Raw genomic sequence first — 57671 nt, 5'->3', positions numbered from 1 at the left:
TAAGGAAAGTTGTAAAAAGGAATATCATCAATAAAGAAATGCAATTTACTTGCCCAAAAATGTGGATGGTAAGTTGCCAAACTATCTTGATAACTTTCTTTTTGTGCTGCTAACATCAATTCAGTTATTTCATCTTCACTTAATAAGCCTTCTTGACGAGCGCTATAAAAGTTTGTTTCAAAAATAAAGCGAGCGTGAATATTCATAAACATCGCAATCGCATTTTGCATTTTAGTATCAAGTAAATTGATTTTTTCCTCAGGAGTAGTGGCTTCTTTTAGTGTTGCATCTGCAACGATTAATTCTGCCAGTGTACTAGCTGTTTCTGCTACATTCATTGCATAGTCTCGATTCAAAGTAGGTAAATCCCACATAACGCTACTGTGAAAAGCATGTCCTAGTTCGTGAGCTAAAGTTGCCACTTCATTCACTGAATTTCCAAAAGTCATAAAAATGCGTGATTCCTTTGTTTCAGGTAATTCGGTACAGTATCCACCAGGTCGTTTGTCCGGTCTATCTTCAGCTTCAATCCAGCTCTTTTCAAAAGCTTTTTCAGCAAAACGAGCCATTTTCGGACTGAACTTTTCAAAATTTTTAATGATAAAGTCTGCAGCTTCGTCAAAACTATATGTTTTTTCTTCCAAATCACCTAAAATAATCGGAGCATCTTGATCTTGCCACGCCATTTTTTCGTCTCCAAATAATTGTGCTTTTCTAGTTAAGAAATCAACAAAGGGTTGTTTATTTTTTTGAATCGTTTCCCACATAACATTCAGTGTTTCTTTTTTCATACGATTATATGTCAGTGGTTTTTCTAAAAAGTCATTAACACCATGCAATTGATAATCGCTTAGACGGAATCCATCTAAATGATTCAACGTATCAGCCAGCAAGCTTGCGTGCTCACCCCAAACCTTTTCCCAGGCAGTAAATAATTTTGCGCGGGTCGCTTTATCAGGGTCACTCATCATACGATTGAAGGCTTGACCAATAGAAAGGTCAGTGATAGAGTGATCTTTTTCTTCAAAGGGAATTGAAAGTGTGGCAACAATCGTATCATAATGACTACTCCAAGCGTTTAGCCCATCCAAAGAAAGAGTGTTGATAATATTTTCTTCTTTTTCAGACAATAATTGTTGTCCTTCTTTGCGAATTTCATTTAAGCGAAAAGCGATAGGTTTGAAAGTATTGTTTTGAACTAATTCTTCCCATTTGTTGTTGGAAATTTCAGTAATTTTTTTTGTAAAAACGGTCTCTGCTAATTGGCTTGCAGGCAATAAAGAAAGTAATTTTCCAGATAAAAGTTTTGCCTTAGTATCTTTTGTATTTGCAGATAAAAGTGCATTGATAAAGCTACTGCATTGGGAAAAACCGTTTGTAATGGTACTTTGTAAAGATAGAATATGTTGAAGTTGTTCATAACGTGTATCTGTTTCGGGCAACCAATTTTCAATTGCTTCATAATATTTCTTGATTTGTTGTTCCAATTCGGTCATCCGATGCTTTAATTCAACAGACTGGCTTCCGCCAGGGAAAATCGTTTCTAGATTCCAAATAGTAGAATAGGTCACAAAAAATTCCTTCTTTCATTTATGTTTATTATAGTATAGCATAAGAAACGATAAATAATGGATTGTTTAATTCTGGATAAAACGTATAATATAAAGAAGAAACGAGGGAATAGAATGAAGAAAAAATTACAGAATAGAAATTTATATATTGTAGCAGCATTTGTCGTGATGGCTATTTTATTTTACAGCTCTTCTCAAACCTATGAACAACAATCTCAAGTCGGTTTTTTAGCGAAATGGTTGAAGAATGAACCGTTTAAAGCACAACTTAGTAAAATTTCATTTATGTATGCAGGAGATGAAATCAGTGTTCATGCGAAAGGATACATTAAATTTGTTGAATTCTTAATTCGTAAAGGCGCTCATTTTGGAACGTATTTCCTGTTGGGAGGCAGCTGGTTTTTAGGGTTACAACCGCGGATCAAAGGATTATTTTTGACAGGGACTGTTTCATGGTTGGCGGCTACTGGTTATGCTGGATTAGATGAGTTCCATCAAATGATAACTGGTGATCGGACACCGCTATTTCAAGATGTAATGCTAGATTCTATGGGGGCATTAACGGCTATAGGCATTTGTTTATTGTTTATTGGCGTTAAACGATTGCGAAAAAAATAAAGAATAAAAAATCAGGCTAAAGCTGGATGTAATGATTAGTTATTTAGATTATAGTAGCATTAACTAAGTCATTTTTTAGGAAGGCTGAAACAAAGATGAAAAAATGGGGTAAAAGAATGGGAATGACGCTTATTTTTATTGTGGGTCTCTTTGTTGGACTGAAATTTTATACAGTCAATAATACTTCTGAAAGTGCAGCAATCATTGATCTGATAAATCCAATTGTTAGTGAAGAAACGTTTTATACAAAGACAAAGGCTGAAATTGCTTATGAATATCCAGATGCGGTCAGTAAAGTAGAAAACTATGCGTACATTCAAGAGTGCTACAATCAAGAGGGGCAAAAAAGAGTCCTGAAATTTGTATCGTTTGGTAAAAAGTTAAAAACAAATCGTTTTTTGAAATTATCTAGTAAAGGACAATATATTCGCTCTTGGGAAGAAGTTCAGGAGAGCAACTTACCTGTAAATATGGTCAAACGGTTTTAAATGATTCAGTCATTTGTCAATCTTCGAAAATTAATTAAAATTCATGGAGCTGTTTGTCGATTTTTTCGAAGAACGGCTTTTTTGGTTTATTTATTGAGTTCTCTTTTTGAAAAGCGGTTGCATCTAAACGAAAGAATAGTAAAATGAAAGAGAATACTACATCGGTAAAAGAGGAGGAAGTCTCATGGCAGGACACAGTAAATGGAAAAATATTCAAGGACGAAAAAATGCGCAAGATGCAAAACGAGGAAAGATATTTCAGAAAATCTCTCGTGAAATTTATATGGCAGCAAAAGCAGGTGGACCTGATCCAGCGATGAATCCTGCTTTACGATTGGTTGTAGATAAAGCGAAGGCTGCGAATATGCCAAATGATAATATTGATCGGGCTATCAAAAAAGCCAGTGCTTCTGGTGAAGGAGAGCATTATGATGAAATCATTTATGAAGGTTATGGACCAGCTGGTGTGGCAATTTTAGTTTATGCATTGACTGATAATCGAAATCGAACAGCAACGAATGTCCGAGTGGCTTTTACTCGTAATGGTGGTTCTTTAGGTGAAACAGGTTCAGTAAATTATATGTTTGATCGTAAAGGCTACTTAGTGATTGAACGTGAAGGATTAGCGGTAGATGAAGAAGCAATGTTTGAACAAGTGATTGAAGCTGGTGGTGAAGATTTAGAAACTACCGATGAAGTTTTTGAAATTTATACAGCGCCTGAAGATTTTGTAGAAGTCCGAGATGCGTTAGAACAAGCAGGGTATACATTAGCTCAAGCAGAATTGACGATGATTCCTCAAACGATGGTAGCTTTGACGGAGGAACAAAGTGAAAAGTTAGCAATTTTAGTAGATAAATTAGAAGAAGATGATGATGTGTCAGAAGTATTTACTTCTGCTGAGTAGGAAGGTAAATCGTTAAAAATAGTCCGTTTTATCGGGCTATTTTTTTATGTATACATTTGTATACAGTAGAAAAGAGGTCGATGTACACGCTAACAGACAGATAAAAAAGTAAATAACTGGTATTCTGAATTTATTAGGAGGCAGAAAATGAATTTTAGTAAACAATTGAAAAAATATCGGGAACTTAAAAACTTTTCTCAAGAAGAGTTAGCGGAAAAAATTTATGTGACACGACAAACGATTTCAAAATGGGAGAATGAAAAATCCTATCCTGATATTCATAACTTAATTGCGCTCAGTCTTTTGTTTGATATTTCTTTAGATGAATTGATTAAAGGAGATGTAGAAAAAATGGAACAAGAAAGGAATCTAAAAACAATTACCACTTATTCTTGGTGTATGTTGATTTTTATAGTTATCGGTGCAATTTCAATAGGACCAGCGATAAAATATTATGGTGTTAATGGCGTATGGATTCCACTAGTTTTTTTAGGAATTGCGATGTATTCAGCCTTAAAATTAGAACGAATAAAAAAAGTGCATCAGATAAAAACGTATTCAGAAATTTTAGCATTTTTAGAGAATAGAGAAATTGATGTAGAAAGTAGTAAACGAGATCAGAAAAAAGATTTTTGGTCAAAAGTCTGGTTAGTTGTAGCTTTTTTCTATTGGAGCAGGTCTTTTTTCAGGAATCAGTCTGTTGATCTTCTCCTGAAAAGAAGCCAAGTATTGATTTAACTATGATTCAATAGTTGTAATCAAAACTTGGTTATTTTCTTTCAATAAAAGTATAGGGAATTAAAAGTGAAGCTTGCTTACCCGACAATAATAATTGAAAAGCTTTTTTCCCACATACGTCTAAATGGTGGTCAATCGTTGAAAAATTTAGTAATCGGCTAGATAATAAATTTTCTTCTCCGATGATTTGAATACGTTTATTTTCTAAAGACTGTGAAATGCCTGCACCAATATCATCTCCGTTGGCTAAAATGGCAGTAATTCCTTTCACTTTATTGAAATAATATCCTGCTTGTATTCCGTCTTCAAATGTATGGCACTCTCTAAAGAGCATTTCTTTATCAAGCGAACCAAAAACGGTACGAAAACTTTTGAGTAACAGACGAGTACTGGCACTGATATATTCTTCTCGTCCAACAGTTAAACCGATTTTCTTATGTCCAGCTGCTTTTAGTTTAGCGAAAATAGCAAGATAAGAAGCTTCTCGATCGATTGAGACCGATGAAATTGGAAAATTTTCAGTACTTTCACAACAAACGATCGGAGCATATTTGGTATATTCTGAAATACGTTCAAAAGAAATTTTCTTTGATGTGATAATCAAACCATCAAACGTTTTTGCTTTTAATTCTTCAAGATACTGTAGCTCAATATCTAATTCATAGTTTGTTGGTAAAAGGGTCACTTTATATCCTTGTTGAAAGGCTTCTTGATAGATTCCTGCTGTTAATTTTTCGTGATACGGATGATTGGCATAGGGTAGCATAACACCAATATGTTTCGCATTTCCATTACTTAAAGCACGAGCTTTCGCATTAGGCGTATAGTCTAAGTCATGGATGATTTGCTGAATTTTTTTTCTTTTTTCTGCTGTAACATAAGGATGATCATTCAAAACTCTCGAAACTGTCGCCACAGAACAACCTGAAAGTCTAGCAATATCTTTGATAGTGGTCATGAATATATCCTTTCATTAGTAATTACTACTTATAACAGGCAAGAGCATTTTTTCGAAAAAAGGCACTACATGATTTCCATAATCTATAAAAGTATAGTGATTATTTTCGTAGTCAAATTGAACGGCTAATGCTTGTTTTACTTTTTTGATCTCTGCGTTCTGTACTTCAGTTAATTTTACTTTTTTTTCAAACGGTTTACAATCATGGGGTAAAGTTTTCAGTAGTAATAGATTATTATCCACCATTGATAGCGAGACGAAATAATAATGAAGGTCTGTTTTATCTAGTAATTCCATCACACCTAATAACATAGAAATACCTCCTCTTTAGTAAAAGATACAGTATGAAACGCGTACCAAGTCAAGTAGTGATTATAAGAAAATTGAATAAAAATTTGTAAAAGAAGACGGATTATGCTTTTGAAGCATAGTTCTTTTTTTATTTAAGCATTAGACGATTAGAATGAATCAAGTTATGATAGAGCTATCAAAAAAAGTAGTAGGAGAGTTGGGATAAGATGTTAGCTATTGTCTATTTTTCTCACTCAGGCGAAACCCTGATTGAAGGGGAAAAAGCAAATTTATCACAAGGAAATACCGAAATTGTTGCAAAAAAAATAGCCAACCAACTGGAACTTTCACTCTTTCGACTGATTCCTCAAAAAGCGTATCCTAAAAATTATGATCAAGTTGTAATACAAGCAAAAAATGAGTTAATCAAACAGGAATATCCAGCATTTGAATCCATTTCTTTGGATTTAAAAAAAACTGAACAAATTTTACTAGGATATCCTAATTGGTGGGGAACATTTCCAAGAATCATCGGTAGTTTTTTAATGCATAATGATATGACTGGAAAAATTATCTGTCCTTTTTGCACACATGAGGGAAGCGGGCTGGGGAATAGTTTAAGTGACCTTGAAAGGATTTGCCCTCAAGCAATCGTTGAAAGAGGGGTATCCATTCGTGGTTCAAGAGTTGAGCGAGCGGATTTAGTAATTCAAAATTGGTTACAGGAAATTATTCATTAATTTAGGAGGTTTTATTATGACAAGGTTTGAAGAAGTAAAAGATGGTGTGATTTTTCCTATAGGAGCAAAAAATGAAGCTTATGCACAATACTTTATTGGTCAAAGCTATTTACAAGCATTGGTGACAGATCCTACAATCAATGTCGGGGTTTCGAATGTCACGTTTGAACCAGGTTGTCGAAATAATTGGCATATTCATCATGAGGGCTATCAATTATTGCTCGTAACTGGTGGCGAAGGTTGGTACCAAGAAGCAGGAAAAGAAGCGCAATATTTGAAAGCTGGAGATGTCATTGTCACTCATGATGGTGTCAAACATTGGCATGGAGCAGCTAAAGATAGTTGGTTTGAACATATTGCGATTACTGCGGGAACTCCAGAGTGGTTAGAGCCGGTGAATGATGAATGGTATAACAACTTAACAAAATAAGAATGGAGAGAGTCATTATGAAAAAACAAACAGCTGGAAGAGATCGATTAGGAACTTTTGCGCCAAAATTTGCGGAATTAAATGATGATGTTCTATTTGGAGAAGTTTGGTCAAGAGAGCAAGAACTTTCTCCACGTGACCGAAGTTTAATTACTTGTGCGAGCTTATTGACACAAGGAGTCCCTCAATTGGAAGCTCATTTAAAAATGGCTAAACATAATGGTGTCACAAAAGATGAGATAGTGGAATTGATTACCCATTTAGCTTTTTATACTGGTTGGCCCAAAGCTTGGTCTGCTTTTACATTAGCTAAAGAGATTTTTGGTGAAGAGTAAGACAAGTCAGATAGAACTGAGAAAAAGAGCTATGAAATAGGTAGTATACTCTCTTCTATTCGGTTTAAAATGCTGATGATCGAGAAAGCAATGGAGGAAATTGATGAATCAGTTAAAAAAAATAGCGTTATTGTCTGTTTCATTGTTAGTCGTTTCATCAGGTGCAATCGCAGCGAATATTCCAGAAATTCAAAAAACGTATCCAAGCATTCATCCAACACTCGTTGAATTGATTACTACTTTACCATCGTTGTTTATTATTTTAACGATTTTGCTCAGTCAAAAGATTGCAAAAAAAATTGGTTACCGCTTAACTGTACAAATTGGTATTTCATTAGTATTTTTTTCGGGAATTCTTCCAGCATTTACAACGTCATTTTGGGTATTGTTTATGAGTCGAATGTTGTTTGGGATAGGTGTTGGACTTTTTAATCCTTTGCTTTTCTCGTTTGCAGCAAATTTATATCAAGGAAAAGAATTATCTTCGGTCATTGGATTGCAAAGTAGTTTTGAAGGCATTGGCGGGATGTTCGTTACTTTTTTAGTAGGACAACTGTTACTGATTCATTGGAAAACATCTTTTCTGGCCTATTTTTTAGCATTACCGATTTTTATTCTATTTAGTCTTTTTGTACCTGAAATCAAACCTGATTCTAAGCGAAAAAAAATGGGCCAATCAGCAAATTCAACCGTTCAGAAAGAAATGTATGGCTATCTGCTTTTATTGGTGATTGTAGTGACCGTTTATATGTCGTTGACGGTGAAAATTACTTCTTTATTATTAGAAAAAAACTACGGCAATGCGACAAATGGGAGTAACATGCTTGCTCTAGTTGGTTTTGGTGCAATGATGGCTGGGATTTTTTTCGGTAAATTAGTTACAGTCAGCAAACAATGGACTTTGCCATTCGCCTTTTTAGGGATGAGTTTAGCTATGTTTGGAATTAGCTTTTCAAAAGGTTTACTATTGACGTCGTTAATGGTTACTCTTTGTGGTTTTTCATTTCGAACATTTATTCCCTATTTATTTAATGAAATCAATCAAAATCATCAAGAAAATGCTGAAAAAAATACCTCATTATTGTTGATTGCATTTAATCTAGGTGCAGCATTTGCGCCAATTTCTATTTCGCTATTCGTATCGATTTTTTCTATTAAAGATAATGCGAGTATTTTTATAGTTGAAGGAATCTTAATGCTGTTTTTAGCTGGAGTGGTGGCAGCGATAAACTATATTAAAAAAAATAGTTATGAAAAAAATCAAGAAGTCTGATGATTTTTTTCATAACTTTTTTGGCTATTTTTTCTTAGTGACGGGAATCCAAACTTCGAACACAGAATCTGCTGGATCAGGCGTCAGATAGACTTCGATATCTGGTCCATTTGCGTACTCGTAGCCTGAAGTTGGTAACCATTCAGTAACGATTCGTTTTTCTAATTCTTGAATTGCGGTTGGCATAGCGCCACTTCCAGAAAAGACTGCCCATGTGAAGGCAGGGATTGTATATTCTTCAAGCCCTTCAGGACAAGGAGTATCACTTGTCACAGCTAAATAATAGCGCCATTTTTCTTCGGTAAAACAGGCAGAAACGCCTAATACACCTGGTAATTCATTGTTCATCAAAGGGATTAATTGAGCAAGAATTCCTTGACTAGCAAACTCATTCCAAATTTTTGGCACGACTTCAAAGTTTTCTTCAATATTTTTAGATAATGCTTCTGAAATACCAACAATGCGTAGTTCATTTTTTTCTTCGATTCGATAATTCATTTTTTCCACTCCTTTAAATGATAAGGTAAATTCCAAAGGGGGAAATGAGCTCAATACAACGACGTTATTCCGTGTTTCTGATGGCGAAATTTGATGAATCGTTTTAAAAGCACGGTTAAAAGCAGTGGGCGAATTATACCCATACTTTAATGCAATATCGATTACTTTCATATCGGTAGTTTGTAAATCGACTGCAGCTAAAGACATTCTTCTACGCCGAATATACTCTGATAACGGAACTCCCGCCATATAGGAAAACATTCGTTGAAAATGATAGGTAGAACAATGGGCTAATTTGGCTAATTCATCATAAGAAATCTCATCTGTTAAATGCTTTTCAATATAGGTCATTACGTCGTTTAAATCATCAATCCATTCCATAAGCTCACTCCTTACATCAATTGTAGGTCAGTTAAACCAAAGTATCCTCTCTTTTGTTGCCTTTTTTAGAGAGCAATCCTTTTCTTTAGCGGAAATTTTTTACAGTATATTAAATAGATACTAGCACTACTATCATATCAAAAATGAAAGATAAAATCAGCGTTAGCTTTGTTTATGAGAAAAGTATCACTCGATTTGCTTTTTAGTATTCACTTCAAGTAGAGGTAAGTACAACAGAATGATATAATAAAAGTAAAGTTCATCGTTTTCCATAAGATGTACGAGGAGTATGGGAAATAACAATTTGTTTTACGAAATTTGTAAAATAGTTGGGAGGAAATATGCAAAAAAGTCTTTATATTATTGAGGGTGCTCTGAAAAATTTATTTCGTATGAATGGGATTATTTTAAATAGTTTGCTTCTATTGGTACTTACTTTTTTCACTTTTCTCTCATTTAATGGATTCTTATTTTTTTCTTATTGGATTCAATGGGTAAAAAGTGATGCGATGAAACAGGATGGGAATGTTCAAGTAGCCTCACCTATCGTTACACAATTGACTATTTTTGAAGGAATGACTTTGGTTCTATTTGGACTATTAGTAATTGTTTCAATCAGCTATTTGTACCGAATGAACATTCAATATTTTAAAATGCAACAAAGGGATTATTTAGTTATGACTTTTATTGGTGAATCAAATGCGGTATTAAGTATCGAGTATGCATTGCAAGGAAGTTTTATGGCCTTAGTATTATTTAGTTTGGGGGATTTGTTGGCTACCTTTGTTTTTTTGAATCGGTTATCTGCAACTGCTAAACTAGGCCCATTTTCAAATGTGATTGAAGGTTTTTCTCCTAAAATTATGAACCATATATTCTTAATTATCGGGATAATTCTGTATATTTTTCTTCGTTTGTTTTTCTATGTGAAAAAGCAATTGAAGCTATTTTTTACTGATAGCCAAAGAACGTTTTAGTTAAATGGATTTGATTTTTTGTAATAGAGCGGGAATGATTTTTCCTTAGTTGATCAAAAATCATTAACAAGAAAGGAATGAAAAAAATGTTAGGATTTTTATTCAGCATCATCGCAATAGGTCTTGGATTTTATGAATTTAAACGATTAAAAAAATTAATAGCTGTTTCTAAAGAAAATTCACAGAGTAATCCTTATGCAGGATTTGGATTGTGGCAAGGGTATGTTTTTGGTGGGACACTAGTTTTTTTGGGCGTATTAGGAATCGTTAATTTTATTGCAGGAATGATTTAAAGAAAAAAAGATGATATAGAACGTGGTATGATTTTTATGGAAGATTAATTCAATAGAAATGTATTGAATCTGTTTATTTTACATTTTCAACACCTTTTAGAGTTAATAAATGAATAATATCAGAATTTTTTTGCTTAGACCAGTCGGGAATCACAAAGAATGCCCACTAATCGCTTGACTGGTGGGCACTTTTTTATAATCTAGATTATATTGAATTGTGAGTTAAACAACTAATTTTGTTTATAGTCTATCTACGCCCCACCATTTTGGTAATAATTCTTCTAAAGTTATAGTCTCACGTTTTTCATAATCTACCATAAACTCTGTCTTTGAATTCTTGCTATTAAGTTGCAGTAAAAATTCTCGGCACGCTCCACAAGGCATGCCTCCTAAACCGTAAGGTGCTTCATTTCGAAAGGCGATAATTCGTTTGATTTTTGTTTGTTTACTTAGTTGATACATATTAAATGCTGCGGCACGCTCTGCACAGAGATGGAAAACTCCAGCAGTTGCTTCAAAACAGTACCCTGTAAATATTTGTCCATCCTCAGCTTCTAAAGCACAAACTACATGTTGCGCATAAATAAATGGTGATACTTCATGAGGGTTGTATAGGCATTTTGCTTCATCATATAATTTTTCCCAAATATCCATAAAAAACTCCTTTATTTTTTAGTATATCATGAGTTTAATTACTTAGAATAATATGATTTATTTTGCTTAAAAATCTGCTTAAGTTCAATTGTTATAGTAAAACTGTGGTATTTGAAAGTAAAAATCAAAAAGTTATCGAAAATAGGATAACGTACATATTGTGATGCATAGATAACGGTGATTGGAAGAATAAAATTAATCAATTTACTGAAAAGGAGTGGTTAATTTTTTTATATTTATATTCAGTAAGGAAAAGATTGTCGAACTTTCATAAGATTGGTAGATAATACTAGAAGAGCGTACATTCATGAATACTTGGCAATAAACTAAAGTGTGATAAACTTTAAGAGTAAAAAGAAAGGAGTTGTTGGCAATCGCTAGAAAATATAATAACAACGTGTTGAAAAACACGCGTATGTTAAAAGATTATGCGAGTTCGATTTATTGTGAAGGTTGCCAAGAAACAATTGGCTACCTATGTTACGTTTCTTATTATAAAATCAACTTTACTTATTTATGCCACTGTGGAAATGAAGGCGAGTTGATGATAGAGTTTAACGAATTAGAAGAGGAAAAATCTAGTCAAAAATCGTTAGTTCTGATTAAAAATCGCCTAAGTTGTCCTATAGATCAAACTCCATTAATCACGCTATTAGATAAAAAATTACAAACTTATGAGGTTGGGACAAAAGTGGTTAGCTCTGAGAAATAAGAAGGAATTTCCGGAAATTGTTCTTCAAATTTTTGGTAACCGAGTAGGTATTGTGCAACATCAACTTATTTCATTCGCTGTGTTTTACAACAATTTCGGCTTATTTCCGTAGGGGCTGCTTTTGCATCACCGTTTGTTTGGTTTCAAAGAATAAAACAAAAGTGGTTTTTACTTTTGTCTCAGCCACAATTCATGTAGAAATCACTATACTGAGAAAAATCATTGAATTTAAGAGAGGGGTTAAAAAAATGAAAACAATTGGTCTTTTAGGCGGGATGAGCTGGGAAAGTACTATGAGCTATTATTCGCGTTTAAATGAACTGGTCAACGATCAGTTAGGTGGTTTACATTCGGCGAAAATCAACTTAGTTAGTGTTGACTTTGATGAGATTGAGCGATGTCAAAAAAATAATCAATGGGAAAAAGCAGGGGCAATCTTAGGGAAAGAAGCCAAGTCATTGGAAGTTTCTGGCGCAGATTTTATGCTGATTTGTACGAATACGATGCATAAAGTAGTTGCTCAAATTGCTGAGCACATTACCATGCCAATTTTGCATATTGCGGATGCGACGATTGAGGAACTTAAAAAAAATAAAATTGAAAAAGTAGGTCTTTTGGGGACTGAGTATACAATGAAGCAAGATTTTTACAAAGAAAGAATTATTGCGAGTGGAATAACAGTCAGTATTCCGACCGATGAAGAGATGTCTCAAGTCAATACAATCATATTTGAGGAATTATGTCAGGGGGAAATTTTGGCAGAGTCAAAACAGACGTTTTTACAAATTATTGAGCATTTAGTAGCAGATGGAGCGCAAGGAATTATTTTAGGGTGTACTGAAATTGGGTTGTTGATTCAACAAAAAGATGTGACAACGCCTATTTTCGATACCACTGAAATCCATTGTCAAGCAGCTGTTCAATATGTTTTAGCGTAACTATAACTGATAAATTTAATGAAGAGGAGTATTTTTATGAAACAATCAATTGTGCATATTGCCCTAGTCATTGAGGATTATGATCAAGCCATCGCTTTTTATACGAAGAAACTTGACTTTGTTTTATTGGAAGATACCTATCAACCTGAACAAGATAAGCGGTGGGTTGTGGTAGCTCCGCCAGGTTCAAATGGAGCGACGATTTTATTAGCAAAAGCTTCAAAAGAACGACAAAGGGTCTTCATCGGAGATCAGGCAGGTGGACGTGTCTTTTTATTTTTAGGAACAGATAATTTTGAGCGTGACTATCGAAAAATGCTTGCGCGAGGTATTGAATTTGTTAGGGAACCGAAAGAAGCAGATTATGGAACGGTAGCGGTTTTTAAAGATTTATATGGGAATCTATGGGATTTAGTTCAATTTAATGCATCACATCCAATGAGTCAACGAGAATGATTTGTTTTGAAGAAGGAAAATAAATTGAACGAATCCAACTGACAATACAATTGAATTCGTTCAATAATGCATAGAAACTAAAAAAAAGTTGAGAGTAAGGCTAAAATCGATAAACCGCCTTGAGTTAAAATGATTTTTTTATTACTAGTAAGACTGCCATATAAAGCAACTAAAATAATATAAATCAGTAACAGGCGGCTAATTTCCATAGAAGCAGTTGCGAAAAATATGCTATATAACAAACCAACACCGATTAAGCCGTTGTAAATTCCTTGATTTTTAAATAACACAGTCACAGATTTTCGTTTTAGTTCATCAGTCGTCATGTTAAAAACATTGCTAGTAGAAGATGAGGTTGTGGCAAATGTTTCTAAATACATAATGTAGAAAAATTCTAAGGCTGTTAATAAAATGAGAACAGTTGATATAATAGACATGGGAACCCTCCGTAATAGCTAATAATTGTAGATGAATCGATTGTCTTGAGCGCATGATCATCGTTGCTTCAATGATAGTTTTTTCGTTTTTTTTTGTAAATAAATATGCTTAGAAATTTAACTTAGATGGGATGAAATAGAAAAAAATCCTCTTGCTTTTTTTAAAGTTAGTCGAGAAAAAATTCAAGATTGGCAATTGTCAAACAGTTCGTCCATACTCTTTAACAGAATGAATTGTGGTATTCTATTGAAAAGGAGAAATTTATGTCAATTACAATCAAAAAAGTAACTACTGACAGTCGAGATTTACGTTTATTAGTGGCTGAATTAGATCGTTTTTTCATTGAAGAGTGGGGCAGTGAAGTGGCTCAAGGATATCAAAAACATCATTATTTGGCAGGAATGTCTATGGCAGTAATTTGTTATGACGAGAATCAAGCAGTTGGCTGTGGCTGTTGGAAGCTTTTGGAAGATAGCGTCCCTGAAATTAAGCGGATGTATGTGAAGAAGGAGTATCGAGGACAGAAAATTGCGACTAAAATTCTAAGTACTTTGGAAATGGACGTGGTAAAACAAGGTTATTCACGCGTGATTTTAGAGACAGGGGCTGAAATGACTGCAGCAATTCGATTTTATGAAACTAGTGGGTATCAAATTGTTCCTAATTATGGTGAATTTATTGGAGATGAACGCTGTGTTTGTCTTGAGAAAAAGTTAGATTCCAATAGAACGTAGAAGCATAATAGTTTTTGTTTATTTTAATGTGAGAAGAGGAGAATAGGATGACAATTATTTTAGCATCGCAATCACCTAGAAGAAAAGAATTGTTACAACGAATTTTACCAGAGTTCAAAATCGTCCCTGCGGAAATCGATGAAAAAGTGAATGAAAATGATACACCAGTCGAATATGTACAAAAAATGGCACGTGAAAAAGCGCAACAAGTTGCAAAAAATCATCCAAATGACCTCGTAATCGGGTGTGATACAATCGTCACTTTAGATAATAAAATTTTAGGCAAACCGGCTTCACGCGAAGATGGGTTCAACATGTTAACTGAATTGAGTGGAAAAACACATGCTGTATATACGAGTATCGTGCTACTAAAAAATAATCAAGAGTTAGCGACAACAGTTCCAGCAAAGGTAGAATTTTATGAATTATCTGATCAAGAAATAAATTCCTATCTAGAGACAGATGAATATATAGATAAAGCAGGAGCTTATGGAATCCAGGGCCAAGGAGCTTTGTTTGTGAAGCAAATTGAAGGAGATTATTATTCAATTATGGGTTTACCGATCGCGACCCTTTATCGGATGTTGCAAGAATTTCAGGAAGATTGATTTTTTACAGTAAAAAATAAGTAAGTGAAAAGAGGAAAATGGATGAATTGTTCAGAAACGCGATCCGTACAAACTCATTTTGTGACGTATAAAGATTTAAATTTTAATGATACCTTATTCGGTGGACAAATGATGGCGTGGATTGATGAAACAGCTGGGATTTCGGCTGTGCGTATTGCAAGAGAAGGAATTGTGACCGCATCTGTGGATCATTTAGATTTTTTAGCGCCAATCAGAGCGAATCATTCTGTCTGTATTGATACATTTGTTTCTGGTATTGGAACGCGTTCAATGGAAGTATTCGCCAAAGTTATTGGAGAAGATTTATTAGAAGGAACACGTTATTTAGCTGGGACATGTTTTCTGACGTTTGTGGTACCTAAAGGAAAAACACTTCCTGTTATCAAGCCTCAAACGAAAGAAGAAAAATTTATTTGTGCAGGGTATGAAAAACGAAAAAAGACAAGCCAAATGAGACGTCAAGATAGTATGGATATAGCAAGCCAAATTGATTTGACACTTCCTTGGCGTGTTGAAGAATAAAATTTTGTTAATAACGAGGACTAAAAGGGATACCTACAACTAAGTCTTTGACCGGTAGATTTAGTATAATGGTAAGTCGTATTCATTCAGTTCTTTTAGCAAAAATGCTATGATAAATGGAACAATAACCAAAGGAGTGTGAGTCATGATGGAAAAAGCATCACAAGAAGAATTGAAAAAGAAACTAACAGACATTCAATATGCGGTAACTCAAGAAAATGCAACCGAACGTCCCTTTACTGGAGAATACAATGATTTTTATCAAGATGGGATTTATGTTGATGTTGTCAGCGGCGACCCACTTTTTAGTTCAACCGACAAATATGATGCGGGGTGTGGCTGGCCTTCATTTACAAAACCAATCGACAAAAATGATATCGCAGAAAAAAAAGATACGACTTTTGGAATGAATCGGGTTGAGGTGAGGAGCAAGGAAGCGGACTCTCATTTAGGTCATGTATTTACAGATGGACCACAAGATCAGGGCGGATTACGCTATTGTATCAATGCTGCGGCGCTCAGATTTGTTCCTGTGGCAGACCTTGAAAAAGAAGGGTATAGTGAATACAAAGATCTTTTTGAATAAAAATCATGCGAGAAATATGTAACTCTTATTAATTTTCTAATTACTAATATTAAAGCATCTCCTAAACAGTTTCCTCTAATAATAGCTCTATTTTCTTGAAGTATTCTCAATTATAGTAAATGAACTAAAATTTAACTAAATAAATTTATTTTATAGTAGTTCTAATTTTAGTTCTTTGCTATAATTTATAAAGATACTTTAATGGAAATGAGATGAACACATGAAAATCTTGATTTCAGATATTGCTGAAAAGGCCAACGTTTCTAGTGGAACAGTGTCAAATGCAATTAATAACCGCAAAGGAATCAGTGAACAAAAACGTCAATATATTTTGCAGGTAGCTAAAGAGATGGGCTATTTTGAACAAAAGGAACCTAAAAAAACTGATACACAAAAGATTAAATTTATCATTCTTAATAAAAAAGGGAACGTTGTTGGAGATACGCCTTTTTTCTCTGAATTAATTCGAGGAATTGAAATGGAGTGCACAACTTTAGGGTATGAATTAGTGATTTCTCACGTCACTTTGGATGAGAATACGATGTTTTCCGATGCTGTCAATCAAGATCAAGTAGATGGTCTACTCTTTTTGGGAACAGAGCTAGAAAAACAAGATTTAGAGGTCTTTCGAGAAATTTCGGTACCCATTGTTATTTTAGATACTATCTTCAAATCACAGGAGTTTGATTTTGTTGCGATTAATAATTTGGATAGTGCTTATGAAATAGTAGAAAAAATGATTGAAGCCAAGCATAAGGATATTGGTTTAATTAATTCTGCTTTTCAGATTAATAACTTTCGTGAGAGAAAGGAAGGATTCTTACAAGCAATCCAAGATCATGGATTAATCTATTATGAAGAAACAGAAGCTTTGGTTGAACCTACACTAGAAGGTTCATATAAAGACATGAAAATTTATTTGACGGCTATGCTTGCTGAAGGACGCGAGATCCCTACTGCTTTTTTTGCAGTAAATGATACGATTGCAATTGGTGCTATGAAAGCTCTTAAAGAAGAAGCGCCAGATAAGGAAATTGCAATAGTCGGGTTTGATGATATTCCGTTAGCAGAGTTTTGTAGTCCACCACTAACGACAGTTAAAGTGGATAAAGTATATTTGGGACAACAAGCTGTTCGACGTTTGGTTGAGAAGATTTCAGAAGAAGAAAATCATTGTGTTAAAATGATGGTTGGAACAACTGTTGTAGAGCGCGCAAGTGTACCATTGTTGGAAATATAAATCGAATTTTTTCAATGATAAAAAAAGATAGAGCGAAAACTAAAATTTCCGCTCTATCTTTTTTTGTTTTATTTAGCTAAAATTTAGCTAAAAGTATTGCAAAATATTTAGTTGATGGTATACTAGTTTTATAAAAGTAAGGGCTTTCGGTAGATGAGAGGTGATTTAATGAGAACTATTGGGCTGTTTTGTGTGGCTGGACTATCGACTGCATTATTGGTAAATGAATTAAAAAAAGCCTTAAATCATTTGGATAAAGAGTATTCAATTAAATCGGCGCCGTTTTCAGAGGTTTTTATGCTGGGTGAGAACTATGATTTTATTTTATTAGCACCACAAGTTCGATTTAATCAAGAGAAAGTTACTTTAACATTTCCAAAAAAGAAAATTATTTTGATTTCTCAAGAAGAGTTCATCAATCAAGATATTAATTCTATAGTGGATAAAATTATTTTTAGTGAAAATAACTAAATATTTATTGGAGGTTTTTTGTATGGATAAGGTAAAAATAGGTTTTGCTCCTACACGAAGAAATCTATTTAGTGCAGAAGCAGCAATTGAATACGCAAATTTGACGAGAAAAAAGATGAATGAATTGGAAATCGATTATGTAGATATTTTAGATGTAAATGAAGATGGTCTTCTATATGATGATGAAGGCGTTGAAAAGATTGCTGAAAAATTTAAAAAAGAGAAAATCGATGGTCTGTTTTTGGCTAATGAAAACTTTGGAACAGAATATGCATGTGCTCGGCTAGCGAAAAAATTAGATGTCCCCGTGCTGTTGTGGGGGCCAAAAGATGAAACTCCTGCAGCAGATGGATCAAGACTAAGAGATACACAATGTGGACTATTTGCTATTGGAAAAGTTTTACGACGCTTTAAAGTTCCCTTTACGTATATAAAAAATTCAGATATTGATACACCGGAATTTGAACGAGGACTAAAAGATTTCATTAAGGTTTGTAATGTGGTAAAAACGTTTAAACAAACCAGAATATTACAAGTTGGTCCACGTCCATTTGATTTTTGGACAGTTATTTGTAATGAAGGAGAGTTATTGGAACGATTTAACATCTCATTATCACCTGTTCCAATCAAAGAACTGGTGCAAGAAATTGAGGAAATCAAAGAAACTAATTATTCAGCGATTGAAAAAGTAATGGATTACTTCAGAAAAAATACAGAAGTACAAATCAGTAATGATGAATTAGAAATGGTAGCTGCATTGAAAGTAGCGCTACAACAACTGTGTGAAAAATATGGTTGCAACGCGGGGGTTATTCAATGTTGGACAGCACTTCAAGATGAGATTGGGATTCTTCCATATGCTTCTCTATCACTTTTGCAAGAAGAAGGATTGCCGTTTGTTTGTGAAACAGATGTTCATGGAGCAATTTCAGAATTATTGATTGAGGCTGCTTCTCTGGGAGAACACAGAGCTATTTTTGCAGATGTGAATTGTCGCCACCCAGAAAATGAGAATGGAGAGCTTCTGCAACATCTAGGCGTTTTTGCTTATTCAACGGCTGAAACAAAGCCAATTTTACCACCACGCCATTTTGTTTTTGATTATCCAGGATCCGTTGCTTTTAGAGCCATTAAAGATGAGTATACGTTGTGTCGTTTTGATGGTGACAATGGTGAATACTCATTATTAATGGGTACCGGTAAAGGAATTGATGGTCCCTATAATCAAGGAACCTACTTATATTTAGAATTTGAAAATCTTAATCGCTTAGAATTTAAATTAGTCTATGGTCCTTATATTCATCATGTTGCTGCTGTAAGAAAAAATGTTGTTCCCATTTTATATGAAGCATGTAAATATTTAGGAGTTACCCCTGATTTTTACGATCCAATTGAAGAAGATGTCAAGGCATACCTTAGAGGAGAATAAAAATGGAAATAATCGATTTACAAAAAAAAGCAATTGAAATTAGAAAAGAAGTTTGGCAATTGATTTATCAAGCCAAAACGGGTCATACAGGCTCAGACTTATCATGTACAGATATTTTAGTTGCCCTATATTATCATGTTATGAAGGTTGATGCGTCAAATCCTGAAATGGTGGATCGTGATCAATATATTCAAAGTAAAGGTCATGCAGCAGAAGTACTTTGGACGGTTCTTGCAGACAAAGGATTTATATCAAAAGAAGAACTACAAACGTTTTCTCAATTTGGTTCTCGTTTGATTGGTCATCCAAATAATAAAGTTGCTGGCGTAGAAATGAATACTGGCTCTTTAGGTCACGGGTTGCCTGTTTCTGTAGGAATTGCGTTAGCAGGTAAAATGGATAATCGCTCCTATCATACTTATACGCTATTAGGTGACGGTGAATTGGCTGAAGGTTCTGTTTGGGAAGGAGCGATGGCTGCTACTAACTATCAATTAGACAATTTAACCGCGATTATTGATCGCAATGGCTTACAAATCACTGGGAAATCGGAAGAAGTAATGTCTGTTGAACCACTAGATGAGAAATGGCGCGCTTTTGGCTGGGATGTTTCAATAATTGATGGCAATGATATGGAAGAATTAATCGCTGCCCTTACAAAGCCAAATGAAAAAAACAAACCGAAATTGATTATTGCGAATACTGTAAAAGGAAAAGGCTTTTCGGAAGCTGAAAATCAAGCGCAGTGGCATCATAAAGTACCGACAGATGAACAGTTAGAAAAAGCTTTAGCCGAATTGAATCAACAATTGGAGGTTTTGAACAAATGAAACCAAAAAATAAAATAGCGAATCGCCAAGCAATGTGTGAAGTGCTAATTGAAGCTGCCGAAAAAGATCCTACAATAACGGTTTTAACAAGTGATTCGAGAGGTTCTGCTTCCTTAAATGAATTTGCTAATGTTCACCCAACTCAATTAGTAGAAGTAGGTATTGCTGAACAGAATATTGTTAGTATTGCGGCTGGATTAGCTCACATGGGAAAACGCACGTTTGTTGCCTCTCCCGCTTGCTTTTTAAGTATGAGAAGCATCGAACAAGTAAAAGTCGACGTGGCGTATTCAAACAAAAATGTAAAATTGATTGGAATCAGTGGCGGAGTGAGTTATGGCGCATTAGGAATGAGTCATCACTCATTACAAGATTTTGCTGTAACACGAGCGATTCCAAATCTTCAAGTGTTTGCGCCGGCTGACCGGTTTGAAACGGTTCAATTATTTAAAGCTCTAGCAAAAACAGAAGAACCTGCGTATATCAGAATCGGTCGAAATCCGGTAGAAGATTGTTACGAAAATGCTGATTACGAATTTGAAATAGGGAAAGCTGTTACGATGAAAGAAGGAACAGAGGTAACATTTATTGCTACTGGAGAAACGGTACGACAAGCAATGGATGCGGCTGAATTATTGTTAGAAAAAAATATTCAAGCAAAAGTATTGAATATTCATTCAATAAAACCACTAGATGCAGAAGCAATCAAAAAGGCAGCACATCAAACGAAGTATCTCATTACAGTAGAAGAGCACAGCATTTATAATGGGTTAGGCGCAGCAGTTGCAGAAGTTCTATCCGAAGAAACAGGATGTAAGCAAAAAATTATTGGGTTTCCAGATGAGGCGTTGATCACAGGAAGTGGCTCAGAATTGTTCCGTCATTATGGACTAGATGGTGCTTCCTTGGCTAAGCAAGCTGAAGCATTTATTGGGAGCTGATTGAATGGAAAAGATTTATCAAATTGTACTGGATCAAAGTACTTCTGGAACGAAAGTACTTTTACTAGAAAAGGGTCGGATACTTAAAAGATATGACAAAAAACATCAACAATTTTATCCGAAAAATGGGTGGGTCGAACAAGACTCACTTGAAATTTGGGGAAATGTGCAGGAACTGTTACTATTAGTTTTGGAAGAAAATCAACTTACTTTTTCTGATATTGCGTACTTATCACTTACGAATCAACGAGAAACAATTGTCGCGTGGGATAAAGTCACCGGAAAACCGCTTCATCATGCAATTGTTTGGCAATGTAACCGTAGCCAGTCAATCTGTAATGCGCTAATTTCTGATGGCAAAGAGCAACTGATCAATCAGAAAACAGGATTAAAAATCGATCCCTATTTTTCAGGATCAAAAATCAAATGGTTATATGATGAAGTTCCATTAATCCAAGAAAAATCAAGAAAGAATGAACTAGCGATAGGTACGATTGATAGTTGGTTGATTTGGAATTTGACTGATCACGAAGTTTTTGCAACGGATGCTAGCAATGCGTGTAGAACTCTTTTGTATAACATTCATCAAATGTGTTGGGATGAAGAATTAGTTGCACTTTTTAATGCTCAAAAGAAAGATTTGCCAGAAATCAGAAATGCTGATGATTTTTTTGGTAAGTATCAAGGGATTCCTATTAAAGGTGTTATGGCAGATTCACAAGCAGCCTTGTTCGGCGAAAGTTGCTTAGCGATTGGTGATGTTAAAATCACTATGGGCACAGGTTGTTCTATATTAATGCAGGTGAATGATCAAAGTATGTTAAGGGACGACCGTATTTTAACGACGGTTGCCTGGGAAACAAAAACCGCTAGAAACTATGCGCTTGAAGGAATTATTCGTTCGTGTGGAGATGCTATTAATTGGTTTAGTGAAACGATTTCTACGGTTGAGCAAGTATCCGCTTGGTTTAACGAGGCTCTTGATTATAAGGAAGAAACACTTGTTCAATTTATCCCTGCATTACAGGGAATGGGAGCTCCCTTTTGGAATAATCAATTATCCGCTACATTTTTTGGAATAACACGGGAAACAACAAAAAAAGAACTATTTCGAGCAGTTTTGGAAAGTCTCATTTTTCAAGTGAAAGCAGTAATAGATACAATGGAAGAAGTAGCTACTTGTAAGATCAATAAAATTTATGTTGATGGTGGAATCTCAAAAAATCACTTATTGATGGAAATGATGGCCACTTTATTGAACAAAGAAATCATTGTTAGTGAAATTGAAGAGTTCTCTGCTATGGGTGTAGCGAAAATGGCGAATGAGCAACTGCAATTGTTAACAATAAAAGAAACATATATCCAAGAAAATCAAAAATGCAAAGGAATTCTTTTAAAATATAAAAAATGGAAGCGGTTTATAGAAAATCTTGATGAAATAGAAAATGAATAGTATAAATTTTTTAGAATAGAGGGAAAAAGATGGAGGTAACTAGGATTCACTTAAATGCAACTGCTTACTTTGATACGTATCTACTTCATCGGTCTCAAGAATACAATGTAGGCAAAAAGAAACCATTAGTAGTGGTATGTCCAGGCGGCGGATATGCTTTTACTAGTGATAGAGAAGCAGAAACAATTGCATTGAAATTTAACAGTATTGGTTTAAATAGTGCAGTGTTGTGGTATACGACGAAAGACCAAGTGAAAAATGTGCCACAAAATGCTTTAGTAGAAGCCGCTCAAACGATCAAGTATGTTCGGAAACATGCAGAAGACTGGTTAGTAGATGAAGAAAAAATCATAATTTGTGGCTTTTCGGCTGGCGGGCACTTGGCATTGCAAATGGCTACTCGATGGCATGATCCGCTTCTAGCTGAAAAACTAGATACCACAAATGATTATCTAAAAGTGAATTTAGCGATTTTAGGTTACCCCTTAGTCTGTCAAAAAGAAGCCTTTGCAGAGGATGAATTAGGATTTGGAGCAACATTAATGAAACAACCATTGACAGCTAATGAACGATTTTTTGGAGTGAAAAACCCTTCGTTAGATATCGTAGAAAAAATGAATTGTTTGAATTATGTAAATGAGAAGACGCCGCCAACTTTTCTTTGGCATACGACTGAAGATGTGTTAGTTGATGTCGATCATTCTTTAAAACTTGGGATGAAATTGCGTGAGTCTGACGTTCCGTTTGAAATGCATATCTTTGAAAAAGGGGAACATGGTTTGGCTTTAGCTGATCGAACAACCGCTCGAAAACAAAGCCACTATAATCAGCATGTTGCGAAATGGTTTGAACTTTGCGAAGAGTGGTTAAGTCCTTATATTGATGAAAAGGAAGTGACAGGAATTGAAACTAAAAGTAAATGATAATGGAAGAACATTATTGCGAAACAATCATCATTTCTTTTACTTAGCGGACACATGTTGGAGTGCTTTTACAAGCATTCAAACAGAAGAATGGATCATTTATTTGAAAAAAAGAAAAGCACAAGGGTTTAATACGTTACAAATCAATATTTTGCCACAATGGGATCGAAGTAAGGGGTCATTTGATTTTTTACCTTTTCCTGAGAATGATGGAATTTATGATTTTTCTCAAATCAATGACGCGTATTTTATTCGTGCGCAAGAGTTGTGTCAACTAGCAACAGAGCAAGGATTTACCTTATCCTTAGTAGTACTTTGGGCAAATTATGTCGTTGGAACATGGGCAAGTGATTTAGATCAAGAAAAAAATATCATTCCCTTATCAGCAAGACATACCTATTTTGAGAAGGTCATTGAGTATTTTGATCAATTTTCTCCGATTTATTTTATTGGTGGAGATACCGATTTTCCGACACAAGAAACGATTGAAACATACGAAGATGCGTTTGCTTTTTTTAATAAACACTCGCCAAAAACATTAAAAACGGTTCATATCAAAGGTCGTTTTTACGACATTCCTGAATCAATCATCACTTCATTAGATTTATTTTTATATCAATCGGGGCATAATCGTTCATTTTTAGATATGCCATATTCCTTAGCGGAACAGTTCTATCAACGAACACCTAAACGACCGATTATTAATTCAGAACCTTGTTACGAACAGATGGGGTTTGCTAGAAAAGAATATGGTCGTTTTAGCCAAAAGGATGTTCGTAAAGCAGCTTGGCAATCTATTCTTTCTGGTGCTTGCGCAGGCATTACCTATGGGGCGCATGGTATTTGGAGCTGGCATGGCTTTTCAGCAACTTTTTCAGAAAATATGGGGGAAGCTTTTGATCGTCCAATGCATTGGCCAGATGCATTGCAACTACCAGGTGCCAACGACTATGGATTTATTAAACAGTTTTTCGAATTGTTAGGGATTACTAATTTGATTCCTAAAAATGAGTTGCTTATCAAAGGAGATGAACAAATTCGTATTGCGACGACAGATGATCAATCCTACTACTTGATTTATATTCCGAGTAACACGGCAATTACAGTAGCAATCGATTTTTCGGCGTACCAATTGACTATGATTGATCTAAGTGGGAACCAGTTTTTTAAAGCGGATTACAGAGTGAAGGATAACGAAACAATAATTGAGCCACATACCTGTCAAGAAGATGTGTTGATTATTGCATATAAACGAGGAGTGAGATAAATGGATAAATACATGGATAGTGTTTTAACATTTGCAGACAAAATTTCTAATAACAAATATTTAAAAGCAATTTCAAGCGGGTTGATGGCAACCTTACCGATTAATATTATTGGTTCAATTGCATTATTATTGGCGGTTTTACCGATAGATGCGTGGAAAAACTTTATTACTACAATTCATATTGGAGGTTATTTTTCATTAGGTTATAGTGTTACAGTCGGTCTTATTTCAGTCTATGCTGCCTTTTTAATTGGTCATCGTTTAGCAACAGAATTTCATCAATCACCTATAGCTGGGGGAATCGTCTCATTATTTTCTTTTTTAGTCATGACACCTCTTTTGGTTATAGATGAAGTGAAAACGCTTGATATGAGTAAATTGGGCGCACAAGGCTTGTTTACTGCTATGATTTGTGGGCTTGTTTTTTCAAGAATTTATTGTTTTATTTTAGAAAAAAATGTAACAATCAAGATGCCGACGGGTGTTCCTCAATTTGTTACAGATACATTTGCAGGTCTTATTCCAGCAATTATCACAGGGTTTGTGGCGATTATTATTAGTTGGTTGTTTGGCTTCACGTCATACGGTTCTTTTTCTGACTTTATTTATCAAATTTTGGCAACACCACTACAAAATCTTTCATCTAGTATAGGTTCTTTACTATTTATTATACTGGTACAAATGGTACTTTGGTTTTTTGGTATTCATGGTTCACTTGTTGTTGGAAGCTTTATTACAGCATTATACTTGCCAATGGATGTTCAAAACATGGATGCTTTGGCGATAGGGACACCACGATCAGAATTGCCTAACATTTTGAGTAAATCGTTCTATGATCTATTTGGAGGGATTGGCGGAGCGGGTGGAACGCTTGCTCTAATTATTATGATTTTACTATTTGCTAAATCAAAACAATCAAGAACTGTTGCAAACTTGAGCTTGATTCCTGGCTTTTTCACAATCAATGAGCCGATGGTTTTTGGTTTACCTCTGATTTTAAATCCTATCATGGCAATTCCATTTATCTTAACACCACTATTACAAGCTTCAATCGCTTATGTAGCTATTTGGAGTGGTTTGTTCCCAAGACTTAGTGGAATTCAAGTGCCATTTGGAACACCAATTTTTTTGAATGGATTTTTAGCAGGTGGCTGGCAAATTGCATTATTACAAATCATTTGTGTGTTAGCAGGTTGTATACTTTATCTTCCGTTTGTTAAGTTATTGGATAAAGAGAACCTTAAAAACGAAGCAGTAGCTGCTGAAGAAGAAAAAAGGAAAGAAAATAAGCCAAATCAAGGTGTATCTCAAGAAACAATGAGTTAGGAAATAGTCAGTACTAATTTTCATCATTGTATCCTCTTCAGTTTAATAGGTAACTTCAAAGAATTTTTTTCAAAAAGTATGAGTTTTAATTTTATGTAAAAGAGACAAAAGCGATTTTTGCTTTTGTCTCTTTTATATTTTTTGAAAAAAATGTCGTACGAAACGACATCTTTTGAGATGATTTTTGTTTTTTTGAGGGTAGAATCAAATACGTAGATAAATAAAAAATATGAAGAAAGGATGATTTTTAATGGAACAAATTACGAAGGAAACAGTTGATTCGATGTTGAATGAATGTTTAAAAACCAAAAAAGATGTAGTTGCAAAAAATGCAGTAACTACAAATGGGATATTCAAAGCAGCGGAAAATGGGGCTTCAATTGGATCGAATAACTTTATCTTTTCGATTGATGTTGATTGCGAAAAAGTTGCAAATCAAAATCAAAGTGGTCGTTGTTGGATGTTTGCCTGTCTAAATATTTTACGATTTCATATTGAAAAACAATATAATATGAAAACTGTCGAGTTGTCTCAAAACTATATGTATTTTTGGGACAAACTAGAAAAAGCCAATTATTTTTATGAAAATATTTTAGAAACAGCAACTGACTCTTTAGGCGATCCAGTTGTGCGGTATTTATTAAAAACACCACAACAAGATGGCGGTGATTGGAACTTAATCGTTTCTCTTATTGAAAAGTATGGAGTTGTGCCGAAGGAAGCCATGCCTGAATCAAGTTGTAGTATTAATTCAGCTGAACTAGATACAATGCTTAATAAAAAATTACGTAAAGACGCTGTAAAACTTCGTCAAATGAAAAAGGAACAAGCAACGGAGAGCGAAATTAACCAAGCTAAAGATGAATTAGTTAGAGAAGTATTTCGAATGCTAGTTATTTCATTAGGGATGCCTCCGAAAAAAATCGATTTTTCTTTTTATACGAAAGATAAAACCTATCAAAGTTTTAAACAATTGACACCTTTAGAATTTTACAAAGACTATATTGATTTGGATCTAAGTGAGTATGTAGGAATTATTAATGTGCCAACGGAGGATATGCCGCGTAATACACTATATGAAGTGGCTTACTCTGGCAATATGGTCGATGGCATACCTAATCAATATTTGAACGTAGAAATGAATGAATTAAAAAAGATGACGATTGAGCAGCTTAAAGCGAATGAGCCTGTCTGGTTTGGTTGCGATGTTTTACAATCCAGTGATCGAAATAAAGGAGTAATGGCACACGATTTATACGATTTTGCTACATTATTTGATGTTGATTTTGAAATGACCAAAGGAGAACGTTTTAATTATCAAGAAAGCTTACCAACTCATGCGATGGTTATCAGTGGGGTGGATCTAGACGACAATTTACCAACAAAATGGAAAGTTGAAAATAGTTGGGGCGATAAAGTGGGAGATAATGGCTTTTTTGTAATGGATGATGCATGGATGGATGACTATGTTTTCGAAGTTGTAGTAAAAAAATCATTGTTATCAAAAGAGCAACAAGCAATTTTAATCTCTAAACCAGTTGTTTTACCTTTTTGGAATCCTATGAACCCAATTGCTTAACTAAATGAAAGAAGGAATAGCCATGTGTACAACAGTATTAGTAGGAAAAAAAGCATCAAGAACAGGATCTACAATTATTGCCAGAAATTGTGATACAGAAGCACCGATTCAACCAGTCAAATTTATCACTGTAAAAGAAAACAGTAAAACTACCGGTATCTATCACTCTGTGTTAACAAAATTCTCAGAAAAATATCCATCTAAATCGTTACGGTACCAAATGATTCCTTTTGTCGAAAAAGAAACGTTAGGAATTTTTGGTGAAGCAGGAATCAATTCATTGAATGTGGCAATGAGTTCGACTGAAAGTATTTTTGGGAATACTTTTGTTTTGGCAATTGATCCTTTGACCGAACAAGGACTAGGTGAAGACTCACTATTAAATATGGTTCTACCCTATATTACTTCTGCACGAGAAGGCGTAGAGTATGTTGGGAAATTAATTGAAAAGAATGGCTCTCACGAAGGAAACGGCATTATTTTTAGCGATAAAGATGAAATATGGTATATGGAAATTCCATGCGGTCATCATTGGGTCGCTCAACGGATTCCAGAGGATCATTGTGCGGTGATTGCGAATCAATCAATTATTGAAGAAGTTGACTTTGAAGATGCTGCGAATTTTATGTATTCAAAAGGAATTCAAGCTTTTGTAGAAGAACATGCATTGAACCCAGATTCAGCTACATTTAACTTTAGACATATTTTTGGTACAAGTAATTTGCAAGATCGTAAGTACAATACTGCTCGTGTTTGGTATGGTCAAAAGGTATTTGGACATGAAAATACGAGTCCAATCGCAGACGATATGCCATTTACCTTTAAACCAGCACATAAATTGACCACAGAAGATGTGGGGTATGTGTTAAGTTCTCATTATGATGAAACTAAATATGATCCATTTAATGAAAATGATCTTGTTTCCGCGCGTGCATTTCGACCCATTTCGATGAATCGTACCGCTGAATCACATATGTTAGAAATCAGAAATAATGTCGATCCGGAATTCGCTGCGTTGATTTGGATAAATAGTAGTCCAACTGCTTTTAATCCGTATGTTCCATTCTATGCGAATAGTAACGACACATCATCATTATATAATGATACGTCATTAACCTTCGATATTCATCAAGCGTACTGGGTTTCAAGAACCTTAGCTGTTCTAGTAGAACGTAATTATGACAAATTAGCTTTTTCAAATTTTGGCTATTTATCAAATGCTAAAGCATTAGCTAATCACTTGGTTTATTTAACAGATAATGAAGCGAAAAACTATACAGGTGAAGCATTAACAGAATATTTAACAAAGAAAAACGAAGCGAATGCGCAAGAGATGAACAACAGTGCGATGACACAAATCGGCTCTTTAGTAAGTCAAGGGTTGGGGTTATCTAAACTGACCTTTGATATTACTAAAGATGTCTAAACGATAATAGGAAAGGGAGTCTGAAGAAAATGAACAACAATCAAAATTCAGTAAAAGGAATCAATACTCCTCCTGCTGCATCAGGTAAGGTACCAACAAAATCGCTATCTAAAATCACTTTATTAACTTTTATTGGTTTGACATTTGCGCTTGTTGCGGGTCCGTATTACTCAACTTTAACTGCAACAGGGTGGAATATGTTTTTATACATGGGAATTGCGACAATCGGCTTTGCTTTGCCGATTGCCCTAATTTCTGGTGAATTTGGCACTACTTTTCCAGGAAAAGGCGGGCCTGAATTATGGGTAAAAAATACACTAGGTCCGAAATGGGGTTTTGTCACTTCGTGGCTAATTTGGTGTGCCATGTTTCCAGCTATGACGGTTGTAGGAACGGGATTTGCGCCTACCGTCGCTTTGTTAATAGGAAAAGAAGAACTTATTGAAAATCAAATGTATACATTAATTGTCATTCTTCTATTAGTATGGACGATGACTTTGCTGAACTTAAAATTTGATATGGCCAAAATCAATGGGAAATTTGGTATCTGGCTTGGTTTCTATATTCCAGTCGTGATGCTATTTGTTTTAGGACTATATACATTTATCAAATTTGGTTTTAATCCACACAGTATTTTGGGCACTTTTGAACCTTCAAAATTATTACCGAAATCTTTAACAAGTGGTTCGGGTATGTATTTTAGTGGTGTGATATTTATCTTTTTAGGAATTGAAATGTCCTCTGTTTTCATCACACGTCTAACGAATCCATCTAAGCAATATGCCAAAGGAGTAATTGTTGCTTTAATTATGTTAGCAGTCATGTCTTTAGCAAATTCATTCTTAGTCGCAAACGTTGTTCCAGCGGGAAAAATTCAATTAAATAATGGCGTTCAACCTTTACAATTATTTGCAGAACGCTTAGGTTTGCCATATATCTTAGTACAAATTTTCTGTTTAATGACAATCGTCAGTGTATTAACAAATATGTCTACTTGGTTTGTTAGTGCATCAAAAACAATTACAGAAAGTGCCATCAGCGGAGATTTCCCACCCAAATTTAACTTTTGGAAAACAAACAAATTTAATGCTTGCCCAACGTTATTAATTGTCCAAGCAGTTGCGATTTCTTTGCTATCAGTAGCTTATGTCATTATTCCTGGCATCAATAAAGTGTTTATCATTATTACAAATAGTGGAACTGTCATCTATTGTTTAGCGTATGCGTTAATGACGATTGGTTACATGAGTATGAGAAAACATAATACAAATGAAACACATCCATTCCGTGTTGGGAAAAAAGGTAATGGGTTAGCTTATTTCTTCTCAATCTTATTATTGATTACTATTGTATTTGCATTAACAATAACATTTATGAACAATACCTTGTTAAATTTAGTATTTGTTCTTGTATTTTCAGGTATTATCTTTGTTATTCCGTTAATCATTTATAAAAATAGAAAAGAAAGTTGGAAAAATAATCCAGCTAATTCAGAAGTTATAAATAAAACAAATTAAGTAAATGAATACCGTTCGCACCGAATAGGGTCTCTAATTAAGTGAACGGTATTTTTATTGGAGGGATTAAAATGGCTACGACAAATCAGACAGTAACTAGTAATGGAGCTGGCGATTCAAATAAAAACAAATTGTCTTTTATCTCAATTTATTTTTTAGGAATTAATGCAATTGTTGGGTCAGGTGCTTTTTTATTACCACAAGAAATCTATAAAGACATGGGTGTTATGAGTGTCGTTGTCCTATTATGTGCGGCGATTACAGTTAGTATGATTGCCTTGTGTTATGCAGATCTATCAAGTCGCTTTTCTGGATCAGGTGCGGCTTGGTTATATTCTTATAATGCATTTGGAAAATTCACTGGGTTTCAAATTGGTCTGTTTTCTTGGTTTTTAGGCTGTTTAACTTTATCAGCAGAATCTGTTGCGTTACTACGAACATTGAAAAATATTTTTCCAGTGTTAGGAAGTAACACGGTTAAAATCCTATTTCCAGCTTGTTTAATCATTTTATTAGCGGTCATCAATATGTTTGGGACGTCACTTGTGAAATTGATTAATAGTGTTTCTTCTGCATTTAAGATATTTATCATTGTATTCTTTATCGTATTAGGTGCTTTTTTTATTAAAAGTACTAACTTTTCACCAATTGTTCCTAGTACAGTTACGGATACACATAGTTTTATGAGTCATTTTGGGTCAGCATTTAGTGTAGTATTCTATATGTTTAGCGGTTTTTCGTTTATTCCAGTAGCAGCGGCACAAATGAAAAATCCCGAAAAAAATATTCCTAAAGCATTGATTTATGTGATGATTAGTGTAACGGTCTTATATACGTTGGTTCAAGTTGTTGCTATCGGAATTTTAGGAACAACGATCGTAAAATACGATGTACCGATTGCTGAAGCAATGAAAATCGGTGTGGGTCAATGGGCATATGCAATTATTATCTTAGGAATGTTGATTTCTATCTTTGGTGTGGCATTTGCTGTTTCATTTAGTACACCAGCACTAGCCGCTTCTTTAGCAGAAGAACATAATTTGTTACCGGCATCAATTGGGAAAAAAAATAAATATGGTGCGCCTTTTATTGCCGTGATTGTTACCTCAATCATCAGTATTGTAATGACTCAATTTAGTTATATTTTCTTAGTTTCTTGTATTGTATTAGTTTCATTTATCCAATATGTACCGTCCATTCTTGCAGTCATTAAGTTTAAAAAGACTAAACAATTTCCTAATAATGGTTTCAGTCTAAAAGGTGGTTATCTTGTACCGATTTTAGCGTTAGCCATTTCTATGTATCTATTAACTAACTTCAAATTGAATGTCGTTTTAGTAATGGCAGTAGTTTTTGCTTTAGGGGTCATTGTTTATTTTGCTAAAATTAAGAACAATGAAGGGTGATGAGTTTGTGCTAAACGTGAATCTAAAAGAAGCACAGAAAATAGAAAAATTAGGTGTGTTTGAAATTAATCAACAATTACTAGCATTAGCACAAGAAAATAGATGTGGCTTAACTGTTACTAAAGGAAGTTCAAATTGGACAACTCAAAGGCGTAACTAGTCAGTGGTAGTAATTGTTCTGCGCGAAGCGCTCATTCTCAAACAATTGATTTAAGCTTTTTATACGAGTAAAAATAGTTAGAGATAAATTAATCATGAAGACCAGCTAGATTCGAAGTATCAGTGAATTTAGCTGGTTCTTCCTTTTTTATTGTACTAAGCAATTATGTACAAAAATAGGAAAGATTTTTCTTAGATAGTTAGTAATTTCTAGTTGGAGGTTTTCAAATTTTTATTTGTGTTGTTTATTTCCGTAGGTATTTCGTTTGAGCTTTTTTAGTTTTTCTATGGTTTTTTTTTGCACAGCTAGTAAAAATTGTAGCTTTTTAATCATTTTTGGCCAAATTGGTATTGGAATCAGCTTCCTTTTATCTCAGTCCATTTTTTACCCAAAGGATTGTCTTTAGTATAATATATTTTTCCCGCTATTGATTTACTTATAGATATGCTAAAATAGAAACGTATGTACGCATTAAAAGCGTAAGTGAGAAAGGTGAAAAAATGTACGAATATATCATTGGAAAAGTGACGTTTATCAGTCCTTACTATATTGTTGTTGAAACAAATGGAATTGGGTATCAAATTTCGGTTAGTAATCCATATCGTTATTCTGGTAAAACAGAGACAGAAATGAAATTGTACTTACATCAAGTGATTCGAGAAGATGCTCATTTACTTTATGGATTTAACGATTTGGAAGAAAAGCAGCTTTTTCTAAAGTTGATCAGTGTTTCTGGGATCGGACCGAAAAGTGGGTTGGCGATCATGGCTTCAGAGGATCATGGCGGTTTGATCAATGCCATTGAAAATGAAGATGCTACCTATTTGACTAAGTTTCCAGGCGTGGGTAAAAAAACCGCGCAACAAATGATTCTTGATTTGAAAGGTAAACTTGGCGAGTTAGAAACATCAGCAGTAGCTGTTCAAGCAATGGCAGATACTTCAGTCAGCGTAGCACACAATCAATCATTAGCAGAAGCAATCGAAGCGTTAAGTGCGTTAGGCTATAGCGAAAAAGAAATTAAACGAGTAACACCTAAATTAGAAGAACTAGAGCCGCAACAAACAGATGATTATTTACGTAATGCGTTGAAATTAATGATGAAACGCTAAGGAGGAAGGGTTATGACAGAAGAGGAACGCTTACTTTCAGGGGAAAGTTCTGAAGGGGAAGAATCACTTGAAAAATCACTACGACCACAATACTTAGCGCAATATATCGGTCAAAATAAAGTCAAACAAGAGTTGACAATCTATATCGAAGCCGCTCGTAATCGTGAAGAAGCATTAGATCATACGTTACTTTATGGTCCTCCCGGTTTGGGAAAAACGACAATGGCAATGGTGATTGCCAATGAAATGCGCGTCAATATTCGTACGACGAGTGGCCCTGCTATCGAACGACCGGGTGATCTAGTCGCTATTTTAAATGAATTAGAACCAGGCGATGTTTTGTTTATTGATGAAATTCATCGTTTACCTCGAGTGGTAGAAGAAATGTTGTATTCTGCAATGGAAGATTTTTATGTTGATATTATGGTGGGACAAGGAACAACGGCACACCCAGTTCATTTTCCATTGCCACCATTTACTTTAATTGGAGCAACAACGCGAGCAGGAATGTTATCTGCTCCCTTGCGTGATCGCTTTGGAATTATTTCGCATATGGAATATTATACCGATTTAGATTTAAAAGAAATTGTTTTACGTTCTGCGGATATTTTTCAAACAGAAATCGTTGAAGAGGGAGCTTTTGAAATCGCCCGCCGATCAAGAGGAACCCCGCGAATTGCCAATCGACTGTTAAAACGTGTTCGTGATTTTGCTCAAGTTCAATCGGATGGTGTAATCAATCGAGAGATCGCTGATCAAGCATTAATCCTTTTACAAGTAGATAATCAAGGATTAGATTATGTGGATCAAAAATTATTAAAAACGATGATCGAATTGTATGGTGGCGGTCCAGTTGGTCTAAGTACACTTTCAGTGAATATAAGTGAAGAAACCGAAACAGTTGAAGATATGTATGAACCTTATTTGATCCAAAAGGGATTTATTAAACGTACCCCTAGAGGGCGAGTAGTCACAGAATTAGCTTATCAACATTTTGGCTATGACTCACTGTATCAAGAAGAATGATGAAGTCGCTCAAATAGTTTTTTGAACGTGAACAAGTTAAATTGAAATAAATCTTTTATAAAGTTCAAACCAGTAATCAATCACGAAGTCTATTTTTAAAATTTGTGGTTGGTTGCTTTTTTGTGTTTTTGTATCTTAAATCTTTACAGGAATCATTATCGAAAAAAGTGAACAAAATCTTTCTAATCGTTGCGCTATCTAGTACAGTTATCTGTTTTTGTATAGATAACACAGATTTTTAATGGTTATGTTTTGTAGTTTTAAAACATCGCTATTAGAATGAAGGTATCAATGTAGAGGAGGACGTATTATGAATCATTCTAACGGGAATTATCAAGCATTTATCACACCAGAAAAGCCACAAAATAGTGACAAAAAATCAGCTTATTTAGTGGGATCAGGACTTGCTTCACTTGCTGCAGCCGTGTTTTTAATTCGGGATGGACAAATGGATGGTAGTAAAATTCATGTATTAGAGGAATTACCTTTGCCAGGTGGAAGTTTAGATGGAGCGATGAGACCTAAAGATGGATTTGTTATGAGAGGTGGTCGAGAAATGGAGGAACATTTCGAAACTCTTTGGGATTTATTCCGTTCGATTCCTTCACTGGATTCTCCAGGACTATCTGTTTTGGATGAATTTTATCGTTTGAATTTAAATGACCCAAGTTTTTCTCATACGCGAGTAATTGAAAATAGAGGGCAACAATTAGCTACCGATGGGCAACTTACTTTATCTGAAAAATCGATCAAAGAAATTATTGAATTAACTTTAATGACTGAAGAAGAACTAAATGATAAAAAAATAAATGAAGTCTTTAGTGCCGAGTTTTTTGAGTCGAATTTTTGGCTCTATTGGGCAACGATGTTTGCTTTTGAACAATGGGCTTCTGCTATGGAAATGCGCCGCTATTTACTCCGCTTTGTACATCAAATCGCTACGTTATCTAACATGTCTGCTTTACGATTCACTAAGTATAATCAGTATGAATCCTTAGTCTTACCTTTAATCAGTTACTTAAAAGAACATGGGGTAAACTTTGAATACAATACAACGGTTACTAATATTTTGGTTGAAGAACAGGGCAATGAAAAAGTTGCAACTAAGTTGTTTAAAGTAGTGAATGGTCAGGAAGAGATCGTTCAGTTGACTAAAGAGGATCTAATCTTTGTGACAAATGGATCGATCACTGAAAGTACAACTTATGGCAACAGTACAACTGCTCCTTCTAAGCAATATGAATTAGGAACTGCTTGGTCTTTATGGCAAAACTTAGCCAAACAATTCCCAGAATTTGGGAATCCTGATAAGTTTTGTAAAAATATTCCAGAAGAAAATTGGGTAATTTCTGGAACTATAACGCTAAAAGATGATCGAGCAATTCCGTATATTAAAAATATTAGTAAAAAAGATCCTCATAGTGGATCGATTGTAACTAGTGGACCAGTCACAATCAAGGATTCTAGTTGGTTATATGGCTATTCTATAAGTCGTCAACCAGTGTTTAAAGCGCAAAACGAGAATGAAACAATTGTTTGGGTATATGGCTTACTTTCTACTACAGAAGGTGATTATGTTAAGAAAAAAATAACTGACTGTACTGGGATTGAATTATGCAAAGAATGGTTGTATCACATTGGTGTACCACAGGATGAAATCGAGGATATTGCAACAAATGGCGCAACTACAGTGCCAGCACATATGCCATATATCACTTCTTATTTTATGCCAAGAGCTGTTGGTGATCGACCTTTGGTTGTCCCGCAAGGATCTCAAAATTTAGCTTTTATTGGAAATTTTGCCGAAACTGAACGCGATACCGTCTTTACCACGGAATATTCTGTTCGAACAGCTATGGAAGCCGTATATACCTTCTTAGATATTAAACGAGGGGTTCCAGAAGTTTATGGTTCTGCTTTTGATGCACGAATTTTATTGCAAACAATTTACTATCTTAACGACCATAACAATTTATCAGAAATAAAATTGCCTTTAATTGAAAAAGAAATAGAGAAGCATACGCTTAAGAAAATTAAAGGTTCTTATCTTGAAGAACTTTTAAAAAATGCAAAATTACTTTGATTTGAGTAATTTTTTACTCACAGTACTATTGAGTAAATCTTCACTAGAAATGCTTTAATTGGTACGGATAGATTGAAAATCTTTTTGACTTTTATAAAGAGAGCAAGGAGATATACGCGATAACTCGCTAAAATGACAAAAAAGAGAGTGGGACAATAGTCAGCAAAAATCTGATTATTGCCCACTCTCGTTTTAGTTTGAACAAACTATATATTAGAAAGAAAAAGAGGATTAAGTTATACTTATATAGAAACGTGTGTTCTTATTGTTGTTAAAGGTTGTTTTAGATGTTTGTTACTAAAAGGTTAGCAGCAAACAAAAAAGTGCGTACTTTTTTATTCAAGTAGAAACAGTCATACTTGAAAGTATAAAATTTTTGTTGATAGAAGAATGATCTGTTGTTTTATGTATCACACTAAAATTTTACAGAAGGAGTGAACCAATGATTGAATTTAATCATGTAACCAAAAAGTATGGTGATCAGCTTGTCTTAAAAGAAATGAATTTAACAATTGCAGATGGTGAGTTTTTTGTTTTGGTTGGACCCAGCGGGAGTGGCAAGACGACAACACTTAAAATGATTAATCGTTTAATTGAACCAACGACAGGTGATATTTATTTTAATGGAAAAAGGTTGATTGATTATCCATTAAGAGAACTTCGATTAACTATTGGGTACGTTTTGCAACAGATTGCTTTGTTTCCTAATTTGACGGTTGCGGAAAATATTGAATTGATTCCAGAGATGAAAAAATGGTCAAAAGAACAACGACGAGAAAGAGTGACAGAATTATTGCAAATGGTTCAATTAGCTCCAGAAGACTATGCGCATCGAAAACCAGCAGAACTTTCTGGTGGAGAACAGCAACGAATAGGGATTTTACGAGCCATCGCAGCTAAGCCGGATATTATTTTAATGGATGAACCGTTTAGTGCGTTAGATCCGATTTCTAGAGAGCAATTGCAGACTTTGATCAAGGAACTTCATCAAGAATTAGCGAGTACCATTGTTTTTGTGACCCATGATATGAATGAAGCAGTTCGTTTAGGTGATCGAATTTGTATTATGAATGAAGGCTCAGTGGTTCAAACAGATACGCCAGATGAAATTCGTCGTCATCCGATTTCTGATTTTGTTGCTCATTTTTTCAAAGAAGATGCAGCGAATATCGAAAATTATTGTGTAGTCGATTTAATTGAATTTCTTGAAGTAAGTGAGGAATCGAGAACGAATCATCCGCTAGTTGCCAAAGAAACGAACTTAGTAAAAGTCATTCAACAAATCAATGCAGAAGGACCTTTAATGGTAGTAGTCGCTGAAAATCAACAGGCGATAATTGATGAACAGGTGATTTTACGTTTTATAGAAGCCAAAATGGGAAAAGTGGAGGCTGAGTATGACTAATTTAATAGCGACTTTTACAGAGCGCAAAGAAGAATATATTCAAGCATTAGTAGAACATATCCAATTGTCATTACTATCCCTTTTGATTGCGATAGTGATTGCCATTCCAACGGCAATTATTTTGCTTAAGTCCAAAAAAATTGCTGAAATTATTTTACAAATTTCAGGAATTTTTCAAACGATTCCTTCGCTTGCGTTGTTAGGGTTATTGATTCCAATTATTGGAATCGGAACACCACCAGCAATTATTGCGTTGGTTATTTACGCAATTTTTCCGATTTTACAAAATACTTATACGGGATTAACTGAAATTGATCCATCACTAAAAGAAGCAGCAGAAGCTTTTGGAATGAGTAGAAAAGAAAAATTAGTGAAATTTGAAATTCAGTTAGCGTTACCTTATATTATATCTGGTATTCGAACGGCAACCGTTTTAATCATTGGCACAGCGACTTTAGCAGCATTGATTGGAGCAGGGGGGTTAGGAACATTTATTTTATTAGGAATTGATCGCAACAATATTTCTTTAATATTAATTGGCGCAATTTCTTCAGCAGTTTTAGCCGTTCTTTTTAATTACGGGATTCATTTACTTGAAAAAGCTAGTATTAAAAAGATTTTCGGTGCTTTTTTACTATTACTGGTATTATTGGGTGGCTCTTTCTGGTATATGAACCGAGGATCTGAAGATAAACAAATAACAATTGCAGGAAAATTGGGCTCAGAACCAGATATTATTATTAATATGTATAAAGAATTGATTGAAGAGAATAGTGATATCAAGGTTAATTTAAAACCTAATTTCGGTAAAACAAGCTTTCTTTACAGTGCATTGACCTCTGGCGAAATCGATATCTATCCTGAATTTACTGGGACGGTGCTAGAAACATTTATTCCAAACAATACCAATACTTCACGTGATCCCCGAGAAGTTTATGAATATGCGCGCGATGCAATCAAAAAAGAAGCAGACTTAGTGTACTTAGATCCAATGCTTTTTGAGAATACCTATGCCATTGCGGTGAAAAAAAGTTTTGCTGAAGAAAATGGATTAGAAACGATTGAAGACTTGAAAAAAGTGCAGAGTCAAGCAACAGCAGGATTTACTTTGGAATTTAATGATCGTGAGGATGGTAATCGAGGCTTACAAACAGTCTATGGCTTATCGTTGAATGTGAAATCGATGGAACCTTCTTTGCGCTACCAGGCAATTAATAATGGAGATGTTGCAATCGTGGATGCTTATTCAACCGATAGTGAGCTGAAACAATATGATTTAGTCACGTTAAAAGACAATAAACGTCTTTTTCCACCTTATCAAGGCGCACCATTAATGAAAGCTGAAACATTGGAAAAATATCCAGAGTTAGAAGGTATTTTAAACCAATTAGCTGGCAAAATCACAGAAGAAGAAATGAGCGAAATGAATTATCAAGTCAATGTCGAACAAAAAGATCCAGCAGTTGTTGCACATGATTATTTAATCGAACATGGATTTTTGGAAAGATAACCTGTGTGTAATTCAGACTGTTTAATATATTTTTTAGCTAAATAACGATTCTGAAAAGTTGTAGACAAGCAGTGATGATTATTTTATTTAATTAGTAAAAAAATAAAAATAGATGTTGGTATAGAAACAATCAGCTCTGGATAGTTGGAAATTGTGCTATCTGGAGTTGATTATTATTTTTCATCACTCAAATTAATTAATCCATTTTAAAGAACAATATAAAGAATAAAATTTGAATGCTAAAGATTTGTTTTGTCTAAAAAAAAAGTGTCTAACCAATGATAAGGTATTTAAGGAAAGGAAATTTGATGAAATTTCGCAAATAGATGTGTCGAAAAAATTCTAGAAATAACGATAGTATAATTTAAATAAATAGGTCAAAAGAACAGTAATGATATGTTTTTCCCTATTTATATTTTAAATTATACTTTGTTTGTGCTAGAAAAAATAAAAAATTATACGAATACATTTTAAATTAATAGTGTATTCAATCATGCGGAATTCAATTTTGTAACGTTTACTTCTATTGTACTATGATATTTTTATTAAAAAGATATTTTTCTATATTTCTTTTTAATTTTCTAATGAAATCCATTTTCAGTTCATTTATTATAAAAATCAAAAATATTTACAAATAATAGTAAATGAGTTATGTTAATAAGCGGATGATAGTTAATTATCCTGTAGCTATAAATTTATGAGTATATTTATATTAATTTAGATATAATTTGGGTGGTGGATGAAGTGGGAAGAAAACTATATATATTGTTATTTATATTTTTGATTTTTGGACTCGCCAGTCAACCAGTATGTGCGATGAGTGAAAGTAGCGATGATAGTTCATTATCAGAAAGTAAAGATGATAATCAAACTCAAGAGACAAATTCTAGTTACAGCTCAAATAGTAGTGAAGTGGTTGAAGCAACAAAAGATTCAACAAAAATGACGCAACAAGAAACTAGTGAAAATTCAATAGAATCAAATGATAAAATTTCTGAAAATGACAATATTGAAGCGACTGCTCTTTTAACAGGGATAGGGACAGTGGACAATCCTGTGATAGTGACAAATGCGAAGGAGTTGAACGAAGCGTTTCAGCTTGCGATTCCCGAAGGACAAACACAAATTACTATCCAGCTAGGTAATGACATTGTTTATACAAATAGTGATACCTATTTTACGATTAATAAAAATACCACTTTAGATGGAAATGGCCATGCTATTTTATATAATGGGACATCATACTCAACTCGTCATTTTCAAACAGGAGCCAATGGAATCAATATTACATATAAGAATATTCAATTTGGTAACGAAACTTATCCGAATAGTAACTATTATGGTATTTTGTATACAAATAATAGTAATGTTTCGCTCACAATGGAAAATATAAACTATAACATTAACAAAGGAGCGCAGCCTTTTTGGGGAAATAACAATGTAAATAATACGCTGACCTTTAAAGGTAAAAATACTTTCCATTCTTCTGGCTCTACTTCTGGTGGAGAATTTGTAGAAGGATTTCGCCAAGTCGTATTTTCAGCATCCAGTCAAACGACTATTTACAATGATACAACCGATTCTTTAGCTCTTTTTTATAGTACAAGCCAAGTTATTACTGTAGAAGAGAACGCTTCTGTTGATATTGAAACAAGTAAAAGAGATTTAACTTATGCTGGTGGATCATTATCAGTAGCAAAACAAGGTTCGTTTAACTATCATGCTATACATGGAACAAATTATTCGTCATCGTCAACGACCTTATCAAATTCTGGTACTGTATTACTTAGTTTTGACGAAGATGCAACTGGGAAATTTACAACTTCTGCTAACTCTTTTAGCGGAAGTAACCCAACAGTAAACGTGACATCTCCCGATTATGTCCTCTTTGATACAGATGATTCATCAAAAAAAGCCTTAGGAAGTATGAGTATTAATGTTGCTAGAAAAGATACAGATAACTATAAATATATTACTAGTTACCTTATTAGTGGAGAACAAAAAACTTTACGACCTAATTTAGCTTCAGGTGCGACTGAAACTATTAGTTCATCGAGTATTTCAAACGGACAATCTGTTTTATACGGGCGTGTTCCTGCAATAACTGATTTTTCTGCTAAAGCTAAAGTTGGTCCAAATGTTAGCAGTGTTGATGCCATGATTAACCAATGGTCTCCAGAGAAAACACAAAGTGAAGTAGTCTACTATAAATTATCAGATCAAAGGCTTTACACGGGGAATGATATTACTTCGGACACTTCTCAACAGAGTATTGAAAAAAGCAATGGATTAGCTAATACCAGTGTTAAAGCTGATAGTGTCGGAGAATCCACAAGCTATAGTTTTACGAACTTGAATCCTAAAAAATATTATACTTATGCAAAAGCTGATGATCATCGTGTACCCGGTTATTTGCTGTATAGTCCTTGGACTGAACAAACGAGTGAAGTCCCGATTTATAAGAGCCTGACATTGCCAACAGACGGAATATCTTTTATCAGTCCTATTCCAGGAAGTTTTAATACAAAACAAACAACGAATAATTATACGATTATCAATCAAGGAAATGTACCGATGTCCATTGATTTAAAAAAATTAACTAAGAATTCTAATAGTTCATTAGAAATTGATTTAGTTTCTCAGTTTGTTACAAGAAACCAAGAATTGACCTTAAATCTTATTGGTGAAAATACTGGAACAAACCAACAAGTTTCCTGGGATTCACTGACAGAGGGCAGTACGCCAACGAGTGATCCGTTAACTATTAATCCATATTGGCAAGAAAATCAAGCAATACTTTATTTTAATGGGAACTATTCTGGACCCTTGATTGGTCCTCAGAAGATTAGTTATGTATTATCGTTTGATATAAAAACAAAAAATGATGGGTAGGTGAAATGATTGACTAAAGAAAATAAACAACGAAAAAAATGGTGGTTATTATTATTACTTTTGTTACTACTATTAGGTGGATATGCAACGTACTACTATTTTTTTCAGACTAAGCCTCAAGAAATGTCTGTTATTAGTGGTGATTTTTTGCCTGAAGGGAAAGATGCAAAATCAATTTCGGATGAAGAACTTGCCACACTTGCACAACAAAAAGTTGATGAGAGTAATTTTAATATGATGATATCTTCTTCAGCCACAATTGATGCTAAAACTCAACAAGGAAAGCTTCAAATAAAAAATCCTACCAGCAATGCTTATCCAATAAATGTAGAGATTAGAGAAGATGGAAGCAATAAATTGATTTATACTTCTGGAGCCATCCATCCAGGTGAGGAGGTGAGTCAAGTACAGTTAGAAAAACCATTATCTTCAGGTACACATAAAGCAACTGCTACTTTCAGTTTATACGATCCTCAATCCAAAAAGAAACAAGGAGAGGTATCAGCAGGAGTCACATTAAATGTAAAATAACCAAACTTAAATAATATTATTATGGAGGAATTCAAACAATGAAAAAAATTATTAGTACAATCGTATTATCAACAATTATTTTGGGAACTGCTCAACTAGCATTTGCTGAGGATGGAACGGAAGCAGGTAGTCAACAAACCATCAACGGTGAAACATCTGCAGATATTCAAGTGAATGGAACGTTAGGTGCGGATAATACAGATCCTGATGCAACGATACCAGAAGGGGATGCAAATTGGATTAATGTTACCGTTCCAACGAAAACTATTTTTTATAATACATCAAGTGACTCTACAATCAAAGCTCCAACGTATTCAATTGTGAATAATTCTGGACGACCAGTTACAGTTACTGCAAACGGCTTTACTACTGTTGGACAAGCTCCAACTGTACCAAATGATTTTGCATTAAACTTGTTAGTAACAGGAACTAACGGTAATACTGCAACAACAGCTTCAACTAAGTTGATTGAAAATGGTGCTCTTGTTGCTTCTGTAAACTCACCATTGATTACACTAGCTAACAGTAAAAATCAAATGTTAGCTACAGATCCTGCTGCTTCACCTGTAAATAATCAAGCGACATTTACTTATGGAGGAAATGCAACAGCTACACAACAAACGAGTGTTGAATATACTTTGAATTTAAAATTTGACTCTGTTTCTTGGAATTAATTAGGTGGCATTATGGAAAATGATGTTTTAGTAAAGGGTTACTTGGGAATAACAGAATCAACAGATTCTCAAGGTTATTCTGAAACTACTCATACTGAAGAAAGTAATAGCATTTACTACACAGTTTTGACAGAAGGAGATCTTCCATTGGCAGGAGAAAAAGTAAATAATCTTTTTCTCCTATATGGTGGATTTTTATTGATACTATTTGTAATTATAATGAAGAAAATAACTAAGAAAATTAATTAGATTACTAAGTTTCTACTAATAAAATTACAAATAAACTTTTTATTATGGCTGTAGCAGTTACTATAGATTGAACTAAATATAAATGAAAAGCATTATGTATTTTAGTGTGCCATTTATTTCTATTGAAAGTAATAAAGAGATTTGTCGTTTCTGAATTGTGGAAAATAATGCAGTTTTTTTGAATCATAATATACAACAGATTAACCAGAACTGAGTATCTATCATGCTAAAGTAGCGTAATAAAAAGGCACAGAAACGTAAAAAATGTTCCTGTACCAATAAAATATATACTTGATTAAAATTTAATTACTCAGTAAGAGGCTCTTTTTTTCTGCCAACTGTTGAAGTATCCATTTTGAATTGTTCAGACACATATTTTGCATAAGTACTATGTGTTTTTACGAGTTCATTATGTGGGCCACTGCCAGTAATTTTTCCCTTTTCTAAGAAATAAATTCTATCGCTATCGACGATTGTCGCTAATCTGTGCGCAATGACAAGTGTCGTACGTCCTTTCATCAAGTTGGCTAAGGCATTTTGAACCATCATTTCTGATTCGCTATCTAAACTAGCTGTTGCTTCGTCCAACATTAACACTTTTGGATCTCTCAGAAAGGCACGTGCTATCGCGATTCGTTGCCGTTGTCCACCAGAAATTTTCACTCCTCGTTCGCCAACTTCGGTTAATAAACCAGCGGGCATATCCTCCACAAATTTACGCGCATAAGCCAATTCTAGTACATGCCAAAGTTCATCATCACTAAATGTTTGATCCAATCCATAGGTTAAATTGTCACGAATCGTTCCTGCCATGATGGCACTATCTTGAGAAACAAAGCCAATTTGACTACGGTAATTGGTTAAATTGATATTTTGAATGTTGATATTGCCAAATTTTATGGTACCATTCATTGGATCATAGAAGCGTTCAAGCAAACTAAAGATAGTTGATTTTCCACCACCAGAAGGACCTGCAAAAGCCACGACTTGATTCGGTTTAGCAACAAATGAAACATCCGTTAAAATTGGTTCATTGTTTTCATAAGAAAAATCAATGCTTTCAACGGTCAGTTCTTTTCCAGCTAAATCAACAAGTTCTCCATCTTTGAAATCTTCAGGTTGTTCTTCTAACAATTCTTGCACTCGCTTCGTTGCACCAGCCGCTTTGGCCATTTCAGAAAATAGTGTAGCAATACTAGGCAACGCACCAATAAGATTAAAAAGATACATCAAAAAACTCATCAAGGTTCCGATTTCCATTGCACCAATTGCTATTCTATGCATCCCATAAGCCAATAATCCAAACACCATACTCATAAAAATCATCATCATGAATGGTTGCATTGTGGCATCAAAAATCGCTTCTTTTTTGCCGACTTTAAATAATCGATCCACTTCTAGATTCGCACGTTTTTGTGCTTGTTTTTCAGCGTTTGAAGTTTTAACTAGTCGAATTTCACTTAACGTTTCACTAGCGATTCCATTGAAGTGCGCCAAGGCTTCTTGTCTAAGATGACCAACTTTTGTTCCAAAAGTCATGATTGGAATCATGATTACAAAAACGATAGGAACGGCAACCAACATAGCTGCGCACATTTGCCAATCCATCCGAATCATCATATAAACAGAACCTATAACTAAAATCAGGCTGGATAATGTTTGTGGAAAAGTTGTAGCTAATAATTGTTTGACTTGAGTTGTGTCGTTTACTAAGCGACTAGAGATTTCACCAGCTTTAACAGTATCAAAATAGGTCACTTTTAATGTAGTTAATTTTTCCCACAATTTTTTGCGCAGATTTTGAATGACATTTTCACCAAAAATCCCTAAAATTGTCCCGCCGATCGCCGAAACGATCGCGGAAGTAATAAAAAGCAGGACAACTTTTAATAGTAATGAATAGTCGATTCCTTTGGAAAAATTATTGACTAATGAAGAGGCTAGTTTAGGAACATAGATTTGGACACTTGAGGAAACGACTAAAAACAACACACCAATAATCAAAAGTGGGTATTTAGGTTTAGTGATCCCAATCAATTTTACAAATTGTTTTAAGGAAAATTTCGTGCCGTCTTTTTTGACAGATAAATCTTCTCCTCTTCCGCCACCCATTATCGCCGTCTCCCGTTGAAGAAGCGTTCATCACGACCGAAACCACCACGAAAGTCTTCTGGAAAACCGCCAAATTCATCAAATCGGCTTCTTTCTAACATTTGTTCACGAGCCCGACCAAAGTGAGCAGACATTTTTCCAAAGCGTTGCCAGCGTTTATCGTCACTAAAAATGTCATTTACCTTTCTTTGAAATTCTTCACTAGAACTATTTTGACTAATGCGAGTAAGATAAGCCTCTAATTGCTCTAATTCTTCTTCACTAAATCCTTTGAATAATTCGTCCTTTAGATCACTTGAAACAGCGCCACGTTCTGTAAGACTTTCTCTGCCTTTTTCTGTCAAAACAACAAAGGTAACACGTGCATCTGCTTCCGATTTTACTCGTTCAATCGTACCAGTAGCTTCTAATTTTTTGATAATTTGTGTCACACTTGAAGGCTTGATGTCTAGATACTCAGAAATTCGACCAGCAGTAACATGCTCTTCTTTTGCTAATAATTGTAATGTTTCGAACGCATTATCGGTTTTTTCTTCCACACGATTAGCAAAAATTAAAAACGGTTGATGGGAGATTTCCATTAGTTTATTTAAGATATTATTTGTATTCATAGTAAATTCCTCCAATAAAGTTATTTAGTTTATATGTCAGCTAACAAAATAAATAATAAACCTATTTAGTTTGTTTGTCAATATAAAAACTAAATAAATTTATTGGAAGGATAAAATTTTATTATTGGGTGTGAAAATAATAAGAAGAAAAAGTGCTTGGAATCAATGTTTTGAGTTGAAAAAGAGCAGCTTGAAGAATCGGAGGCAGATTGTTAGAATTGATTATTTAAAATAAAATCAACATTTTCTTTGATTGCTCCTTTGTATTTTTCTTTAGAACTATGTTGATCCAAATAATCTAATACACAAAGTTTATGCGTAAATAGCTTTTCCAACAAGTTTGTATTTAGTGTAAACAAGACAATATGACCCAATGGATCCTTGTATCTAATTTTTTTGAGTGTTTGCAATTCGTAATCTTTACTTAAATCAACAGATAAAAAATAAATATTAGAAGGCGCAGTTAAGCCAATGTTTGCTCTTAAACGACTCAGTTTCGAAGTAGCGTAAATTCTAATTGTTTTTTTGCGATAAGAAGACAAGTATTTTTTTAAAAGATATTTTAGATACATTCGTTTTAGTAAATTTGTTTCAGATAGATAAATATTCATAGGGTTCCTCCAATGGTTAAGGCATCGACAACCGTGCTTCTCCATCTTTTAAAAGAGTGGAGGAATAAAGAATGAAATGTGTCATGACATAAAATTATTATATCGTTTAAGGAAAAGGAATGAATAGAGAGTGCCTAAGTGGTTGTTATTAGTGCGTGAATTGTTTATGAATCGATGAAATAGGAGTATATGGAGACAAAAAGTAGATTAAATTTTTGAGAGTAGAAAAGTTGACATTCATAAAAATATACAAAGAGAAAACATATTTTTGCAAACGTCAACTTTTTTAATTGATTAATTGGTTTCATTTTTTTTATTCAGTGCTTTCATTTTATTTAAGGCTGTTTTAATTTTACGACGTGAAATCATACATGTCTGTTCCTTATCAAAATAAACTAATCCTTCAGAACGTTCGATTTCAGCGACATTTTCCAAGTTCACTACAAATGACCGATGGACTTGGTAAAAACGAGGGTCCATAGCAGAAATTTCACCAAGTGTCGCATAAAAATTAACAAGTCTTGATTTACAAACTAAACGCAATTTATGAGAAATTTCCGTTGTTTCAAAGTAAAGAATTTCTGCAAATGGAACTTGAAAACTGGCATGCTTATTCTCGAAAACAAAAAGATCACTTTTCTCAATTCGATTTTTAGAATCAATCAATTCTATAATACAAGATTTTATATGTGTTTTGATTTCCTCTGGCGACCAATCTTTATTGATAAAGTCAAAAGCTGAAACTTTATAGGCATAAGTAATCGGAGCAAATTCAGAATGTGTTGTAATAAAAGAGATAATTCCATTTGGATCGACTGCTCTAATTTTTTGGGAAATTTCTAGCCCCTTTTTTTCTTGACCTTGAATTTCGATATCTAAAAAGTAAATATTTTGTGTGACTGTTTGATTGATTTGCTCTAATAAAAAATGAGGCTTAGCCGTAGTAATGAGGGATTTAGCTACCCACTTATTTTCAAGTAATACATCTCGCACTAAATTCTCAAGACGTTGTTGTTGTAGTATGTCATCTTCTAATATGAAAACATTCATGGTTGCTCCTCCTTATTGATAATTAACGTTTGACGGAATAAAAATGGTTCGCTTTCTGTTTGTAAAGAAATATGTGGATATTCTTTTAAAATTTTATTTACATTCGCTAAACCTACGCCACGATTTTCTCCTTTAGTAGAAACCCCACTTTGAAAAATTTTTGCGATATTTAATTGTTCATTCTCACAAGAGTTTTCAATAATAAGATAAATTTCTGAAGGATTAACTGTAGTAAAACAGACGATATTGAGAGAAGGTTTTTCAGCTTTTTCTGCTGCTTCGATGGCATTATCCAACAAAATAGACGTAATTCGTACATAATCTAAAACATCTATCGGTTCATTCTCGATGACATCTTCAATTTCAAGATGAACATCGATTTTTTTCTGCCAAGCTGTAATGACATGGGTTGAAAAAACTCCTTTAACAGGCAGTGTTTTCAAATTATTTAGTTTAGCTAATGAATATTGTGTTTCTTGTAATTTTAGTCCTTCATTATTTAAAATCTGATCATATGTTTTTTCGATTATGCCTAAATTTTTTGTCTTAATACTTTCATTTAAACTAATCAAAACATTATGATAATCATGGCGAAAACTACGCAGTTCATCGTACATAGTTTCCATTTGATGGACATAGGCTGTTAGATCTGACAGTTGATTATCTTTTAACTCTTGAATTCGCTGACGATCAAGTTCTTTCGTTTTATTTCCGATATAACGAAGCAAAATAACGATAGTAATTAAGAACGTAGCTATCATCCAATTACGAATTGGATTTTCTCCATTGAATAAGTATTTCTCAATCCAGTAACTTGAAAATTGGATAGTGCAACATATGGTTAAGATAATATCAATGATAATTAAAAATGATTGATTAATTTCATTACCATGTTTTCGCAAATAGTCAAAATTAGGTTTTAGTAATTTTAGCAAAATAGTATTTATTAAAACGGGAAATAAAGGTAGTAAAATCAAATTAAAAATAGAGTGGTATGTTTGATAAGTATGGTTTCCTAGACAATACTTAATTATTTCCATAAAAAAATATCCTAGTAAAGAACTTATAAAAACAGAGTATACACTAAAAAAGTAAAGTATATATTTATTTAAGGTATCATCATATTTTTTTCCAATAAAAAATAGATATAAAATAATAGTTGTAAAAAAAAAGTAATTCATTATGTAACCTGTAACTAGGGTGAAAAATGGTAGACCTATCCAATAGATAGGCTTGATTTTTTTTTTAATTAATGAATGAAAAATCAAAGTATATGTGGTACTTTGAGCAGTTAATATAAAAAATGAAATAAGATTATTATTTATCATATATCAATTTTTTTTGCTTAGGATGTTCTACCTCATAGAATCCCCACACGCAACCATTCACACCAAAAAAAGTGATAAAAAGAATTAGCTTGGAAATAAAACTAATTCTTCTCTCTTCATTTCTCTTCAACATATTTTTCATAATTTTTATAACTCCTTTTCGTTAATTTATAAAATAATGGATGAATCATAATAATTTCAATAAACAAACCACTTAAAATAAGTGTTTGCAATGACTGATTTTGAATAACATATGACAATAGGACAAGAATCAGTGTCATGAATAATGCATTGCGCCTTTTCCTTTTTCGTTCACTAACACTAACTAAAGGGTTTTTCTCGGTATCTGCTGGCGCATAAAGCCAGACCCCTATAAATAGTAGGATAGAAAGAAGCACAGCCATCCATCCACTAAAAGTAACCATTGTTTTCTGCAACAGTAATGGGATACCAACAAAAAATGAAATACCTAAAAGTGAGCAATTGAACGATGATTTTGCATGCCAGCCATTTGCATGACTTCGTAGTAAGACATATGCGCAATTCATCACAAAGGTTTCGAACAGGGTTCCAAATAAGTACGCACATAGGTAGACTTGAAACAATTTAAATACATTAATAAAAAACACTTCTAAGAAATAGTGAACGTTCTCATATTCACTCTCAGACATATAGTCAGTTGCATGTATTTTTTCTAAACAAAAACCAGTTAAGCGATTAGTCATATTTATGTTCCTCCTTATTAAAAATAGTATATCATAATTGTAAATAGAATTTTGCTTAAAGGCAACAAAAATATCGTGAACGGACTGTTTTTAACCGCTAATGGTTCTGTAAAGTTATTTTTGGTTGTGTAACAGTAATTTTTTCCATTGTATGGATAAAGAGGCTCCTTTTCGTTTGGAAAAATAACAATTTTTTTCGTCATTTATAAAGTAAATTTTTTTTTCGGTTTTATTAATTTCTCTGATTGCTTGTAAATTCACGATTGTTGAACGATGACACCTAAATAAGGTTGGATATTTCTTGTTGATGTAATTTTTTAATACACCTCGAGAATAGTAGGTTTTATTTTTAGTAATGAACTGAAGAACGTGATCCTGATTTTTTGCGGTAGTAATATAGAGTAATTCTTCTAAAACAACTCTGATCATTCGCTGATCAGTTTCAATAATGATTTGTGATGTATCCATTTTTACACGCCTCTCTTTCTTTTCTTCTAATCATAAAGAAATATTTTTATTTTCAAAGTCCATATTCGTAAACGGTCTTTTTTTACCCTTGAATAACTAAGTAATAGAACTAAGGTGTCTATTTTAATCCTTAAGCGAAGAAGTTCATTTAGGGTTAGAAATAGACCGTTCAAGGAAATCTTGTAGGAAGCAGAACGCTAGCCCCCTATAGTTAGAGTATCTATTAAGTGAGAAACTATGGAGGAAATGAATATGCAAGATAAAAATTTAGTATTGGCATTAAGCAGTAAAGAACGCCGTAAAAGAGTAGCTACAAATGAGATAGAATTTGATCATTTTCTTGAAGAAACTTATCAGGAATGGTTAGAACGCAAACCTTTGCTTAAAGAAGAACAAATGGAAGAAATTTTAGCCTATAAACAATTATCGAAAGCAGAATTTGCTCGTAGTATTGCTCCTATTGAGGAAATAGAAGTTCCTTCATTGTATAAAACGTTAACAGAACAGTCGTGGTATCACCTACATCGAGAAATTTTAGCAAATGTACAAGAAATCAGAGAGGAGGAAGAGTTCGATGTTTTCTTACGTCCATATAAAAAATGGCTAGAAGAAAAAATAGTGAAATTAGTAAAACCACTTAACTATAAAGTTGGAGAGGAAGCAAGAAAAGAAATTATTACAAGTTTTTCTACAGAATTATTAACAATTGCGTTAAAAACGCTCGTTTATGATTTATATGAACGTTCAAATGAAAATGAAGTGATTGCTAAGAAAAGACAAAAATATTTTGAAACATATTTTAAAATGCGGGAAGGATACCAACTATTTTTCAATGATTATCCAGTATTGGCTCGTTTGTTAGCGACGCGGACGGAATTTTTTGCAAAAAATCTTGAGTTATTTTTTAATTCTTTAGATGAACTAACGGAAAAAGAATTGAGCGCTTTCTCCATCCAACAACCTTTTAATCTAAATACAGTCGCTATGGATAAAGGAGATAGCCATGAACAAGGAAAATCGGTCATTCTTATGACAATCAATGGTAAACAGCTAGTGTTCAAATATAAAGATTTGACTATAGCCAATCGTTTTGATCGATTTTGTCAATCTATAGAACAGATGGATGCACGATTTTCTTTTTATTATTCGAAACGACTAGTTAAAACGCATTATACGATTGAAGAATTTATCGATTACTTCCCATGTAACAATAAAGAGGAGATAGCTACATTTTATCAGCGTTTTGGGCACTTAGTTGCATTGACCTACTTTTTAAACGGCAGTGATTTCCATTTGGAAAATCTGATTGCTGCTGGGAGTTATCCTGTTTTGATCGATATTGAAACGATTATTCAAAATGTGGGAAACACAGAGCGGAAAAAAAAGGCGGTTAATCGATATATAGCAAATTATCATGATTCAGTTATTGGCACGTGTTTATTACCTAGAAATCAAAGAAAAGAAAATAAAAATATTGAATTGAGTGCATTAAGCGGCGATGAACAACCATTGCCAGAAAAAGTGTTGCAATTAGTTGAAAGTGACGATGGAAATTTACGAATGGAGTATCAAGCAGGAATAATGGCTGGTTCAAATAATTTACCACTATTAAATGATAAGAAAGTGAATTTTACCGATTATCAAGCAGAAATTATTATCGGATTTTCCGAAATGTATCATTTCTTTTTGGCGAATAAAGAAAGAGTACTCGAATTAGTTGAGCAATTATTTGAAGATGTGTTAGTTCGTAATGTATTGAAAGCAACTCAAAAATACGCGGAAATGTTGAATTATGGGTATCATCCTAGCTATATGACCAATTATTTGAATCGAGAAAAGCTGTTTGAAAATTTATGGGTGTTTCCTTATCGTAGTAAAAAAGTTATTAAGGCAGAAATTGAGGATCTCTTAGTAAATGATGTACCTATTTTTTATAATCAAACGGATAGCAAAGAATTGATTTATAGTGACCATCACAAACTGACTGATTTTTATGAACAAACCGCTTTAGAATTAGTCACAGAAAAAATCACCAAGGCAAATCAACAAACGTTTCAGGAACAGTTAAACTATGTAGAATTAGCGTTAGGAAAGTACCAGGGAGAGAATGTGGACGTTCGTTTATCAAGTGAATGTCCCATCCAGGATATCGATAGATTCGTTCAAGAACAACTTCTGTGGGGGGCAGATAAACAAGATCTATTTATTGAGAATTATAAATTTGATGCGAATGAAAATTGGTTCAAAGAAGGAATGAATTTTAATTTTTACGATGGTTATACTGGATTATATAGTTTTTATGATGTGATTCCTAACAAAACAGAAAAGCAACTAGCAATTCTTGCCGCTTTGGAAGATATGCTTCCTAAAAAATATCGTGAAATCAAGACGAAAGAGCATTATGCAAGTTATTTTAGTATTCTGTATCTGTTTACACGCAAAATAAAACGAACGAATGATTCATCTGACAAAAAACAAGTATTGAAGCTATTAGAAACAATCGAGGCATACTATCAAAACAGTCACTGGACGAACGAATGGTTATTTGGTCGTGCAAGTTTATTACAGCTTTGTGTGACCTTATATCAAGTGATGCCGACGGAAGAAGTCTATCGATTGATTCAACAACTTATTGCAGATATTCAATTTAAAAAAATGGATAATGTAGGATTTGCTCATGGCTATGCTGGAGTGATCTATGCATTCGTTTCTGTTGCTGAGCTATTTCCACGAAATCAAGAAGTTAATAAAAAATTACAACTTTTTGTTCAAGAACTGATTAAAATAGATTTTAACAATATTTCGCAACAATCATGGTGCAATGGACTAACGGGTATCGCTTTTACGCTAACTAAGTTAAGAAAGAATTCGGACTTTAAAGATAGTGTGACCGATGCTAGTTATGAAAAAGTGATTAGCAGAATCATTACTGATTTGTATAAAGATAGTGATGGTTTATGCCATGGTAATGCAGGGATCCTCGCATACTTGAATACAATCAAAGAGGACCAATCATTGTCAGATGGATTAAGAGAACAAGTCAAACAAACGCGCAAAAAGTTAAACAATCGATTATCTAAGTCTTGTTATATTCAAGGAATGGCAGCCGCTCCTTCCGTTGATTTGATGAATGGTCTAGCAGGGATTGGCTATGAGTTATTACGATCTGAGAATAGTGAAATCAGTAATGTATTAGTGTTAGAATAGCTAGTTTTATACGGAGGTTGGGATAGAAGCCTTCAATTCTTAGAGCTTTTGCTCTTAGGAATTGTTGTGTTCGAAGCGTAGTGTAGTAGTTGCTTCTGCTCCCACCGTTTATTCAGATATAAAGAGCATAAAACTTAATTTTTGAGTGATGTCTCAGATACTTTTTTCTATAATAAATAACCATTTGGGTTGAGAAATAGCGATTATAGGGGAAAACTCTATCAAAGTGATGCAGAAGGATTTATAGTGTGGGTTATAAGATAAGCAATACTATAAAAATTAGTACATGCTATCTTAATGATTGCTAGACGTCAATAGCTATTAAAATAAGAGGATGAACAGGAGGAAATAGCAATGAGTGAAAAAGAAATTAAAAACGATGAAGTAGCAGGGAAGAAATTGGAAGATTTAACGGAAGAAGAATTGAAGGAATTACAAGGCCAAGGTGATACAGATGGGGAAACTATAACAACTTTATTTAATCATATTCCTAATACTAATAAAATGACTATAACAGTAGGATGTGGATGTAATTTTAGAAAATAAGTTGAATTTTATAAAAAGAATAGGGGCAGAAGAAGTTTGATTTCAAAGATTAGGCTTCTTCTGCTATTTTTATATGCAAAAATTGAGTTTGTAGAAAATGAATTAAATAGAGAAAAGGAATTGTTATAAGATATTTTCAGCTATACAACAAGCGATTCATTCTTACTCTTAAGTAACTTTAGTTTGTTATTGATTAATAAATTAATGTTGTATAAGAACCATTTAAGTTGGAAAAACAGTCTTATGGGGTTAAACGCTATCGAAATGTATAAAAAGAAATTATAGTAGGATTATAGATAAGCGATGATAAAAAATAATCATCACTATCTCAAATAGTTAGCTAGACGTCAATAGCTATTACAAAAAATAAGAGAATGAAGAGGAGAAAATGTAATGAGTGAAAAAGAAATTAAAAACAATGAAGTAGCAGGAAAAAATTTAGAGAATTTAACAGAAGAAGAGTTAAAAGCATTACAAGGACAAGGAGATACAAATGCTGAAACAATTTATATTGATACAAAAACAGTTACAATTACGCTAGATAAGTTATCAAAGAAAATTAACTGCAGAAGATAAATAGTAATATAAATATAATTTTTATACTGAACATATTGGTTGTTAACTAATATGTTCTTTTTATTTTTGAAATATGTTTATTTTTGAGCGATAAAATGAACGTCAATTAAGAAAATCACTTTTTATGGATAAACTGAATCAATAAAAATAATAAACCATTCATGATGGGAAGTTTATCGTTTAGGGTGAACCTCTATCGTATTAGAAGAAATACGAATATAGTTTAGATACAGATACGCAACATATAAAAAGATGAATTATTTACCACTCAAATAGTAGGAGTTATATCGATAGGTAAAAATACAGTAAGCAAAAAAAATATCTTTTATATTTTTTGAGGCGTGTAATAATCTTCAAAATAAGAATGTATACTGAATAAATATATGAAATAAAGTAATAGGATAGAATAAAAAATGATGGAGTGAAAAAAATGACAAAAATTTGTAGAGCAACATCAATTAGAGAAAGAATAGAAGAACTTGCACCAGTCTATAATTTTAACTATACAGAAGATAATGTATCTAAATGGATTGCACGAAGATCAATTTGTACAAAAGAGTCATTTGAGTATTCTTTAAAAGTTAATAATATAACTAAAGAAGATTTTAACATAGGAATTAAGCCATTAAATGAAAAGGATGAGTCTATTCTAAGCAAAAAAGCTAAAAAATCTTCATGGTTTAAATTAACGGAACAAATTTTAATGTTGGAAGACCCATTTGATATAGACGAAATCAAAACAATTGATTTTTCTTATGCTATTCGCTTCCATATCAATTATTTCTCAGAGCGAATAAAAAAATATAATTTTAATGATTTTGTCATAGATAATAAGCAACCATTTCTTATACATTTAGCTGAAGATTTAACTAATATTATTGTTAAAACAGTAGTTTATGATTTACATGAACTTAAAAAGAAAATTATCTTTGCTGGAAATTCTTCTCAAGAAAGATTTGTTTATTACATGAAATATCGTTTTGGAAAACAACAATCAGTATTTAAATTTCTAGAAGATTATCCAGTTTTAATGAGATTATTAGCAAATAGAGTTAATTTTTCAATAGAAAACTATAAAAAGTTTTGTGATAGCGTTGAAGAATCATTACTAGATTTTCAGGAAAAATTTAAAATAGAACCACCTTATCAAGTTACGGAACTTTCTTTAGGAGCAGGTGATAGTCACTCTAAAGGTAAAACAGTTATTTTGTTTGAAATAAATGGTGAAAAATTTGCTTTTAAAGAGAAAAATTTGATTGTTGGAACTAAATTTAATCATTTTTTAAATTTTATAAGTGAAAAAACAGGAAAAAAATTTAAAATAGTTAAAAGAATAACCAGAGATGATTATACTTTTGAGGAATTCATCACGCAAAAGGAAGTTCAAAGTGAAGAAGAGATTGAAAATTTTTATACTCGATTTGGTGAGTATATTGCTTTGACATACTTACTCTGTAGTAATGACTTACATTTCGAAAATTTAGTAGCTCATGGTGAGTATCCAACTTTAATAGATATTGAAACTATTATTCAAAATGAAAACCCTCTAGAAAAATCAGATAATCCATTTTATTTACTAAGCATGAAAAAATATATGTCTGTATTATCTACAGCATTATTACCAATGAAATTTCAAGAAAATAGAATAGAACCATTAGTAGAAGGAATTAATAAAGGGATTCGGATGAGTGCTTTTGATGGGAGAGAACAAAAACTACCATACAAAACTTTGGGAATTGTACATCCTAATACTGATAAAGTTAGATTTGAATATATTGAGCAAGTGCTTTCTGGAGCTAACAATCTTCCTATGTTTAATGGCAAAGAAATTGATGGGAGCAAGTATATTGAAAATGTTATAGAAGGTTTCAAAAGTATGAGTTTCTTTTTCATTAACAATAAAAAAGAAGTTATTGATAAAATTGAAGAATTGTTTTCTAATGTACTTGTGCGTAACGTGATTAAATCCACTCAAAAATATTGTGATATGTTGAATTATGCATATCATCCTAAATGCATGGTGGATTTTTCTGAAAGAGAGAAACTTTTCGAGAATCTATGGTCTTACTCTTATCAAGAAAAAGCGCCGATACAGTCTGAGATTTTAGACATGCTAAATAATGATGTACCTATCTTTTTTAATAATACTTCTAACCGTGATTTGATTGATAGCGATGGAAAGAGATATAAAAATTATTATTCTGACACAGCCATTAATCGGGTAAAAGAAAAGATTCAGTCTTATGATTTATCTGAATATCGTTATCAAGAATTACGCTTAAAATTAGCTTTTGAGGTACAAGAAGAGGAAACTGAAACATTTTATTTTGGTAATGAAACAAATGAAATTTTAAATAACATAGTAAATGAATTATGGAAACGAGCAAGGATTAATAATAAAAAAACACTGATTACTTTTGAGGATTACACTGTAGAAGCATCTGGAGAATTAGATTATTCAATGTTAAATAGTGAATTTTATGATGGATTAAGTGGAATTTATGTATTTCTATTGTACTATGTAAAATACTTTGAAAATGAAAAAGCATTATTAATGAAGGAAATACTTGAGAGGCAACTATTTGTATATCCCAAAAAAGCTAATAATGAGATAAGTGTCTATCATGGAAAATATTCTGTTTTATATCCACTATTGGAGAAAATAAAACTTGAAAAAAATAATTCTGACATAAAATTTGCCAAGAAATTGGTAGAAGATATTAAGGATTTTTCAAAAGTAAAATTTGATTGGGTTTCTGGTATTGCTGGAATGATAAAGGTACTAGTTAATTATTATAAATTGACAAAAGATAAGTTTTT

Annotated in this window: 57 protein-coding genes (2 of these 57 running past the window's edge); 44 read left to right on the top strand and 13 right to left on the bottom strand. The window is 33.5% G+C overall.

Annotation, left to right across the window (positions count from 1 at the left end; genetic code table 11):
* Window positions 1–1571, bottom strand: partial view of a M3 family oligoendopeptidase gene (locus ACYSNW_RS06675; RefSeq protein ID WP_461743708.1) — the 5' portion only. Its footprint begins 241 nt before the window's first position; 1571 of the gene's 1812 nt are visible here — the first part of the coding sequence; the start codon lies at window positions 1569–1571; its stop codon lies beyond the left edge, outside the window.
* A gap of 114 nt (window positions 1572–1685) precedes the next feature.
* Between ACYSNW_RS06675 and ACYSNW_RS06670 the strand changes: the two genes are divergently transcribed.
* The 4 genes from ACYSNW_RS06670 (at window position 1686) to ACYSNW_RS06655 (ending at window position 4322) form a co-directional block, all read left to right on the top strand.
* The gene (locus ACYSNW_RS06670) at window positions 1686–2189 is read left to right on the top strand and encodes a VanZ family protein (protein ID WP_461743707.1); all 504 of its coding nucleotides are present in this window, start codon (window positions 1686–1688) and stop codon (window positions 2187–2189) included.
* A gap of 95 nt (window positions 2190–2284) precedes the next feature.
* The gene (locus tag ACYSNW_RS06665; protein ID WP_461743706.1) at window positions 2285–2677 is read left to right on the top strand and encodes a YxeA family protein; all 393 of its coding nucleotides are present in this window, start codon (window positions 2285–2287) and stop codon (window positions 2675–2677) included.
* Between the two features lie 184 nt (window positions 2678–2861).
* Window positions 2862–3584 carry a YebC/PmpR family DNA-binding transcriptional regulator gene (locus tag ACYSNW_RS06660; RefSeq protein ID WP_461743705.1) on the top strand — a complete coding sequence of 241 codons (723 nt, stop codon included), beginning with the start codon at window positions 2862–2864 and terminating at the stop codon, window positions 3582–3584.
* Between the two features lie 147 nt (window positions 3585–3731).
* The gene (locus tag ACYSNW_RS06655) at window positions 3732–4322 is read left to right on the top strand and encodes a helix-turn-helix domain-containing protein (RefSeq protein WP_461743704.1); all 591 of its coding nucleotides are present in this window, start codon (window positions 3732–3734) and stop codon (window positions 4320–4322) included.
* Between the two features lie 31 nt (window positions 4323–4353).
* Here ACYSNW_RS06655 and ACYSNW_RS06650 read toward each other — a convergent pair whose 3' ends face one another.
* Both ACYSNW_RS06650 and ACYSNW_RS06645 read right to left on the bottom strand, forming a co-directional pair.
* Entirely contained in the window at window positions 4354–5280 is a 927-nt protein-coding gene (locus tag ACYSNW_RS06650) for a LacI family DNA-binding transcriptional regulator (RefSeq protein WP_461743703.1), read from the bottom strand.
* 15 nt (window positions 5281–5295) lie between these two features.
* On the bottom strand, window positions 5296–5592 hold the full coding sequence (locus ACYSNW_RS06645; protein ID WP_461743702.1) for a hypothetical protein: 297 nt from the start codon (window positions 5590–5592) through the stop codon (window positions 5296–5298).
* A 206-nt stretch (window positions 5593–5798) separates the two neighbouring features.
* Between ACYSNW_RS06645 and ACYSNW_RS06640 the strand changes: the two genes are divergently transcribed.
* The 4 genes from ACYSNW_RS06640 to ACYSNW_RS06625 all read left to right on the top strand — a co-directional run bounded on the left by ACYSNW_RS06640 (window position 5799) and on the right by ACYSNW_RS06625 (window position 8349).
* A complete protein-coding gene (locus ACYSNW_RS06640; RefSeq protein ID WP_461743701.1) occupies window positions 5799–6311 on the top strand; it encodes a flavodoxin in 513 nt (170 codons plus the stop codon).
* A 16-nt stretch (window positions 6312–6327) separates the two neighbouring features.
* Window positions 6328–6741 carry a cupin domain-containing protein gene (locus tag ACYSNW_RS06635; protein WP_461743700.1) on the top strand — a complete coding sequence of 138 codons (414 nt, stop codon included), beginning with the start codon at window positions 6328–6330 and terminating at the stop codon, window positions 6739–6741.
* A 17-nt stretch (window positions 6742–6758) separates the two neighbouring features.
* Entirely contained in the window at window positions 6759–7076 is a 318-nt protein-coding gene (locus ACYSNW_RS06630) for a carboxymuconolactone decarboxylase family protein (RefSeq protein ID WP_461743699.1), read from the top strand.
* Window positions 7077–7179: 103 nt separating this feature from the next.
* Window positions 7180–8349: an MFS transporter gene (locus tag ACYSNW_RS06625; protein ID WP_461743698.1), complete on the top strand. Its 1170-nt coding sequence runs from the start codon at window positions 7180–7182 to the stop codon at window positions 8347–8349.
* A gap of 24 nt (window positions 8350–8373) precedes the next feature.
* On the opposite strand, the gene ACYSNW_RS06620 is transcribed toward ACYSNW_RS06625, so the two are convergent.
* On the bottom strand, window positions 8374–9228 hold the full coding sequence (locus tag ACYSNW_RS06620) for an AraC family transcriptional regulator (protein ID WP_461743697.1): 855 nt from the start codon (window positions 9226–9228) through the stop codon (window positions 8374–8376).
* A 341-nt stretch (window positions 9229–9569) separates the two neighbouring features.
* Between ACYSNW_RS06620 and ACYSNW_RS06615 the strand changes: the two genes are divergently transcribed.
* Both ACYSNW_RS06615 and ACYSNW_RS06610 read left to right on the top strand, forming a co-directional pair.
* Window positions 9570–10205 carry a hypothetical protein gene (locus tag ACYSNW_RS06615; protein ID WP_461743696.1) on the top strand — a complete coding sequence of 212 codons (636 nt, stop codon included), beginning with the start codon at window positions 9570–9572 and terminating at the stop codon, window positions 10203–10205.
* 86 nt (window positions 10206–10291) lie between these two features.
* Window positions 10292–10498, top strand: coding sequence for a hypothetical protein (locus tag ACYSNW_RS06610; protein ID WP_461743695.1), 207 nt, complete (start codon window positions 10292–10294; stop codon window positions 10496–10498).
* Window positions 10499–10738: 240 nt separating this feature from the next.
* Here the strand turns inward: ACYSNW_RS06610 and ACYSNW_RS06605 are convergent, their stop codons facing one another.
* Complete coding sequence (locus ACYSNW_RS06605; RefSeq protein ID WP_461743694.1) at window positions 10739–11152, bottom strand: cytidine deaminase family protein; 414 nt, start codon at window positions 11150–11152, stop codon at window positions 10739–10741.
* A 367-nt stretch (window positions 11153–11519) separates the two neighbouring features.
* On the opposite strand from ACYSNW_RS06605, the gene ACYSNW_RS06600 reads away from it, so the two are divergent.
* From ACYSNW_RS06600 to ACYSNW_RS06590, 3 genes are all read left to right on the top strand, one after another.
* Complete coding sequence (locus ACYSNW_RS06600; RefSeq protein WP_461743693.1) at window positions 11520–11864, top strand: hypothetical protein; 345 nt, start codon at window positions 11520–11522, stop codon at window positions 11862–11864.
* A gap of 248 nt (window positions 11865–12112) precedes the next feature.
* Window positions 12113–12802, top strand: a complete 690-nt coding sequence (locus ACYSNW_RS06595; protein ID WP_461743692.1) for an aspartate/glutamate racemase family protein — start codon at window positions 12113–12115, stop codon at window positions 12800–12802.
* Window positions 12803–12838: 36 nt separating this feature from the next.
* Complete coding sequence (locus tag ACYSNW_RS06590) at window positions 12839–13258, top strand: VOC family protein (protein ID WP_461743691.1); 420 nt, start codon at window positions 12839–12841, stop codon at window positions 13256–13258.
* Window positions 13259–13335: 77 nt separating this feature from the next.
* Here the strand turns inward: ACYSNW_RS06590 and ACYSNW_RS06585 are convergent, their stop codons facing one another.
* Complete coding sequence (locus ACYSNW_RS06585; protein WP_461743690.1) at window positions 13336–13695, bottom strand: DUF1304 domain-containing protein; 360 nt, start codon at window positions 13693–13695, stop codon at window positions 13336–13338.
* Between the two features lie 264 nt (window positions 13696–13959).
* On the opposite strand from ACYSNW_RS06585, the gene ACYSNW_RS06580 reads away from it, so the two are divergent.
* The 27 genes from ACYSNW_RS06580 to ACYSNW_RS06450 all read left to right on the top strand — a co-directional run bounded on the left by ACYSNW_RS06580 (window position 13960) and on the right by ACYSNW_RS06450 (window position 43617).
* The gene (locus ACYSNW_RS06580) at window positions 13960–14430 is read left to right on the top strand and encodes a GNAT family N-acetyltransferase (protein ID WP_461743689.1); all 471 of its coding nucleotides are present in this window, start codon (window positions 13960–13962) and stop codon (window positions 14428–14430) included.
* Window positions 14431–14477: 47 nt separating this feature from the next.
* On the top strand, window positions 14478–15038 hold the full coding sequence (locus tag ACYSNW_RS06575; RefSeq protein ID WP_461743688.1) for a Maf family protein: 561 nt from the start codon (window positions 14478–14480) through the stop codon (window positions 15036–15038).
* Window positions 15039–15080: 42 nt separating this feature from the next.
* Window positions 15081–15581, top strand: a complete 501-nt coding sequence (locus tag ACYSNW_RS06570) for an acyl-CoA thioesterase (RefSeq protein WP_461743687.1) — start codon at window positions 15081–15083, stop codon at window positions 15579–15581.
* Window positions 15582–15729: 148 nt separating this feature from the next.
* Window positions 15730–16167: a peptide-methionine (R)-S-oxide reductase MsrB gene (gene msrB / locus ACYSNW_RS06565; RefSeq protein WP_461743808.1), complete on the top strand. Its 438-nt coding sequence runs from the start codon at window positions 15730–15732 to the stop codon at window positions 16165–16167.
* A 220-nt stretch (window positions 16168–16387) separates the two neighbouring features.
* A complete protein-coding gene (locus ACYSNW_RS06560) occupies window positions 16388–17407 on the top strand; it encodes a LacI family DNA-binding transcriptional regulator (RefSeq protein ID WP_461743686.1) in 1020 nt (339 codons plus the stop codon).
* Window positions 17408–17575: 168 nt separating this feature from the next.
* The gene (locus ACYSNW_RS06555; protein ID WP_461743685.1) at window positions 17576–17878 is read left to right on the top strand and encodes a PTS sugar transporter subunit IIB; all 303 of its coding nucleotides are present in this window, start codon (window positions 17576–17578) and stop codon (window positions 17876–17878) included.
* Window positions 17879–17900: 22 nt separating this feature from the next.
* Entirely contained in the window at window positions 17901–19307 is a 1407-nt protein-coding gene (locus tag ACYSNW_RS06550; protein ID WP_461743684.1) for an L-fucose/L-arabinose isomerase family protein, read from the top strand.
* Window positions 19308–19309: 2 nt separating this feature from the next.
* On the top strand, window positions 19310–20137 hold the full coding sequence (locus tag ACYSNW_RS06545; protein WP_461743683.1) for a transketolase: 828 nt from the start codon (window positions 19310–19312) through the stop codon (window positions 20135–20137).
* A complete protein-coding gene (locus ACYSNW_RS06540) occupies window positions 20134–21078 on the top strand; it encodes a transketolase family protein (RefSeq protein ID WP_461743682.1) in 945 nt (314 codons plus the stop codon). Before ACYSNW_RS06545 ends, ACYSNW_RS06540 begins: the two co-directional genes overlap by 4 nt.
* Window positions 21079–21082: 4 nt before the next feature.
* Window positions 21083–22531 (top strand): FGGY-family carbohydrate kinase, encoded by a 1449-nt coding sequence (locus ACYSNW_RS06535; protein WP_461743681.1) that lies wholly within the window; start codon window positions 21083–21085, stop codon window positions 22529–22531.
* Between the two features lie 29 nt (window positions 22532–22560).
* Window positions 22561–23454, top strand: a complete 894-nt coding sequence (locus ACYSNW_RS06530) for an alpha/beta hydrolase (RefSeq protein WP_461743680.1) — start codon at window positions 22561–22563, stop codon at window positions 23452–23454.
* Complete coding sequence (locus tag ACYSNW_RS06525; protein WP_461743679.1) at window positions 23435–24721, top strand: apiosidase-like domain-containing protein; 1287 nt, start codon at window positions 23435–23437, stop codon at window positions 24719–24721. The genes ACYSNW_RS06530 and ACYSNW_RS06525 overlap by 20 nt, the downstream gene beginning before the upstream one ends.
* Window positions 24722–26047 (top strand): PTS sugar transporter subunit IIC, encoded by a 1326-nt coding sequence (locus ACYSNW_RS06520; RefSeq protein WP_461743678.1) that lies wholly within the window; start codon window positions 24722–24724, stop codon window positions 26045–26047.
* Between the two features lie 250 nt (window positions 26048–26297).
* Window positions 26298–27626 carry a C1 family peptidase gene (locus tag ACYSNW_RS06515; RefSeq protein ID WP_461743677.1) on the top strand — a complete coding sequence of 443 codons (1329 nt, stop codon included), beginning with the start codon at window positions 26298–26300 and terminating at the stop codon, window positions 27624–27626.
* A 22-nt stretch (window positions 27627–27648) separates the two neighbouring features.
* Entirely contained in the window at window positions 27649–29052 is a 1404-nt protein-coding gene (locus tag ACYSNW_RS06510) for a C69 family dipeptidase (protein WP_461743676.1), read from the top strand.
* 29 nt (window positions 29053–29081) lie between these two features.
* Complete coding sequence (locus tag ACYSNW_RS06505; protein WP_461743675.1) at window positions 29082–30569, top strand: amino acid permease; 1488 nt, start codon at window positions 29082–29084, stop codon at window positions 30567–30569.
* A 71-nt stretch (window positions 30570–30640) separates the two neighbouring features.
* Window positions 30641–31975, top strand: a complete 1335-nt coding sequence (locus ACYSNW_RS06500) for an APC family permease (RefSeq protein WP_461743674.1) — start codon at window positions 30641–30643, stop codon at window positions 31973–31975.
* A 7-nt stretch (window positions 31976–31982) separates the two neighbouring features.
* Window positions 31983–32135 carry a hypothetical protein gene (locus tag ACYSNW_RS06495; protein ID WP_461743673.1) on the top strand — a complete coding sequence of 51 codons (153 nt, stop codon included), beginning with the start codon at window positions 31983–31985 and terminating at the stop codon, window positions 32133–32135.
* 500 nt (window positions 32136–32635) lie between these two features.
* On the top strand, window positions 32636–33247 hold the full coding sequence (gene ruvA, locus ACYSNW_RS06490) for a Holliday junction branch migration protein RuvA (RefSeq protein ID WP_461743672.1): 612 nt from the start codon (window positions 32636–32638) through the stop codon (window positions 33245–33247).
* 12 nt (window positions 33248–33259) lie between these two features.
* A complete protein-coding gene (gene ruvB / locus ACYSNW_RS06485) occupies window positions 33260–34273 on the top strand; it encodes a Holliday junction branch migration DNA helicase RuvB (protein WP_461743671.1) in 1014 nt (337 codons plus the stop codon).
* A gap of 310 nt (window positions 34274–34583) precedes the next feature.
* Window positions 34584–36356: an oleate hydratase gene (locus tag ACYSNW_RS06480; RefSeq protein WP_461743670.1), complete on the top strand. Its 1773-nt coding sequence runs from the start codon at window positions 34584–34586 to the stop codon at window positions 36354–36356.
* A gap of 442 nt (window positions 36357–36798) precedes the next feature.
* Entirely contained in the window at window positions 36799–37761 is a 963-nt protein-coding gene (locus ACYSNW_RS06475; RefSeq protein WP_461743669.1) for an ABC transporter ATP-binding protein, read from the top strand.
* Window positions 37754–39271 (top strand): ABC transporter permease/substrate-binding protein, encoded by a 1518-nt coding sequence (locus ACYSNW_RS06470; RefSeq protein ID WP_461743668.1) that lies wholly within the window; start codon window positions 37754–37756, stop codon window positions 39269–39271. The genes ACYSNW_RS06475 and ACYSNW_RS06470 overlap by 8 nt, the downstream gene beginning before the upstream one ends.
* A 744-nt stretch (window positions 39272–40015) precedes the next feature.
* The gene (locus ACYSNW_RS06465; RefSeq protein ID WP_461743667.1) at window positions 40016–42163 is read left to right on the top strand and encodes a hypothetical protein; all 2148 of its coding nucleotides are present in this window, start codon (window positions 40016–40018) and stop codon (window positions 42161–42163) included.
* Window positions 42164–42172: 9 nt separating this feature from the next.
* Window positions 42173–42694: a hypothetical protein gene (locus tag ACYSNW_RS06460; protein WP_461743666.1), complete on the top strand. Its 522-nt coding sequence runs from the start codon at window positions 42173–42175 to the stop codon at window positions 42692–42694.
* 38 nt (window positions 42695–42732) lie between these two features.
* Window positions 42733–43368, top strand: a complete 636-nt coding sequence (locus ACYSNW_RS06455) for a hypothetical protein (protein WP_461743665.1) — start codon at window positions 42733–42735, stop codon at window positions 43366–43368.
* A gap of 12 nt (window positions 43369–43380) precedes the next feature.
* Window positions 43381–43617 carry a hypothetical protein gene (locus ACYSNW_RS06450; protein ID WP_461743664.1) on the top strand — a complete coding sequence of 79 codons (237 nt, stop codon included), beginning with the start codon at window positions 43381–43383 and terminating at the stop codon, window positions 43615–43617.
* Between the two features lie 306 nt (window positions 43618–43923).
* Here ACYSNW_RS06450 and ACYSNW_RS06445 read toward each other — a convergent pair whose 3' ends face one another.
* The 7 genes from ACYSNW_RS06445 to ACYSNW_RS06415 all read right to left on the bottom strand — a co-directional run bounded on the left by ACYSNW_RS06445 (window position 43924) and on the right by ACYSNW_RS06415 (window position 50522).
* The gene (locus tag ACYSNW_RS06445; protein WP_461743663.1) at window positions 43924–45729 is read right to left on the bottom strand and encodes an ABC transporter ATP-binding protein; all 1806 of its coding nucleotides are present in this window, start codon (window positions 45727–45729) and stop codon (window positions 43924–43926) included.
* The gene (locus tag ACYSNW_RS06440; protein ID WP_461743662.1) at window positions 45729–46340 is read right to left on the bottom strand and encodes a MarR family winged helix-turn-helix transcriptional regulator; all 612 of its coding nucleotides are present in this window, start codon (window positions 46338–46340) and stop codon (window positions 45729–45731) included. The genes ACYSNW_RS06445 and ACYSNW_RS06440 overlap by 1 nt, the downstream gene beginning before the upstream one ends.
* 212 nt (window positions 46341–46552) lie before the next feature.
* Window positions 46553–46951 carry a response regulator gene (locus ACYSNW_RS06435; protein WP_461743661.1) on the bottom strand — a complete coding sequence of 133 codons (399 nt, stop codon included), beginning with the start codon at window positions 46949–46951 and terminating at the stop codon, window positions 46553–46555.
* A 294-nt stretch (window positions 46952–47245) separates the two neighbouring features.
* A complete protein-coding gene (locus ACYSNW_RS06430) occupies window positions 47246–48001 on the bottom strand; it encodes a response regulator transcription factor (RefSeq protein ID WP_461743660.1) in 756 nt (251 codons plus the stop codon).
* Window positions 47998–49041 (bottom strand): sensor histidine kinase, encoded by a 1044-nt coding sequence (locus ACYSNW_RS06425; RefSeq protein WP_461743659.1) that lies wholly within the window; start codon window positions 49039–49041, stop codon window positions 47998–48000. The genes ACYSNW_RS06430 and ACYSNW_RS06425 overlap by 4 nt, the downstream gene beginning before the upstream one ends.
* 404 nt (window positions 49042–49445) lie before the next feature.
* Complete coding sequence (locus ACYSNW_RS06420) at window positions 49446–50054, bottom strand: accessory gene regulator B family protein (RefSeq protein WP_461743658.1); 609 nt, start codon at window positions 50052–50054, stop codon at window positions 49446–49448.
* Window positions 50055–50168: 114 nt separating this feature from the next.
* Window positions 50169–50522: a LytTR family transcriptional regulator DNA-binding domain-containing protein gene (locus ACYSNW_RS06415; RefSeq protein WP_461743657.1), complete on the bottom strand. Its 354-nt coding sequence runs from the start codon at window positions 50520–50522 to the stop codon at window positions 50169–50171.
* 252 nt (window positions 50523–50774) lie between these two features.
* On the opposite strand from ACYSNW_RS06415, the gene lanM (ACYSNW_RS06410) reads away from it, so the two are divergent.
* From lanM (ACYSNW_RS06410) to lanM (ACYSNW_RS06395), 4 genes are all read left to right on the top strand, one after another.
* Entirely contained in the window at window positions 50775–53729 is a 2955-nt protein-coding gene (gene lanM, locus ACYSNW_RS06410) for a type 2 lanthipeptide synthetase LanM (RefSeq protein WP_461743656.1), read from the top strand.
* Between the two features lie 354 nt (window positions 53730–54083).
* A complete protein-coding gene (locus ACYSNW_RS06405) occupies window positions 54084–54275 on the top strand; it encodes a mersacidin family lantibiotic (RefSeq protein WP_461743655.1) in 192 nt (63 codons plus the stop codon).
* A 393-nt stretch (window positions 54276–54668) separates the two neighbouring features.
* On the top strand, window positions 54669–54851 hold the full coding sequence (locus ACYSNW_RS06400; RefSeq protein ID WP_461743654.1) for a mersacidin family lantibiotic: 183 nt from the start codon (window positions 54669–54671) through the stop codon (window positions 54849–54851).
* Window positions 54852–55281: 430 nt separating this feature from the next.
* Window positions 55282–57671, top strand: partial view of a type 2 lanthipeptide synthetase LanM gene (lanM, locus tag ACYSNW_RS06395; RefSeq protein WP_461743653.1) — the 5' portion only. The gene runs 619 nt beyond the window's last position; 2390 of the gene's 3009 nt are visible here — the first part of the coding sequence; the start codon lies at window positions 55282–55284; the stop codon falls past the right edge of the window.

This window comes from Enterococcus sp. LJL99, from assembly GCF_054871725.1.
Note: the sequence above shows the minus strand (reverse complement) of the source record. Positions and strands in the feature narration are given on the sequence as shown.

Bases quoted from the DNA above. Each gene is read 5' to 3' on its own strand.
- ACYSNW_RS06670 (WP_461743707.1), top strand. From the start codon at position 1,686: ATGAAGAAAAAATTACAGAATAGAAATTTATATATTGTAGCAGCATTT.
- ACYSNW_RS06665 (WP_461743706.1), top strand. From the start codon at position 2,285: ATGAAAAAATGGGGTAAAAGAATGGGAATGACGCTTATTTTTATTGTG.
- ACYSNW_RS06660 (WP_461743705.1), top strand. From the start codon at position 2,862: ATGGCAGGACACAGTAAATGGAAAAATATTCAAGGACGAAAAAATGCG.
- ACYSNW_RS06655 (WP_461743704.1), top strand. From the start codon at position 3,732: ATGAATTTTAGTAAACAATTGAAAAAATATCGGGAACTTAAAAACTTT.
- ACYSNW_RS06650 (WP_461743703.1), bottom strand. From the start codon at position 5,280: ATGACCACTATCAAAGATATTGCTAGACTTTCAGGTTGTTCTGTGGCG.
- ACYSNW_RS06645 (WP_461743702.1), bottom strand. From the start codon at position 5,592: ATGTTATTAGGTGTGATGGAATTACTAGATAAAACAGACCTTCATTAT.
- ACYSNW_RS06640 (WP_461743701.1), top strand. From the start codon at position 5,799: ATGTTAGCTATTGTCTATTTTTCTCACTCAGGCGAAACCCTGATTGAA.
- ACYSNW_RS06635 (WP_461743700.1), top strand. From the start codon at position 6,328: ATGACAAGGTTTGAAGAAGTAAAAGATGGTGTGATTTTTCCTATAGGA.
- ACYSNW_RS06630 (WP_461743699.1), top strand. From the start codon at position 6,759: ATGAAAAAACAAACAGCTGGAAGAGATCGATTAGGAACTTTTGCGCCA.
- ACYSNW_RS06625 (WP_461743698.1), top strand. From the start codon at position 7,180: ATGAATCAGTTAAAAAAAATAGCGTTATTGTCTGTTTCATTGTTAGTC.
- ACYSNW_RS06620 (WP_461743697.1), bottom strand. From the start codon at position 9,228: ATGGAATGGATTGATGATTTAAACGACGTAATGACCTATATTGAAAAG.
- ACYSNW_RS06615 (WP_461743696.1), top strand. From the start codon at position 9,570: ATGCAAAAAAGTCTTTATATTATTGAGGGTGCTCTGAAAAATTTATTT.
- ACYSNW_RS06610 (WP_461743695.1), top strand. From the start codon at position 10,292: ATGTTAGGATTTTTATTCAGCATCATCGCAATAGGTCTTGGATTTTAT.
- ACYSNW_RS06605 (WP_461743694.1), bottom strand. From the start codon at position 11,152: ATGGATATTTGGGAAAAATTATATGATGAAGCAAAATGCCTATACAAC.
- ACYSNW_RS06595 (WP_461743692.1), top strand. From the start codon at position 12,113: ATGAAAACAATTGGTCTTTTAGGCGGGATGAGCTGGGAAAGTACTATG.
- ACYSNW_RS06590 (WP_461743691.1), top strand. From the start codon at position 12,839: ATGAAACAATCAATTGTGCATATTGCCCTAGTCATTGAGGATTATGAT.
- ACYSNW_RS06585 (WP_461743690.1), bottom strand. From the start codon at position 13,695: ATGTCTATTATATCAACTGTTCTCATTTTATTAACAGCCTTAGAATTT.
- ACYSNW_RS06580 (WP_461743689.1), top strand. From the start codon at position 13,960: ATGTCAATTACAATCAAAAAAGTAACTACTGACAGTCGAGATTTACGT.
- ACYSNW_RS06575 (WP_461743688.1), top strand. From the start codon at position 14,478: ATGACAATTATTTTAGCATCGCAATCACCTAGAAGAAAAGAATTGTTA.
- ACYSNW_RS06570 (WP_461743687.1), top strand. From the start codon at position 15,081: ATGAATTGTTCAGAAACGCGATCCGTACAAACTCATTTTGTGACGTAT.
- msrB (WP_461743808.1), top strand. From the start codon at position 15,730: ATGGAAAAAGCATCACAAGAAGAATTGAAAAAGAAACTAACAGACATT.
- ACYSNW_RS06560 (WP_461743686.1), top strand. From the start codon at position 16,388: ATGAAAATCTTGATTTCAGATATTGCTGAAAAGGCCAACGTTTCTAGT.
- ACYSNW_RS06555 (WP_461743685.1), top strand. From the start codon at position 17,576: ATGAGAACTATTGGGCTGTTTTGTGTGGCTGGACTATCGACTGCATTA.
- ACYSNW_RS06550 (WP_461743684.1), top strand. From the start codon at position 17,901: ATGGATAAGGTAAAAATAGGTTTTGCTCCTACACGAAGAAATCTATTT.
- ACYSNW_RS06545 (WP_461743683.1), top strand. From the start codon at position 19,310: ATGGAAATAATCGATTTACAAAAAAAAGCAATTGAAATTAGAAAAGAA.
- ACYSNW_RS06540 (WP_461743682.1), top strand. From the start codon at position 20,134: ATGAAACCAAAAAATAAAATAGCGAATCGCCAAGCAATGTGTGAAGTG.
- ACYSNW_RS06535 (WP_461743681.1), top strand. From the start codon at position 21,083: ATGGAAAAGATTTATCAAATTGTACTGGATCAAAGTACTTCTGGAACG.
- ACYSNW_RS06530 (WP_461743680.1), top strand. From the start codon at position 22,561: ATGGAGGTAACTAGGATTCACTTAAATGCAACTGCTTACTTTGATACG.
- ACYSNW_RS06520 (WP_461743678.1), top strand. From the start codon at position 24,722: ATGGATAAATACATGGATAGTGTTTTAACATTTGCAGACAAAATTTCT.
- ACYSNW_RS06515 (WP_461743677.1), top strand. From the start codon at position 26,298: ATGGAACAAATTACGAAGGAAACAGTTGATTCGATGTTGAATGAATGT.
- ACYSNW_RS06510 (WP_461743676.1), top strand. From the start codon at position 27,649: ATGTGTACAACAGTATTAGTAGGAAAAAAAGCATCAAGAACAGGATCT.
- ACYSNW_RS06505 (WP_461743675.1), top strand. From the start codon at position 29,082: ATGAACAACAATCAAAATTCAGTAAAAGGAATCAATACTCCTCCTGCT.
- ACYSNW_RS06500 (WP_461743674.1), top strand. From the start codon at position 30,641: ATGGCTACGACAAATCAGACAGTAACTAGTAATGGAGCTGGCGATTCA.
- ruvA (WP_461743672.1), top strand. From the start codon at position 32,636: ATGTACGAATATATCATTGGAAAAGTGACGTTTATCAGTCCTTACTAT.
- ruvB (WP_461743671.1), top strand. From the start codon at position 33,260: ATGACAGAAGAGGAACGCTTACTTTCAGGGGAAAGTTCTGAAGGGGAA.
- ACYSNW_RS06480 (WP_461743670.1), top strand. From the start codon at position 34,584: ATGAATCATTCTAACGGGAATTATCAAGCATTTATCACACCAGAAAAG.
- ACYSNW_RS06475 (WP_461743669.1), top strand. From the start codon at position 36,799: ATGATTGAATTTAATCATGTAACCAAAAAGTATGGTGATCAGCTTGTC.
- ACYSNW_RS06470 (WP_461743668.1), top strand. From the start codon at position 37,754: ATGACTAATTTAATAGCGACTTTTACAGAGCGCAAAGAAGAATATATT.
- ACYSNW_RS06455 (WP_461743665.1), top strand. From the start codon at position 42,733: ATGAAAAAAATTATTAGTACAATCGTATTATCAACAATTATTTTGGGA.
- ACYSNW_RS06450 (WP_461743664.1), top strand. From the start codon at position 43,381: ATGGAAAATGATGTTTTAGTAAAGGGTTACTTGGGAATAACAGAATCA.
- ACYSNW_RS06445 (WP_461743663.1), bottom strand. From the start codon at position 45,729: ATGGGTGGCGGAAGAGGAGAAGATTTATCTGTCAAAAAAGACGGCACG.
- ACYSNW_RS06440 (WP_461743662.1), bottom strand. From the start codon at position 46,340: ATGAATACAAATAATATCTTAAATAAACTAATGGAAATCTCCCATCAA.
- ACYSNW_RS06435 (WP_461743661.1), bottom strand. From the start codon at position 46,951: ATGAATATTTATCTATCTGAAACAAATTTACTAAAACGAATGTATCTA.
- ACYSNW_RS06430 (WP_461743660.1), bottom strand. From the start codon at position 48,001: ATGAATGTTTTCATATTAGAAGATGACATACTACAACAACAACGTCTT.
- ACYSNW_RS06425 (WP_461743659.1), bottom strand. From the start codon at position 49,041: ATGGAAATAATTAAGTATTGTCTAGGAAACCATACTTATCAAACATAC.
- ACYSNW_RS06420 (WP_461743658.1), bottom strand. From the start codon at position 50,054: ATGACTAATCGCTTAACTGGTTTTTGTTTAGAAAAAATACATGCAACT.
- ACYSNW_RS06415 (WP_461743657.1), bottom strand. From the start codon at position 50,522: ATGGATACATCACAAATCATTATTGAAACTGATCAGCGAATGATCAGA.
- lanM (WP_461743656.1), top strand. From the start codon at position 50,775: ATGCAAGATAAAAATTTAGTATTGGCATTAAGCAGTAAAGAACGCCGT.
- ACYSNW_RS06405 (WP_461743655.1), top strand. From the start codon at position 54,084: ATGAGTGAAAAAGAAATTAAAAACGATGAAGTAGCAGGGAAGAAATTG.
- ACYSNW_RS06400 (WP_461743654.1), top strand. From the start codon at position 54,669: ATGAGTGAAAAAGAAATTAAAAACAATGAAGTAGCAGGAAAAAATTTA.